This window comes from Nonomuraea sp. NPDC050680 (genome assembly GCF_040654555.1).
Classification (GTDB): domain Bacteria; phylum Actinomycetota; class Actinomycetes; order Streptosporangiales; family Streptosporangiaceae; genus Nonomuraea.
In genome coordinates, this window is record NZ_JBFAIF010000008.1 from 274,925 (window position 1) to 329,642 (window position 54,718).

Here is a 54,718-nt window from a genome sequence, read left to right on the forward strand (position 1 = left end):
GGCGACGACTTCCGGCCCGGCCCGTGGACCCTTGGCCGGAAATATCGGGTCATGTGCTGGATCGCCTGCATTGAGATCGTGATCATCTCGATCTACTTCATCATGCCGATCAAGCCCTCGGCGATCCCCGGCAACGAGGCGTTCACCTGGACGGACGTGAACTACGCGCCGGTCCTGGTCGGGGTCGTGCTGCTCGGCATCGCCCTGTGGTGGAAGCTGTCGGCCAAGCACTGGTTCACCGGGCCCCGCCGGACGATCGACGAACTGCCCATGCCTTGAGAGCGCTTGAAGCCTCTCAAGCCAAAGCCGCGGCTTAGGACGCTTCGAAGGCGGTGGCCACGGCCGCGCGGACGGTGTCCATGGACGTGGCCTCCAGCTCTCTCTTGAGCGAGGTCATGTCCACGTCGGGCATGCCGCAGGCGACCGCCCAGTGCCACGGCTCCAGGTCGCCGTCGACGTTGAGCGCGAAGCCGTGGCTGGTCACGCCACGGCTCTGCCGCATCCCGATGGACACGACCTTGCGCCCCGTCTCGGAGGTCCAGACGCCGGTCAGCAGCTCGGAGCCGGGCGGGGTGTCGCGGCGCTGCGCGGGCAGCCCCAGCGCGCCCAGGGCCTCGACCAGCCGGAGCTCGACCTCCCGCACGTAGTCGACGATGCCCTCCTCCTCGCCCAGCTTGACGATGAGGTAGCCGACGAGCTGGCCGGGGCCGTGGTAGGTGAGCTGGCCCCCGCGGCCGGTCTCGACCACGGGGATGCCGCGCGACGGGTCCGGCAGGTGGGTCACCGGCGTGCGGCGACCGACCGTATAGACCGACGGGTGGCTCAGCAGCCAGAGCGTATCCGGCCGCTCGTCTCGTTGGCGCTCACCGACGAGGTCGGTCATGCGCTCCATCGCCTTGTCGTAATCGACGAGCTCATCCTGGAGGAGTGTCAGCGGCCTAGCCCTCATGCGTTCCAGGATAGGACGCCCTAGTAGCGCTTCGGCTCCTCGGGGACGAGGATCCACATGGCCACGTAGACCACCCAGAGCGGGCCGGGGATGAGCGACAGCAGCAGCCAGAGGATCCGGACGAGGGTGGGGGGCAGCCCCATTTTGTCGGCGAGACCGCCGCAGACGCCGGCCAGGATTCTGTGCTCTCGTGAGCGGTACATCGTTTCCTCCGTGTGGTTGCACCTATCTGGAAAACGGATGTCCAGGCAGGAGATATCCCACTAGGCACCCTGAGAAAACCCTGAGAGGGTCAGCCACTCGTGCGCCTGGGCGAGGTGTTGGCTGGTCAGGCCCTTTCTTGGATCAACATGAATGAGCAGGAAATCATCGAGACCCTGAGTGCCCCTGAGATATTCCTCGTCCTCCAGCCACACCTGATCGTCGAACCACACGAACGGTCTGCGGCCCACATAGGCGGCTACGTGCGGCGTTTTAAACATTTCCCCGTACAAACCGCCCTGGTCCGATCCCGGTCCCATGGGGATGACGGGCAGCGCGGGCAGGCCGAGCCGGGGCCCGATCCACTCGTTGGCGTGCTCCTCCCAGGTCGTCGCCCAGACCAGCTCGGCCCCGGTGACCACGGCCAGCTCCAGCAGCCTGGTGCCGTGCCTGGCGTTGAGCTGCACGGTGTAGACGTGGTCGCCGACCGTGCAGTGGTAGCGGCGGAAGTCGGGCGAGGGCCGGCTGAACGGGTTGAGCACCCCGTCGACGTCGATGAGCAGCAGCGGCCTCACCGGACCGCCCGGTGTTCCTGCGGGCTGACGCCGCGCACCCGCTTGAAGGCCGCGCTGAGCGCGAACGGGCTGCCGTAACCGACCTGCCTGGCCACCGAGCCGACCGTCGCGTCGGGCTCGCGCAGCAGATCGGCGGCCAGAGCCAGCCGCCAGTCCGTCAGGAACGCCATGGGCGGCTCGCCTACCAGCTCGGTGAAGCGCCTGGCCAGCGAGGCCCGCGAGACGCCCACCTGCGCGGCCAGCGCGGCGACCGTCCAGGGGTGGGCCGGGTTGTTGTGCAGCATCCGCATGGCCCGGCCCACCACCGGATCGCTCTGCGCCCGATACCAGGCCGGCGCCTCGTGGGTGGCGAACCACGAGCGCAGCACGGAGATGAGCAGCAGGTCGAGCAGCCGGTCGAGGACCGCCTCCTGCCCTGGCTGGTCCTTGACGATCTCGGCGCCCAGCAGCGGGACGAGCGGGTCGCCCCGCTGGACCAGCAGTGTGGGCAGTGCCTCCAGCAGCCGCCTGCTCACCTCGCCCTCCATGAGGTAGGCACAGGTGATCATCACGGTCTCGCCGTCCGCGGCGTTGCCCCAGGTGCGTACGCCCTGGTCCATGGCTTGGGAGAGCGACTCACCGTCGATCGTGGTGCAGTGCTGGCCGGGGTGGATGACGATCTGCGGCGGCGTGGCGGGGCTGTCGGCCACCGTGTACGGCTTGGGCCCGCGGATGATCGCCACCTCCCCGGGACACATCCGGACGACGTCCCCCTCATCGGGCACCACCCACGCCTCCCCGCGCACCATCACCACCACCGTGAGCGGAGCCTCGTCCTGGATACGCAGCGACCAGGGCGGATCGAGCGTACAGCGGAGCATGAAGGCGCCCCTTGCCCGCGGACCGTCGAGGAGGGCGGCAAGCTGGTCCATGGGCTAGACGATCGCATATGGGATTGCGCTTCTCAACCATGGAGAGTCTCAGACTTCGGCGGCTTACTTGAGCCATGACAACTCTGGTACTGGGCGGCACGGGCAAGACCGGCCGCCGCGTTGCGAGCAGGCTCACCGTTCTCGACCACCCGTGGCGGATCGGCTCCCGCTCCGCGCGACCGCCCTTCGACTGGACCGACCGGTCCACCTGGGCTCCCGCGCTGGACGGCGTCGACTCCGTGTACGTGACCTACTATCCCGACCTCGCCTTCCCCGGCGCCCTCGAAGACGTCCAGGCCTTCACCTCGCTCGCCGTGGCCGGCGGCGTCGGCCGGCTGGTCCTGCTCTCCGGCCGGGGCGAGCCGATGGCCGAGGCGGCCGAGCAGGTCGTCCAGTCGTCAGGGGCCGACTGGACGATCGTGCGATGCGGCTGGTTCATGCAGAACTTCAGCGAGGGCTACCTGCTGGACCCGGTGCTCGAAGGGGTCATCGCGCTGCCGATCGCGGACGTGCCCGAGCCGTTCGTGGACGTGGACGACATCGCGGACGTCGTGGTGGCGGCGCTGACCCAGGAGGGCCACGGCGGCAAGCTGTACGAGCTGACCGGGCCGAGGCTGCTCACCTTCGCGGACGTGGCCGCCGAGCTGTCCAAGGCGACGGGCCGGGACATCGTCTACGTGCCGGTGACGGCCGAGCAGTTCGCGGCCGGGGCCCGCGAGCAGGGTGTGCCCGAGGACGAGATCGAGGGGCTGAACGGGCTGTTCGCCGAGGTCCTGGACGGCCGCAACGCGCACCTCGCCGACGGTGTCCGCCAGGCACTCGGCCGGCCCGCCCGGGACTTCACCGACTACGCCACCACCAACAAGTCAGCCTGGATCGTGCGCTGACGCACCAATCTGGCCGGATCCCAGCCGGGGCCGGGCACCGATGCCAGCAGCAGGCGCGTGCAGGGGGTGTTTGGGCTCGGCCAGCACCCGCGTCGAGCACTCACACCAACTGACCTCACTCCGCGAGCAACTGCTGGGCCCCCGTATCCGCTAGCCTCGCCTCGTCACTTACGCGGGTATGGGGAAGGTGTAACCGTGATCGGCTGGTTCGAAGCGGTGGTGCTGGGGCTGATTCAGGGCCTCACGGAGTTCCTGCCGATCTCCTCCAGCGCGCATATCCGCGTGGTGTCGGCGTTCTTCGGCTGGCAGGATCCGGGCGCCGCGTTCACGGCGGTGATCCAGCTCGGCACCGAGACGGCCGTCCTGATCTATTTCAGGAAGGAGATCTGGGAGATCATCTCCACCTGGACCCGCGCCCTGTGGACGCCCGACCTGCGCAGCCACTACGCGGCCCGCATGGGCTGGTACGTGATCGTCGGATCCCTGCCCATCGGCATCCTGGGCCTGGTGTTCAAGGACCAGATCGAGACGGTCTTCCGCGACCTGCGCCTGGTGGGCACCACACTGATCGTCTTCGGCATCATCCTCTGGTTCGCCGACCACACCGCCCGCAACAGGCTCACGCTGGAGAAGCACCTGAGCTTCCCGCACGCCATCGTCTACGGCTTCGCGCAGGCGCTGGCGCTGATCCCCGGCGTCTCCCGCTCCGGTGGCACGATCACCTCGGGCCTGCTGCTGGACTACCGGCGCGAGGACGCCGCCAAATACTCCTTCCTGCTGGCCATCCCCGCGGTCCTGTCGTCGGGCCTGCTGGAGGTCGCCCAGATCGGCGAGGGGCAGGCACCCGCCTGGGGGCCGACCATCGTGGCGACGGTCATCTCGTTCATCGTCGGCTATGCGGCGGTGGCCTGGTTCCTGAAGTACATCAGCCACCACCGCTTCACCGGGTTCGTCATCTACCGCATCCTGCTCGGGCTGTTCGTCATCCTCGCCGTCACCATCGGCTGGATCCCCGCCCAGGGCTGACGCCTCAGACAGACACCCTCTTACTGGACTCACTGGCCGAACCTGTCGGCTCCGGCCGATAGGTCACCAGCGTGAACAGCAGGGCCGCCAGCGCGAGCCCGGTGGCCAGCACGACCACGCCCGCCCTGCCGTACCCGTCGAGCGCCAGGCCGCCGGCGATCCCCGCCACGAACAACCCGACGTACTGCGCGGAAGACAGCAGCCCCAGACCGATCGGCACATTGTGCGGCATGGCGGCGACGGTCCTGTACTGCTGCGCCGGCGCGACCAGCCACCCGAGCGCACCCCAGCAGAGCGCCCACACCAGGGCGACCGGCAGAGCGAGGTTCGCGACCGGGATGAGCGCCAGGAACACCGTCGAGGCCGCCATGCCGATCAGCACCATCCGCCGCGGCCCATACTTGTCGGTGAACCGCCCGCCGACCTGATTGCCCACGACCCCGCCGATCCCCCACGCCCACAGGATGGCGGGCAGCGGCAGGTCGAACAGCGAGCCGATATAGGTATAGGCGGCGAACCCGGCGGCGAACAGCAGCAGCTGCGTCGTCAGCACCGCCACCACCCGCCGGTCGGCCAGCGGGGCGAAGCGGTCGGCCAGCCGTCCGGTGGCCTCGATCATGACGTCGGGCACCACGGCGGCCACCCCGACGAAGCCGAGCACACCGAGCGCGACCACGAGCCAGATCGTGGCCCGCCAACTCGACGCGGACCCGAGCCAGGTACCCAGCGGCACCCCGATCGCCGACGAGACGCTCAGGCCGCCCATCACCAGCGCGAGCGCGCGGCCACGGCGTTCCGGCGAGCTCAGCGCGTTGGCGACGCCGGAGGCGGTCGGCGTGAACATCGCCGCACCCGCCGCGGCGATGACGCGAGTGACCATCACCAGCGGGTACGTGGGCGCCAGCGCGGTCAACATGTTGCCCACCACGAACACGGCCAGCGCGATCAGCAGCACCCGCCGCCGCGACAGCCGCGCGGTCAGGGCGGCGAGCACCGGCGACAGCAACGCGTAGGCCAGCGCGAACACGGTCATCAGCTGGCCGGCCGCCGATAACGAGACGTCCAGATCCTGGGAAATGGGCGCCAGCAGCCCGGCGGTGACGAACATACCGGTGCCGACGGCGAAATTCCCGAGCGCGAGAGGATAGAGCCGACTGCTCACTGAGTCTCCTTCAGTTTGATGCTCATCAAACTGGACTATTGTTGGATTGTTGTCAAACAATGCGACGGAGGTAGGGTCGGAGCATGCGCCTGCTTCCACATCCGGCCACTGACGACATCCAGCTCACCGAGGTGTTGCGGGCGCTGTCCGATCCCATACGCATGGAGATCGTCATCCGTCTGGCCAGCCGCGGCGAGATAACGTGCACCGCGGCGGGCGACGACCTCGGCGTCCACAAGTCGACGGCCTCGCACCACTACCGGACGCTGCGCGAGTCCGGGGTGATCATGTCGAGGCAGGAGGGGCGGCTGAAGTACATCAGCCTGCGGCGCGACGGCCTCGACGCCCGCTTCCCCGGCCTGCTCGACGCGATCCTTGCGGCGGCTCATGTCCCCGTCTGACGCGCTGCCTCCGCCTGACGCGCTGCCTCCGTCTGACGCGCTGCCTCCGTCTGAAGGGCTGCCCATGTCTGACGGGCTGCCCATCCGGCATGTCCTGCCGGAGTTGCTCGGCGTGCTCGATCGCACCGGGTCCGCCGTTCTGACCTCGCCGCCCGGCACGGGCAAGACCACCGTCGTCCCGCTCGCCCTGGCGGAGACCGGGCTGCGGGTGCTGGTGGCGGAGCCGCGGCGGCTGGCCGTACGCGCCGCGGCCAAGCGCATGGGCGTCAGCTACACGATCCGCGGCGAGCGGCACACCGGCGCGAACCCGCTGGTGGAGGTCGTCACCACCGGCGTGCTCCTGCAGCGGCTCCAGCGCGACCAGGAGCTGGCCGGCGTGGACGTGGTGATGCTCGACGAATGCCACGAACGCCACCTCGACGCCGACACCGCGCTCGCTTTCCTGCTCGACGTACGGGACACGCTCCGCCCCGACCTGCGTCTCCTCGCCGCCTCGGCCACCGCGGACGCCGTCCCCTGGTCCCGCCTGCTCGGCGACGCGCCGATCGTGCGCGCGTCCGGGGCGACGCACCCCGTTGAGATCGTGTGGACGCCACCGGTACGCCCGGTCGCCCCACCGCACGGCCTCCGAGTCGACCCCGCCCTGCTCTCGCACGTGGCCCAGGTCGTACGGCAGGCGCTGGCGGAACGGGAGGGCGACATCCTGTGCTTCCTCCCCGGCACGGGCGAGATCGCCAGGGTGGCCGCGCTGCTCAGCGGCACGCTCTCGGGCGGCGGGCCCTCGGGCAGCGGGCTCTCGGGCGGTGTCGAGGTGCTTCAGGTGCACGGGCAGGCGCCGGCGCGGGTCCAGGACGCGGTGCTGTCGCCCGGGTCGGCGCGCAGGGTGGTGCTGGCCACGTCGGTGGCGGAGTCGAGCCTGACCGTGCCGGGGGTACGGGTGGTGGTGGACTCGGGCCTGGCCAGGGAGCCGCGTACCGACCACGCCCGGGGGCTCGGCTCGCTCACCACCGTACGAGTCTCGAAGGCATCGGCCGACCAGCGCGCCGGCCGGGCCGGGCGGGAGGCTCCCGGCACGGTGTACCGGTGCTGGACGGCGGCGGAGCACGAGCGGCTCGCCGACCACGCACGGCCGGAGATCGCCCTGGCTGACCTCACGGGGTTCGCGCTCCAGGCCGCCTGCTGGGGCGACCCGGACGCCTCTGGCCTCGCCCTGCTCGACCCGCCACCACCCGCCGCGATGACCGCCGCCACCCGCACCCTCCACACCCTGGGCGCCCTGGAACCAGTCCCCGGCACCACCATGCCCTCGTACGGGTCGGACGACGACACCGACCAGGTGACCGGCGACGACACCGACCGGGTGACCGGCGTCGACGCTGGCCGGGTAACCGGCGGCGGCACCGACCAGGCGACCGGTGACGGCGCGGGCCAGGCAACCGATGGCGGCGCCAGTCAAGTGACCGGTGACGGCGCCGGCCGGGTGATGTGGCGGGTGACCGCGCGGGGGCGGCGGATGGCGCTGGTCGGTGTGCACCCGCGCCTGGCCAGAGCGCTCCTCGACCTCGGCCCGCGCGCCGCCGAGGTGGTGGCGCTCCTGTCCGACCAGTTGCCCCGCGAGGCGGGTGACGACCTCGTGGAGATCTGGCGCTCGGCCCGCCACGGCCGCGACGGCTTCACCGCCCGCTGGCGCCAGGAGGTCCGCCGCCTCACCAGAAGCACCCCACCCCCGGACCGACCCGCCCCACCACCAGGCCGATCCGCCCCACCACCGAACCGGCAGACCGCCCTACAAGTCCAACAGGCCGCGTCACCGGACCGGCGGGAGATGACCGATGACGCGCTGGCCGGGCTGGCGGTGGCGTTGGCGTTTCCCGAGCGGGTGGCGCGGCGGCGTGGTGGCGGATACCTGATGGCGTCCGGCACCCAGGCGCAGTTGGCCGAGGGGTCGCGGCTCGGGGAGGCGAAATGGCTGGCCGTGGCGGTGGCCGACCGTCCCACCGGCTCGGCGTCGGCCCGGATCCGGCAGGCGGTGGTGATCGACGAGGAGACGGCCAGGCTGGCGTTCCCGGTGACCACCGAAGACGAGATCGCGTGGCGGACCCCGCCGGGCGAGCGCCGCGGCGACGTGTCCGCCCGCGTCGTCGAGCGGCTCGGCGCGATCGAGCTCTCCTCCACCCCACTCAAGAACGCCGACGTACGCGAGGCCATCCTGTACGGCCTGCGCACCGAGGACGTACTGACCTGGACCAAAGAGGCCACCGCACTCAGGGACCGCCTGGCGTTCTGCCATCGCGAACTCGGCGACCCGTGGCTCCCGATGGACGACCTGGCGGAGATCGCCGAACGCTGGCTGGAGCCGGAGCTGTCCCGCGCCCGCCGCCGCGCCGACCTGGAACGCATCGACGTGGCCACCGCCCTGAAGCGGCTCATCCCGTGGAGCCGCCGACTGGAGGAGGTGGCGCCCGAGCGCGTCGCGGTGCCCAGCGGCTCCCGAGTCCGTGTGGACTATTCGGGTGGGCAGCCGGTCCTGGCGGTCAAGCTGCAGGAGTTGTTCGGCTGGACGGAGACGCCGAGGATCGCGGGCGTGCCGCTCCTCGTACACCTGCTCTCCCCCGCCGGACGCCCGGTGGCGGTCACCGCGGACCTTGCGTCGTTCTGGCGCGAGGGCTACCGTGCGGTCCGCGCGGAACTACGCGGCCGCTACCCCCGCCACCCCTGGCCGGAGGACCCGCTGACCGCGGCCCCCACCCGCCGCACGAAATCGAGATGACCCGCACGGCCGGACGAACCGGCCGACGGACGAACCGGCCGACGGACGAACCAGGCGGGACAGACGAACCGGCCGATGGACCAGCCAGGTGGGACGGGAACCAACCGACGCATGAGCGAGGGGGGATGGAACCGAGATGACCGATGACCGGCTGCTTGAGGCGGCGCGTAACAACGCGGAGTGGTGCGACGCGGTGTGCCGCTCGCACGGATCCCCCGGCACGTTCAGCGCGCTGAGCTGGACCAACCCCGGCGTGACACCGACCTACTATCCAGATGCCGTCACCCTCTCCCCGGCGGGGACGTGGGACGACCTGCTGGCCGGAGTCGAGGGCAAGCGCAGCGCCTCGGTCAAGGACAGCTTCGCCGTGCTCCAGCCGCCACCCGGGTGGGACCTGCTGTTCGAGGCCAAGTGGATCCACCGCCCGGCCCCCACGGCGACCGGCAAGGCCATCACACCCCTGGCGACCGGCGAGGCCGTCGCCCGGGCAGCAACCGGCGAGGCCACTGCCCCGACCGGCGCGGTCATCGCCCCGGCGGCGACCGGGGACGTCATCGCCTGGGAGGTGGTCCGCGACGCGGGCGCACTCCGCGACTGGGAGCGCGCCTGTTTTCCGGCGGATGACGGGGATCTGTTCCGGGCGCCGCTGCTGCGCGAGGTCACCGTGCTGGCGGGCCGGATCGACGGCGACATCACGTGCGGGGCCGCGCTCAACGCGAGCGGCAGCGTCGTAGGCGTATCCAACGTGTTCGCCCTCGGCTGCGACCTGGACGCCGCCTGGTCGGGCACAGTGGCGATGGCGGCCGAGCTGTTCCCCGGCCGCCCACTGGTCGGCTACGAGACCGACCCGGCCCCCGCGTCCCGGCACGGCTTCACCCCGATCGGCCCGCTCCGGGTGTGGCTGAAGGCGTGATCCCAGACGCGCCACAGCCCCATCGGCGACCTCACAGCACGTCGTCCATGGTGGGGTTAGTCAGCACCTCGACCGTCTCCGACCCCACCCCCACATCCTTGAACCCGCTGGACGTGGCGACGCAGACCACCGGCCCGTCGAAGTCCCGCCCCAGCCTGCGGTAGGCGGCCAGCCCCGCGGCTCCCGAGAGCTCCTGCCACAGCCCCTGCCGGGCCAGCGCCCGCTGGGCTGCCCGCATCTCCTCGTCGGTGACCAGCAGCGCCTCGCCGTCGCTGTCGCGCACCGCCCGTACGCCCCGGTGGCCGCCCACCGAGCCGCCGATGCCGTACGCGTCGGTGTGCCCGAGCGAGACGATCGCGGCCGGCGCCCCCGTGGCGACGGCCCGCGCGTGGGGACCACCGGCGGCGGACTCGCAGGAGAACATGCGCGGCGTCGTGCCCGCCAGCCCGAGCCGGCGCAGCTCGGTGAACCCCTTCCAGACCCCGTAGAGCAGCTCCGCGTAGCCCGTCGGCGCGAACACCGCCGCCGGCACCCGGCCGAGCTGCAGGAACAGCTCGTACGCGATCGTCTTGTAGCCCTCGGTCCCGAACGGGTGCCCGGTGTGGGTGACGGTCAGGTTGCTGACCGGGTGGTAGCCGAGCCGGTCCACGATCTCGCGCATCAGCGGCCAGCGCGCCTCGACCGGCACGGCGAGCACCTTGGCCCCGTACGCGCGGACCAGCGAATGGACGGCGGGCGGCGCGTCGGCCGAGGCGAGCACGATGGCGGGCAGCCCGGCGCGGGCGGCGTACGCGGCGGCCGAGGCGCCGTGGTTGCCCGACGAGGCCACCACCACGCCCGGCGCCCCCGCGCCCACGGCCGCGCTGACCGCGACCCGGTTGAGCCGGTCCTTGTGCGACCAGGTGGGGTTGCGCGACTCGTCCTTGACGTACACGCCTTCCAGCGGGATCAGCGGCGTGCCGCCCTCGCCCAGCGTGGGCGCGTGCAGCGGCGGCAGCAGCGGCGACCAGCGCGCGAGGTCGGGGCCCGGCTCCTGCTCGAACAGGGTCGCGCTGACCCGGGCGTAGTCGTAGTCGACCTCGACCGGATAGGCCAACGACGCGGTGCTCGTCTTGGGGCAGCCGCGGGTCAGCGGCGGCCACAGCGGATACGTGATCGAGGGATCGCCCAGGGAGCGCTGGCCGGTGGCCAGAGATGGTCCGTTCACGCGGCCCAAGCCTAGACGCGCTATCATTGTGATATCACTTCGATAGCAAGGAGTCGGGATGGAACGACGTGCTTTCCGCTTGAACGGTTTTCTGGTCCTGCTCGTCCTGCTGGTGCTGGCCGGCGTGGCGGCCGCGGTCTCGCCGGAGGTTCTGGGCATCGGGTGGATCGTCCTCTTCGTACTGGTGGCCAGCGGGTTCACCGTGGTCAACCCGAACGAGGCGAAGGTGGTGCAGTTCTTCGGCCGCTACATCGGCACGGTCGAGGACGCGGGCTTCCAGTGGGTGCTGCCGTTCAGCAACAAGACCACGATCACGCTCAGGGTCCGCAACTTCGAGACGGCCAAGCTCAAGGTCAACGACGCCGACGGCAACCCGGTCGAGATCGCCGCGGTGGTCGTCTACAAGGTGACCGACGCGGCCAAGGCCAAGTTCGCGGTGGACGACTATGAGAACTACATCGCGATCCAGTCGGAGGCGGCGGTGCGCCACCTGGCCACCACCCACCCCTACGACTCGCACGAGCCCGCGCGCACCAGCCTGCGCGACGGCGCCGAGGTGGCCACCGAGCTCACCGCCGAGCTGCGCGAGCGTACCGAGCTGGCCGGGATCGAGGTGCTGGAGGCGCGCATCACGCACCTCGCCTACGCACCCGAGATCGCCCAGGCCATGCTGGTTCGCCAGCAGGCCGGGCAGGTCGTGGCGGCTCGCACCCGGATCGTCGAAGGCGCTGTGGGCATGGTCCAGCTCGCGCTCGATAGGCTGGCCGCCGAGCAGGTGGTGGAGCTGGATGAGGAGCGTAAGGCGCAGATGGTCTCCAACCTTCTGGTCGTCCTGTGCGGCGACCGGGCGATCCAGCCGGTGGTGAACACCGGCAGCCTGTATGCCTGAGCGCAAGAAGCTCCTGCTGCGCCTCGATCCGGCCGTCTACGACGCCCTCGCCAAGTGGGCGGCCGACGATCTGCGCAGCGTCAACGCGCAGATCGAGTACGCGTTGCGGCTCGCGCTGAAGCAGGCCGGCCGGGAGCCTCGCAACGAAGGGTGAAAACCCGCACACTTTAAGCATGTTGTGGACAGGCAGGTCCGCCATCGAGATCGCGACGGCCGTACGTCAGGGTGAGGTCACGGCCGCGGCCGTCGTCGAGGAGCACCTTCACGCGATCGCCGAGCGCGATCCAGGAGTGGGGGCGTTCCGGCTGGTCAGGGAGCGGGCCGTGGATGAGGCGCGGGCTGTGCAGAAGCGCCGCGACCTGGCGGAACTACCGCTGGCAGGTGTGCCCGTCGCGGTCAAGGACAACCTGGAGGTCGCGGGCGAGGCCACCCGCGGCGGATCCGCCGCGACGGCGGACACGCCCGCGCCCGAGGACCACGAGACGGTCGCCCGGCTGCGCGCGGCCGGCGCGGTGATCGTCGGCCTGACGAACCTGCCCGAGCTGGGCCTGGTCGCCTTCGGCGACAGCGCCTACGGCACCGTGCGCAACCCCTGGAACCTGGCCCGTACGGCCGGCGGCTCGTCGGCGGGCAGCGCCGCGGCGGTGGCGGCCGGGATGGTGCCGGTGGCGCTGGGCAACGACGGGATGGGCTCGCTACGCATTCCCGGGGCGTGCTGCGGGGTGTTCGCCATCAAGCCGGGCACGGGCCTCGTACCACCGCCGACGGAGACCTGGGGCGGACTCACCGAGAACGGCCCACTGGCCAGGAACGTCGCCGACCTGGCGCTGATGCTCTCCGTCCTGGCCGCCGACGAGGGCCTGGCCGAGTCCTGGCGCGGCGGCGAGCGGATCGAGCCCCGGCCGCGCATGCTCCGCTCGGTCTGGGCGGACGACGACGACGAGGTTTGGGCGCCCCGGGCACCGCACGAGATCCCGGAGCCCTTCGACCTGCGGGTGGCCTACGCCCCGCAGCCGCTGCCGGTGGGCCTGCCGATGGACCGGGAGTTCCAGGCGGCGGTACGCGCGGCGGCCGAGACCCTCAGAGTCGCCGGGCACACGGTCGTCGAGCACGACCAGCGCCTGCCGGCCGCGCTCGGCCCCGCCACGATCGCCACCTGGCTGACCCGCGCCTCCGGATCGGCCGCCGGCCTCGACCGCAGGCGCCTGGAGCCGCGCACCCGTGCGCTGGCCCGCGCGGGCCGGGTGCTCCACGCGCTCAGGCTGGACGGCGAGCGGGGCCGCGCCCGCTGGCACGGTTACGGCGCCGACCAGTGGTTCGGTGACGCCGACGTGCTGATCACGCCGACGCTGGCCGCCATTCCGCCGAAGGCCGACCGCTGGGGAGAGCGCGGGCTCTCGCGCAACCTGCTGGCCAACCTCAGGTACGCGCCCGCCACCGGCGCCTGGAACATGTGCGGCTGGCCCGCGCTCACCGTCCCCATCGCCACCCACTCCAGCGGCCTGCCGATCGGCGTCCAGCTCATCGCCCCACCCGGCGGCGAGCCGCAACTCCTCGGCCTGGCCGCCCAGCTGTCGGCAGCGCACCCACCGGTCCGGCCCCGCGGCTTCTCGAACTGACCCCGGCGCCCAGTCGAAAGAGGGCAACCGACGGCTTAGGCGGTCGATTCAGCTGAAGTCGGGCAGTCGGCGGCGGGTGTGGTCGATGAACGCCCGCGCGGCGGGCCCCGACGGCCCCGTGGCCCGCCAGACGAGCGCCATCCGGCCGCGCAGCCGCGGCTCGGTGATCTCCAGTACGTGCAGCTCGTCCTTCGCGGCGCCGACCGCCGACTCGGGCAGCACGGCCAGACCGAGCCCCTTGGCGGCGAGCTGCCCCAGCACGTACGGCTCGCTGGCCTCGAAGGCGACGTGCGGCGTGAACCCGGCGGCGGCGCACGCCTCGTCGAGAGCGGCCCGCAGGCCGGTGCCGTTCGGCAGGCAGATCAGCGCCCGATCCGCCAGCTCGCGCAGCGTGATAGCGGGCATCCCCGCCGAGTCGTGAGCGAGCCCGACGGCAGATGTCTTCGCCAGGTCGTGAGCGAGTCCGACGGCCGCCACCAATGCCTGGTCGACCACCACCTGCGCGTCGAGCCCCGGCGGCACGCTCGATCCGATGCCGATGAGGCCGAGGTCCATCCGCCCCGCCCGCACCGCCTCGATCAGGCTCTCCGGGTCGGACTCCTGGAGCGAAATCTCCACGGCCGGATGCCGTTCGTGGAAGTCGGCCAGCAGCCCGGGCAGGTCGAGCACCGAGGGCGCGGAGACGGCACCCATCACGACGTGCCCGCGCAGCAGCCCGGTGATCTCGTCGACGACCAGCCGGGCGGCGGCGACCGCCGCGAGAGCCGCCCGCGCGTAGGGCAGCACGGCCTCCCCCACCTCGGTGAGGCGCACCTGCCGCGCCGAGCGGTCGAACAGCGGCTGGCCCAGCTCCCGCTCCAGCTGCCGGATCTGCGCGCTCACTCCGGGCTGGGCCACGTGGAGCCGGGCCGCGGCCCGGGTGAACCCGGCCTCCTCGGTCACGGCCACGAAGTACTCAAGCTGCCGGAGTTCCATAAGCAAACATGCTAGCAGCCAGACAATCCATCTCTTTGACTTCTGGATGGGCCGGACACAAGCTGAACCACATGGACATTCTGAAGGGCCCGGTGTTCCGACCGGGTGATGAGGGATATGACGACGAGCGGGCCGGTTTCCAGGCCCTCGCCCGGCACCGGCCGGACGTGATCGTCGGCGCGACGGACGCCGCCGACGTACGCGCGGCCGTGGTCATGGCGGCGGCGAACGGGCTGCCGGTGGCTGTGCAGGCCACCGGGCACGGCATGCCGATGGCGGCCGACGGTGGCCTGCTCATCAGCACCCGCAGGATGACCGGCGTACGAGTAGACGCCGAGACGGCGACGGCCAGGATCGAAGCGGGCGTGCGCTGGGCGCGGGTCATCGAGGAGGCGGCCCGCCACGGGCTGGCCCCGCTGTCCGGCTCGGCCCCGTCCGTCGGCGCCGTGTCCTACACGCTCGGAGGCGGGCTCGGACTCATGGCGCGCCGCTATGGCTACGCCGTCGACCAGGTGCGCGCCGTCGAGGTGGTCACCGCCGACGGCGTACTCAGGGAGGTGACGGCCGCGACGGAGCCGGACCTGTTCTGGGCGCTGCTCGGCGGGCGCGGCAACTTCGGGGTGGTCACGGCGCTGGAGATCGGCCTGGTTCCGGTGACCAGTCTGTACGGGGGCGGCCTGTTCTTCGATCTCGCCACCGACGTGGTGAAGCGCTGGGCCGAGTGGACGCTGGACCTGCCCGAGGAGATGACCTCGTCCATCGCGGTGATCCCGTTCCCGGACGCGCGCTGGACAAGCCCGGCCTCGGGCCCGTGGTCAACCGCGACGCCCAGTATCAGGTCGGCGTCCTGTCCCGGCTCGCGCCGGGCGGCGACCCCGGCGAGGTGCGCCCGCTGCACGAGGGCGTCCGCGAGGCACTGTCGCCGTGGGACACCGGAGGCCGCGGCCTCAACTTCCTGTACGGCGAGAACACCACGCCCGACCAGGTCCGGCTGGCCTACGACCCGGACGACTACCGGCGGCTGGCCGCGCTGAAGGCCGTGTGGGATGCCGGCAACCTGTTCCGGCTCAACGCCAACATCCCACCGGCGTGACAGGACTCAACGCCGACATCCCACCCGCCTGACGGGACTCAACGCCGACATCCCACCCGCCTGACGGGACTCAACGCCGACATCCCACCCGCCTGACGGTCAGACCCCCATCGGGTGCCAGACCGTCTTCGTCTCCAGGAAGCGCGTCATGCGGGTGAGAGCCGGCGCCGCCCGCCAGTCCTCGTCCGGCGACGGGCGCTGGACCCGCTTGAGGTTCTCCGCCGCCGCCTGCTCGCAGGTCAGCGCCAGGTCGGCGTCGGACACACCGGTCAGGTCCAGCCCGTTGACGTCCATGTGGGCCGCCAGCCAGGGCGCGAGCTCCCGCTGATGACCCGTGAGAACGTTGACGACACCGCCCGGCAGGTCCGAGGTGGCCAGCACCTCCGCCAGGGTGATGGACGGCAGCGGTGTCCGCTCGGAGGCGATCACGACGCACGTGTTGCCCGTCACGATCACTGGCGCGATCACCGAGATCAGCCCCACCAGCGGGTCCTCGGGCGCGACCACGCCGACGACCCCCGTGGGCTCCGGTGAGGAGAGGTTGAAGTACGGGCCGGCGACCGGGTTGGCTGTGCCGTGCACTGAGGCGATCTTGTCCGACCAGCCCGCGTACCAGACCAGCCGGTCGACCGTGGCGTCCACGGCCTCCAGTGCCGCCTTCTTGCCGCCGCCCAGCTCCTCGGCGAACTGCGCGCGGCGGCCCTCCAGCATCTCGGCGATCCGGTAGAGGATCTGGCCCCGGTTGTAGGCCGTGGCGCCCGACCAGCCGGGGAACGCCTTGCGCGCCGCCACCACGGCGTCACGGACGTCCTTGCGAGAGGCCCGCGAGGCGTTGGCGAGGAAGTCGCCCTTGGACGAGGTCACGGCGTAGGACCTCCCGCTCTCGGAGCGCGGGAACGCCCCGCCGATGTACAGCTTGTACGTCTTGCGAACGGCCAACCTACTCATCGCCGCGCCCCCTCCGCATGGTCTCCTCCGACATCTCGACCGGCACGAAGACCTGGCCGCACCGGCTCACCCCGCAGCGGTGGGCGTACCAGCCGGTGCGTACAGGCCTTCCGGCGCGGGCGAAGGCGTGGCCCCGCGTGGCCTGCGCCCGCCGTCTGCCCCGGCGGGTACGGCGGTGCTCACACATCAAGGTAGGCCTCCAACCCGAGCAGCCCGCCCTCGCGGCCGTATCCGGACTCCTTGTACCCGCCGAACGGCGCGGCCGGGTCGAACCGGTTGAACGTGTTGGCCCAGACCACTCCGGCCCTGAGCTTGTCGGCCATCCACAGGATGCGCGAGCCCTTCTCCGTCCAGATCCCGGCGGACAGCCCGTACGGCGTGTTGTTGGCCTTCTCCACGGCCTCGGCCGGGGTGCGGAACGTCAGCACCGACAGCACCGGGCCGAAGACCTCCTCCCGGGCGATGCGGTGCGACTGGGCCACGCCGGTGAAGACGGTCGGCGGGAACCAGAAGCCCTTGTCGGGCAGGTCGCAGGCGGGCGACCAGCGCTCGGCCCCCTCCTGTTCGCCGAGGTCGCTGAGCGAGCGGATCTTCGCCAGCTGCTCGGCCGAGTTGATCGCGCCGATGTCGGTGTTCTTGTCCAGCGGGTCGCCCAGCCGCAGCGTGCCGAGGCGCCGCTTGAGCGCCGTCAGCAGTTCGTCCTGGATCGACTCCTGCACCAGCAGCCGGGAGCCCGCGCAGCACACGTGCCCCTGGTTGAAGAAGATGCCGTTGACCACGCCCTCGACGGCCTGGTCGAGCGCGGCGTCGTCGAAGACGATGTTCGCGGCCTTGCCGCCCAGCTCCAGCGTCAGCTTCTTGCCGGTGCCCGCGACGGTCCGGGCGATGATCCGGCCGACCTCGGTGGAGCCGGTGAAGGCCACCTTGTTCACGTCGGGGTGGGCGACCACGGCGGCGCCGGTCTCGCCCGCTCCCGTGACGATGTTGACGACACCGGGCGGCAGGTCGGCCTGCTGGCAGATCTCCGCGAACAGCAGGGCCGTCAGCGGCGTGGTCTCGGCCGGCTTCAGCACCACCGTGTTGCCGCAGGCCAGCGCCGGGGCGATCTTCCAGGCCAGCATGAGCAGGGGGAAGTTCCACGGGATGACCTGCCCGGCGACGCCGAGCGGCCGGGGGTCCGCGCCGAACCCGGCGTACTCCAGCTTGTCGGCCCAGCCGGCGTAGTAGAAGAAGTGCGCGGCGACGAGCGGCAGGTCCACGTCGCGCGACTCGCGGATGGGTTTGCCGTTGTCGAGCGACTCCAGCACGGCCAGTTCGCGGGCGCGTTCCTGGATGATGCGGGCGATCCTGAACAGGTATTTGGCCCGTTCGGTCCCCGGCATCGCGCTCCAGACCCCGAACGCCTTGCGCGCGGCCTGCACGGCCCGGTCGACGTCGTCGGAGGAGGCCGTGGCGACCTCCGCCAGCGTCTCCTCCGTCGCCGGATTGATCGTCTTGAAGGGGGAGCCCGAGCCGTCCGCGAACTCGCCGTTGATGAACAGCCCGTACGACGGCTTGAGATCGACGATGTCGCGCGACTCGGGCGCCGGTGCGTATGCGAAGCTCGCCATCATCAGTCCAAGGTGAAGTAGTCGGGGCCCGCGTAACGGCCGGTGGTGAGCTTCTGGCGCTGCATCAGCAGGTCGTTCAGCAGCGACGACGCGCCCAGCCTGAACCAGTCGGGCGACAGCCAGTCCTCGCCGGCGCTCTCGTTGACCAGCACGAGGTTCTTGATGGCGTCCTTGGTGGTGCGGATGCCGCCGGCCGGCTTCACGCCGACCTGCCGGCCCGTCTGGTCGCGGAAGTCGCGCACCGCCTCCAGCATGATCATCGTCACCGGCGGCGTGGCGGCCGGGGCCACCTTCCCGGTGGAGGTCTTGATGAAGTCGGCGCCGGCCAGCATCGCCAGCCAGGAGGCCCGCCGTACGTTGTCGTAGGTAGACAGCTCGCCGGTCTCCAGGATCACCTTCAGATGGGCGGAGCCGCAGGCGGCCTTCACCGCGACGATCTCCTCGTACACCTTGAGGTAGTCGCCGGACAGGAACGCGCCGCGGTCGATCACCATGTCGATCTCGTCGGCGCCCGCGGCGACGGCGAGCGCGGTGTCGCTCACCTTGACCTCCAGCGAGGTACGCCCGCTCGGGAAGGCGGTCGCCACGGAGGCGACCTTCACCCCCGAGCCGCGCAGCGCGCCGGCGGCCACGACCACCAGGTCGGGATAGACGCAGACGGCCGCCACCCGGGGCGCTCCCTCGCCGGGGTGCATCGCCTTGGTGCACATCGCACGGACCTTGCCGTGCGTGTCCGCGCCCTCCAGCGTGGTGAGGTCGACCATCGAGATGGCCAGGTCGATCGCCATGGCCTTGGCGCTGGTCTTGATGGAGCGGGTGCCGAGCATCGCCGCTCGCTGGTCCGCGCCGACCCGGTCGACACCGGGCAGGCCGTGCAGGAATGCTCGCAGCGTCGCGCCGGACGAGCCGACGTCGGCGAGCGAGGTAGTCACAGTTGACACCTCCACAGGATCGCCGACCAGGTGGGCTACCTCCAAACCGGATCTATAAGGCGGCATAAGCGCATCTCCTAGGTACTCCCTGGCCTGGAGTTTCCCGGGAGATAGGGCATCCGCCCGATGTGGCGGTAGGGGCCTTAGCCCGAACCTTAAGAGTGTCAGCAAGGAACAAGAAGGAGACACACCACCATGAGTCCCGAGATCGAATACCAGATCATGAAGAGCCACGTCAACGAGCTGCGCCAGGCGGCCGCCCGGCACCGTCAGGTACGCGAGGCACTGGAGGGCAACAAGTCCGAGCGCCGCTCGCTGTTCGGCAAGCGCCGCTCCTCATGACCGCCCCACAAGCGCCCGGCCGCAACCTCCCTCGCGGCCGGGCCACCGTCCCTCCCTAGCGGCCAAGCCGTGCGTCAATGTGCCATAAATGCGTCGAAAGCGGCTGGTGAGGCATGACATGCTGGACGACATGCTGGGACGTTCGGTAAGTCCCGTCTTCGTGGGGCGGGAAGAGGAGCTCACGGCCCTCTCTCAAGCCTTCGACGAGGCCCGGAAGGGCGCCGCGACAGCAGTGCTGGTCGGCGGTGAGGCGGGAGTGGGCAAGACCCGGCTGGTGCAGCGCTTCGCCGAGCAGGCGGCGCGGAGCGGCGCTCATGTGCTGTACGGCGGGTGCGTCGAGCTCTCCACGGAGGGCTTGGCCTACGCGCCCTTCACGGCTGCCCTGAGGCAGCTGGTCAGAGAGCAGGGCACCACCCAGGTCGCCGCGCTGCTGCCGGGCGGCGCCGAACGCGATCTGGCCCGGCTGCTCCCCGAGTTCGGCGAGCCCAGCGGCGACGGCGAGACCGACACGGGCCGGGCCCGCCTGTTCGAACAGTTCCTGACACTCCTCCAACGGCTGGCCGGCAACCGGCCGACGATCCTGCTCATCGAGGACATCCACTGGGCCGATCGGTCCAGCCGCGACCTGATCGCCTTCCTCAGCCGCAACCTCGGCACCGCGCAGATATTGATCGTCATGACCTACCGCTCCGACGACCTGCACCGCCAGCATCCGCTCCGGCCGGTGCTCGCCGAGCTGGGCAGGGTCAGCAGCGTACTCAGGCTCGACCTGCCCCGCCTGTCCAGGGACGAGGTCGCCCTGCAGATGGCCGGGATCCTGGGCAGCGACCCCGGATACCCCAAGGTGCAGAAGGTCTACGAGCGCAGCGAGGGCATCCCGCTGTTCGTGGAGGCCCTGCTGGACTGCGGCGAGGACTGCGCGTTCCCCGAGTCGATGCACGACCTGATACTCGGCTCGGTCGAGCGGCTGCCCGAGGAGACCCAGCGTGTGCTGCGCATCGCCGCCGCGGGCGGCATCAGGGTCGGCCACGCCCTGCTCGCCGCGGTCAGCGGCCTGTCCGACCTGGAGCTGGAGGCCGCGCTGCGGTCGGCCATCGCCGGGAACGTGCTGCAGATCGCCGACAACCGCGCCTACGTCTTCAGGCACTCCCTCATCCGCGAGGCCGTACACGACGAACTGCTGCCCGGCGAGCATCAACGGCTGCACTCGCGCTACGCCGAGGAGATCTCCCGCGACCGCAAGCTGGTGCCACCGGGCCGGGCCGCCGTGGAACTGGCCCACCACTGGTACGGCGCGCGCAACGACCTCTGGGCGCTGATCTCGGCCTGGGAGGCGGCCCAGAAGTCGTTCGGGGCCTTCGCCTACACCGAGGCGATCCCGCTGCTCGAACGCGTACTCATGCTGTGGGACCGGGTTCCGGACGCGGCCGAGCGCATCGACGCCGACCACACGGCGGTGCTCGAACGGGCCAGTGAGGCCGCCCACGCGGGCGGCGAGCTCGACCGGGGCATCAAGTTCGTCAAGGCGGCCTTGGCGCAGCTCGACGAGACCCAGGAGCCGGCCCGGGTCGCCACGCTGATCGTGCGCTGGGCCAACCTCAAGATCTACAAGGGCAAGACGGGCGTCCTCGACGACTTCCAGCACGCACTGCGTCTGGTGCCCGAGCCGAACCTGGCCCGCGCGAGCGTCATCATGCCGATGAGCCAGCACCTGATGCTCCGTGGCGACGTCAAGGAGGGCACCCGGCTCATCGAGGAAGGTCTGCGCCTGAGCAGGGATCTCGGCGACAAGTGCCTCGAAGGAGACCTCCTGCTGAACCTGGCGCTCGGCCACTCGATCGACGGTGACACAGAGGCGACGCTGGCCACCAACCTGCGCGCGCTGGAAATGGGCCGTCAGGAGAGCTCGGGACGGCTCATCGCGCGGGCGATCGGCAACAACATCGACGCGCTGAGCGATCTGGGGCGCTCCGAGGAAGCCCTCGCGCTGGCCGACGAGGGCTGGCAGCTGGCCAAGCAGTACGGCCGGATGCGGCTCAACGGGCTGTTCATCCTCCTCAACAGGGCCGAGGCGCTGGAGGCCATCGGCCGCTGGGACGAGGCCCTCGAGACCATCGGGCAGGCGCTCCGCTTCGGTCCCGTGCTGCGCACTTACAACCACCTGCTCCGCGTACGCGCCGACATCGCGCTGGCCAGGGGCGAGCTCGCGGTCGTCGAAGGCATCCTGGCGGAGCTGGGCGTGCTCAAGGAGCGGCCCGAGGAGTTCCTTCAGGACGTCACCAACAGCACCCGGCTGCGCATCGGCTGGCACCTGTTCAAGGGCGAGTCGCTGGCCGCACTGGCCATGGCCGAGCGCATCCTGTCGTTGTCGTCGCAGTCTCCGTCGTCGCAGTCTCCCAAAGCCATGCTGGGCTGGCGGCGGCTGTCCCTGCTCACCCTGGTCTGCGACACCGCCGAGGACGCCGAGCCCGACCGGGTCCGCGCGGTACGCGAGCAGGCCGCCAAGGTGGCCGCGAGCCTCAAGGTCAGCGGGCCGGTGGCGGAGGCGTACAAACTGACGTACTCGCGCGACTTCGACGCGGCGGCGGCCGCCTGGGAGCGGCTCAAGCGCCCGCACAACCAGGCCAAGGCCCTCGTCAGAGCGGCCACCGTGGTGGCGCGGACGGGCGACAGGGAGGGCGCGGCGACCCGGCTCGCCGTGGCCGCGCCGCTGGCCGCCGCGCTGCGGGCGACGCCGCTGATCGACGAGATCGAGGCGCTCTCCCGCCGCGTCGGCGTCGTCCAGCAGCAGGCGACCGTCCCCGAACTGCTCACGCCGCGCGAGACGGAGGTGCTCCGGCTGGTGGCGCTGGGCCGTACGAACCGGGACATCGCCGCCGAGCTGTTCATCTCGGCCAAGACCGTCAGCGTGCACGTGTCCAACATCCTGGCCAAGCTGGGCGTGACCACCCGCGGCGAGGCAGCCGCGGCCGCACACCGACTCTCCCTGCTGTCCCGCTAAGGCTGGCTCGCTAGAAGGCCGTCTCCCCCAGGTCTCGGCGGAGGAACTCGGCGGTGTGGGAGCCGGTCGCCGCGAGCAGTTCGCGCGGCGTGCCTTCGAAGAGCACTCGGCCGCCCTGCCCGCCGCCCTCAGGCCCGAGGTCGATCACCCAGTCGGCGTTCTTGACCATGTCCAGGTCGTGCTCGATGACGACGACCGAGTTCCCGGCGTCGACGAGCCGGTCCATGATGTCGAGCAGCCGCTTCACGTCCGACATGTGCAGGCCGGTGGTCGGCTCGTCCAGGACGTACACGGTGCCGCTCTTGTGCAGTTCGGTGGCCAGCTTGATGCGCTGGCACTCGCCGCCCGACAGCGTGCTGAGCGGCTGGCCGAGCGTGAGGTAGTCGAGCCCGACGTCGTTGACCGCCCGCAGCACCCGTGTGAGTTTCGGCTGCGGGAAGAACGCGAACGCCTCGGCCGCCGTCATCTCCAGCACGTCACTGATCGACTTCCCGTCGAGCTTGTGCTCCAGCACCTCCGGCCGGAAGCGCCGCCCCTGGCAGACCTCGCAGGTCGACTTCAGCCCGTCCATGAACGCCAGGTCGGTGTAGATGAGGCCGAGACCCTGGCAGGCGGGGCAGGCGCCCTTGGAGTTGGGGCTGAACAGCGAGGCGCTCACCGAACCGGCCCGCGCGAACAGCCGCCGGATCTCGTCCAGCATCCCGGTGTAGGTGGCGGGGTTGGAACGGCGCGAGACGCTGACGGCCGACTGGTCGATGACCACCGCCTCGGGATGCCGGCTCAGGAACACGTCGTTGACCAGCGTGCTCTTGCCGGATCCCGCGACGCCCGTCACGACGGTGAGCACGCCGGCGGGGATGTCGACGGTGACGTCCTTCAGGTTGTGCGTGCTCGCGCCGGCGATCGTCATCGCGCCCGTGGGGCGCCGGTAGTCGGTCTTCAGGGGTAGTCGCTGCTTCATGTACCGACCGGTCAAGGTGCCCGCCTCGGGCAGCGCCGCCGCGGTGCCCTCGTACACCACCTGCCCGCCGTGCGTCCCGGCGCCGGGGCCGATGTCCACGACGTGGTCGGCGATCCTGATCACCTTGGGATCGTGCTCGACGACGATGACCGTGTTGCCCTTGTCACGCAGCTTGCGCAGCAGCGTGTTGAGCCGTTCGACGTCGCGCGCGTGCAGCCCGACGCTCGGCTCGTCGAAGACGTACATCATGTCCGTGAGGCTGCTGCTGAGGTGCCGCACCATCTTGACGCGCTGTGACTCGCCGCCCGAGAGCGTGGCGGTCTCGCGGTCGAGGCTGAGGTAGCCGAGGCCGATCGTGACGAGGTCGCGCACCCGCTCGATCAGGCTCGCCACCACGGGAGCGCCCACCGGATCGGTGAACCCGGCGAGCACCTCGACGAGCTCGGTGGCCTCCATCGCGGCGAGCCGGGCGATGTTGAAGCCGTCGATCTCGCAGCCGAGCACCTCCTGGTGGAGCCGGGCGCCCGCGCACAGCGGGCAGGTGGCCGTCGTGACGTACTCCTGGAAGAGCCGGCGGTTGGCGTCGGACATCTCGGCGACGTCCTTCTTGATGTACAGGCGGGTGAACCGCTCGACCACGCCCTCGTAGCTGGAGTTGATCGTGCCGCCCTGCCACTCCAGCGGCACCTTGGTCTGGGCGCCGTACAGCAGCGTCGCCCATTCCCGCTCGTCGTAGTCGGCCAGCCTCTTGTCGTTGTCGAACAGGCCGGAGTTGGCGTAGATCTTCCAGTACCAGGTGCCGACCGCGAAGTGCGGGTGCAGGAGGGCCCCTTCGTTCAGCGACCGGGACCTGTCCAGGAAGACGTCGAGGTCGAGCGCGACCGTCCTGCCCAGGCCCTCGCATTCGGGGCACATGCCTTGAGGATCGTTGAACGAGAAGGCGTTGGAGTAGCCGACGAACGGCTTGCCGGCCCGCGAGAACAGCAGTCTCAGCAGCGAGTAGATGTCGCTGATCGTGCCGACGGTCGAGCGCGAGCCGCCGCCGAGCCGCTTCTGGTCGACCACGATCGCGGCGGACAGGTTCTCGATCACGTCGACGTCCGGCTGCCCGTATTTCGGCAGCCTGTTGCGGGCGAAGGTGGTGAAGGTCTCGTTGAGCTGACGCTGCGCCTCGGCGGCGAGAGTGTCGAACACGATGGACGACTTCCCGGACCCCGATACGCCGGTGAAGACGGTGATCTGCCCCTTCGGGATGCTCAGGGAGATGTCGCGGAGATTGTTCTCGCGCGCGCCGATGATCTGGATACGGGACGTCTGCAACGCCACTCCTCGACCTCGATAAACTCCGTACGCAGTACATCGTACTATGTACGGAGTTATGCTGAGTGAGAAGATGGATGACGTGCCGCCCACGATCGCCCGGACCAGCGCCGGAGACCCCGCCCGCACCATAGAGCTGCTCTGGAGGCGGCCGGGAGCGCGACCGGCGCAGCGCGGGCCACGTCAGGGCCACACGGTCGACGAGGTCGTCGCCGCCGCGATCGCCGTCGCCGACGAGGAGGGCCTCGACGCCACGACGATGCGGCGGGTCGCCCAGGCGCTCGGGATCGGCACCATGTCGCTCTACACGTACGTGCCGGGCAAGGCCGAGCTGCTCGACCTCATGCTCGACACGGTCCTCGGCCAGATGCCGCGCCCCGACCTGTCGGAGCTGCCGTGGCGGGCGCGGCTGGAGGCGGTGGCGCGGGCCAACCTCACGCTGTACGAGCGACACCCGTGGATGCTCACCGTGTCCACCACACGCCCGCCGCTCGGCCCGGGGGTCTTGGCCAAGTACGAGCACGAGCTGCGGGCCTTCGAAGGGCTCGGCCTGGACGACGTGGAGATCGACGCCGCCCTGACCTACCTGCTCGGCTTCGTGCACTCCTCCGCCCGCTCGGCCGCCGACCAGCGGGCCGCCCGGAGCGACGCGATGACCGACGAGCAGTGGTGGGCCGTCAGCTCTCCGCTGCTCGCCCGCGTCTACGACGAGGCCGCCTATCCGACGGCCAGCCGGGTCGGCGCGGCCGCCGGAGCGGCCCACAACGCCGCCTACAGCGCCGGCCACGCCTACGAGTTCGGCCTCCAGCGCGTCCTGGACGGCCTCCAGGTCCTCATCGAACGACGCTAGAGCGGCGCCCCGTGGGAACCGTGCCGGTCGGTCGGTGCCATTCCAAACGTACGGTGACGCGAACGGTGGTGAGGTCAGGCGAGGGCGACCAGATCGCGGTAGTCCTCGCTCCACAGGTCCTCGTCCGCGTCCGGCAGCAGCAGGACACGGTCGGGGCGGAGGGCGTCGATGGCGCCCTCGTCGTGGGTGACCATCACGATCGCGCCTGGGTAGGAGCCGACGGCGGCCAGGACCTCGTCGCGGGAGGCGGGGTCGAGGTTGTTGGTCGGCTCGTCCAGAAGCAGCACGTTGGCTCCGGAGTGGACCAGCCCGGCCAGTGCCAGGCGGGTCTTCTCCCCGCCGGAGAGCACCCCGCAGCGCTTGTCGGCATCGTCCCCGCTGAACAAGAACGCGCCCAGGACCCGTCTCGCTTCACCATCCGTCAGGTGAGGGGCGGCGTCCGACAGGTTCTGCCGGACCGTGCGGGCGGGGTCGAGGGTGTCGTGCTCCTGGGCGAAGTAGCCCAGCCGCAGCCCGTGCCCGTGCACCACCCGTCCGGCATCCGGCCGCTCCTGGCCCGCGAGGATGCGCAGCAGGGTGGTCTTGCCCGCGCCGTTGAGGCCGAGCACGACCAGGCGGCTGCCCCGGTCCACGGCCAGATCGACGCCGTCGAGGACCTGGTGGCCGTCGTAGGACTTGGCAAGGCTGACCGCGCCGAGCGGCATCCGGCCGCACGGCTCCGGTTCGGGCAGCCGGATCCGGGCCACCTTCTCGGTGCGGCGGGCCGGTTCCAGCTCGGCCAGCATGCGGTCGGCGCGGCGGGCCATGCTGCGGGCCATGACGGCGGTGGCCGAGCGGGCCTTCATCTTGTCCGCCTGCGCGTGCAGGGCGGCGGCCTTGCGCTCGGCGTTCACCCGCTCCCGGACCCGGCGCCGCGCATCGGCGTCCCGCTCGGCGAGGTACGCGGCCCAGCCGGTGTTGTGGTGGTCGATCGTCGCGCGGGTGGCGTCCAGGTGGAAGACCCGGTTGACGACCTCGGTGAGCAGACCGGTGTCATGGCTGATCATCACCAGACCGCCCTGGTGGCCTTGGAGGAAGGTGCGCAACCAGGTGAGGGAGTCGGCATCCAGGTGGTTCGTCGGCTCGTCCAGCAGCAGCGCGCCGTCGTTCCCAGCGAACAGGATCCGCGCCAGCTCCACCCGGCGCCGCTGCCCGCCCGAGAGATTGCCGACCGGTGCGGTCAGCACCCGGTCGGGCAGGCCGAGCCCGGCCGCCACGCGGGCGGCCTCGGCTTCGGCCGAGTACCCGCCGCCGGCCTGGAAGGCCGCCTCCGCACGGCTGTAGGCGCGCATCGCCCGCTCCAGCGCGGCGGGCCCGGCCGCCTCGGCCAGTGCGGCCTCGGCCGCGCGCAGCCGGTGCAGGGCCCGGTCCAGGCCGCGGGCGGACAGGATCCGGTCGGTGACCGTGACGGCCGGGTCGGCGGCACGGGAGTCCTGCGGGAGGAACCCGACCGTGCCGGTGCGGATGATCGTCCCGGCGGCAGGCGTGGCCCGGCCCGCGAGGGCGTTCATCAAGGTGCTCTTGCCCGCGCCGTTGCGTCCGACCAAGCCGATGCGGTCGCCGGGGGAGACGGTGAAGGAGATGTCCGAGAGCAGCAGGCGGGCACCCGCGCGCAGCTCGACATCACGAACGGTAATCATGATATGACGCTCCGAGAAAGCGAAAGGACACACTTCTGACGTGGAAGCGGGTCCTCAGCTAGGAAACTCGGGGCGTGGACATGCTCCTACCGTAACCGATGGGCCCGCACGCCACGAGCGCTCACCGGCGCACTAGACGATCGCATCGACCAGCAGCGCGATTCCGAAGATCGCGAACACGGCGGCGGCGCCGTACCTGATCGCCTTCTCCGGCAGGTGCTTGCCCAGCAGGCGGCCCACCACGATCGCGAGGGCGTCAGCGGCGACCATGCCCACCGTTGACCCGATCCAGGTGCCCAGCCAGCCGTGCTGCGTCGCCAGCGTGATGGTGGCCAGCATGGTCTTGTCACCCAGCTCGCTCAGGAAGAACGCCACCGTCACCGCGACCACGGCGTTCCTGGTGGTGCGCCGGGCCTTACTCGACTCCTCGTCCGTCAGCTCGTCACCACGCAGCGTCCACAGGGCGAACCCCAGGAAGGCGAGGCCGGCCACGACCGAGATGGCGGTGGTGGGCAACGCGTCGCCGATCAGCCCGCCGACCGCGACGCTGACGAGGTGCACGGCGGTCGTCGCGATCGTGATGCCGGCCAGCACCGGCCAAGGCTTGAAACGGGTGGCGAACGTCATCGCCATGAGCTGGCTCTTGTCACCCATCTCGGCCACGAAAATGACCGCGAGGCTGATCCAGAACGCTTCCAACTGTCCTCTTCCGCGCGACCGAGCCGGAAGCAGGCACCCGGGGAGGTTTTCGGGCACGACTTCGGCCCGGTAGCGTCTTGATCCATAGCTACCAGGCCGAAGGTCTCGTCCGCCCGTACAGGCCCGCGTGACCGGGCGCGCAAGCGCGCCAGCATGTCGATCACGCGATTGGGACTACTCCCCTTCGGTAATTCCGAACAACCATAACAGCGGCCCGCAGGGACCTATTCCGCAGGCTCCGCCAGGGAGCAGCCGACCAGCACCGGCTCGTTGACGAGCGTGACGCCGAACTTCTCCAGCACCCCGTCACGCACCTCCCCCGCCAGCAGCAGCAGGTCGGCCGTGGTGCCCGAGCCGGTGGGGTTGGTCAGAGCCAGCGTGTGCTTGGTGGAGATGCGGACCGGGCCGCGTTCGTAGCCCTTGGGGTAGCCCGCCTGCTCGATCAGCCAGGCGGCGGGCACCTTGACCAAGCCGTCCGGCAGGTCCCAGCGCGGATGACCGGGGGCCCGCGCCGCCAGCTCCTCGGCCTCGGCGGCCGACAGGACCGGGTTGGTGAAGAACGACCCGGCGCTGCGGGTGTCGGGATCGGCCGGGTCGAGCACCATGCCCTTGCCGCGCCGCAGCTCCAGCACCGCTCGACGAGCCTGGTCGAGTGGCACGCGGGCGCCCGGCTCGACGCCGAGCCGGCCGGCCAGCTCCTGATAGGCCATGGGACCCGACAGCTCCGAGACGTCGAGCGCGTACGTCACGCCGAGCACCACATGCCGCGCCAGATCCCGCTTGAACGCGCTGTCGCGGTAGGAGAAGCCACACTGCCGCGCCTCCAGGTCGACCACCTGCCGCGTCCTGCGGTCATAGGCGCGTACGCACCTGATGGTCTGGGCCACTTCCTGGCCGTAGGCGCCGACGTTCTGGATCGGGGTCGAGCCCACGAGCCCCGGAATGCCGGACATGCACTCGATGCCGGACCAGCCCTCGGCCACCGCGCGGGTGACCAGTCCGTCCCAGTCCTCGCCCGCCTCGACCGTGACCAGCACCTCGCCCCCGTCACGGGAGACGGTCACGCCCTGGGTGACGACCCGGATGACCAGCCCGTCGAACCCCTCGTCGGCGACCACCAGGTTGCTCCCGCCGCCGAGCACCAGGGTGGGCTGGGCCTGCCGGTCGGCCTCGGCCACGAGGGAGACGAGGTGCTCCGCCGTGGTGGCCTCGACGAATTCGCGGGCGGGGCCGCCCAGCCCCAGGGTGGTGTACGGCGCGAGGTTCTCCATGGGGCACAAGCTTATGAGGCGCTCGGCAGGGCTTTCGCCGGGATTCACCCTTGGGGCGCCTCGGGGTCGCGCAGGCGGCGTACCGGAAGGCGGTCGGAGGGCACGACCAGGTCGCCCTTGAGGGCCAGCGAGAGCTCCAGGTCGGCGTTCTCCCCGTCCCGGGCGTCCTCGGGCAGCGCGCCGATCGCGGCCGACCTGCGTACCGCCATCAGGTCGCCGCGCAACGCGCGCACGCGCCCCGGCCCTGCTTCGTGCCACCCCGCGCCGATCGGCGGTCGCTCCAGGCTGTCCTGCGGTCGCTCCAAGCCGTGCCACCCCGCCGCCACCGCACCGTCCGCGACCGCCGCGACGAGCGGCGTGAGCGCGTCGCCTGTCAGTACGACCGAGGTCTCCATCAGTACGTGCACCTCGGACATGTCCAGGCGCAGCAGCTTGGCCCGGCAGGCGCCCCACGTGGCCGAGCCGCCACGCCAGTGCGGGGTCTCGGCCACCCGCCACTCGGTGATCCGGTCCGGGTGGCGCAGGGCCAGCTCGTGCAGCACCTCACCGGCGCCGTCCACGTCGCCCAGGTCGAGGGCCAGGACATGGGCGTCGGTGTGCTCGATCACCGACTCTATGGACGCCCGTACGTCCTCCGGCCGGCCGTCGACGATGAGACTGACGGACGCCGTGACGTCGGCGGTGGCCACCCGCTGCCGCTCGGCGGCGACGCCCGCCGCGTCGAGCCGGTTGGCGGCCAGGCTCCCATCCCAGACGCGCTGGGCGTGCAGCATGTCGTCGCCCGGGTCGCCCCGCTGCTCGGGATCGCCGGAGAAGCCCAGCTCGGCGGCGGGATTGGCGCGGGCGCCTCTCGGTTTGGCCCCCGCGGTGCCGACACCCGTCGCCGCGCCCGCGCCGCCGGTCGTGTCGCGGCCCGTGCCCACGGCGCCCGCCACGTCCTCGGTCCTGACGGGACCCAGGTGGCCGGGCGGCTTGTCGGTCACCGCGGAGACCGGGATCGAGTCGACCGTGGGCCAGATCCTGCCTTGATGGGGAGCTGTATCCATAGGCTCCCGCATACCCGAGAGCCGCCCCGCCTATCATCCGGCCGAGCTCGTCCGGCTCATCCCGCCGGACTCGCCGTTCGGGGGGCTCGCCGTTCGGGAGGCTCGCCAAACGGGGGGCTCGTCGCGCTACGCGAGTTGGACCACCGCGCGGGCCTTGGACAGCACCCGGGTGTCGCCCGCCCTGGCCGTCAGCCCGACGACCACCCGCTTGTCCGGCAGCTTCTCCTCCACGACGCCGCTGATGGTGATCGTCGCGCCCTCGTCGTCGTCGGGCACGACCACCATCGAGGAGAACCGCACCCCGAAGTCGACCACCGCGCCGGGATCGCCGACCCAGTCGGTGACGAACCGGCCGCCCTGCGCCATCGTGTACATGCCGTGCGCGATGACGTCGGGCAGCCCCACCGCCTTGGCGAACCGCTCGTTCCAGTGGATCTGGTTGAAGTCGCCCGACGCCCCCGCGTACATCACCAGGTTGAGCCTGCGGACGTCATAGCCGGTGGCCGGGATCTCGTGCCCGACCTCGATCTCGTCGTACTTCACCGTGGCAGTCATCTCAGGCCGCCCCTCCGCGCTCGACGATCGTGTTGTACGTAGTGCAGACCGGCTCACCGGCGACCGTGGCGATGTCACTTCTCACCGTCAGTAGCTCGTTGCGCCCGGCGCTGCGGATGTCGGTGATCGTGGAGCTGGTGACGAGCTCGTCGCCAGCGTAGATCGGGCGTACGTACTCAAAACGCTGCTCGCCATGGACCACCATGGCCAGGTTGAGGCCGAGGTCAGGATCGGCCAGCGCCTCACCGCCGCTCTGCAGGCTGAACACGATGGGGAAGGTCGGCGGCGCGACCACATCGGGATGCCCGGCGGCCTGGGCGGCGTCCCGGTCTCGGTAGATCGGATTGCCGTCGCCGATCGCGGCGGCGAACTCCCGGATCTTCACCCGGCTGACCTCGTACGAGGACTTGGACGCGTACGTCCGGCCCACGAAGTCGCGGTTCAAGGCCATCTGTGCTCCCTCGCATGTCCGTTATGCAGACGCTAACAGAACAAGGTTCGGCTGTCGCCGGGATGACCATGACTTTGCCGCATTGACGACCGGTGAATTCCACCGCTGCCGTGACGGCTGGTGAATGCCGCAGCAGTGAGGCCGGTGGACGCTGCTGCCATGACGGCTGACAGATGGCGTCACCGGTACGGCCAGTAGACGCGACAAACCGGCGCCCTGGAGCAGGACGCCGGTTGTGCGTTGGGTAAGGCCAGGAGAATGCCCCCGGCGAGACCGCGCTCGGAAAAGAGCTAGCGGGTCTCGCGGTGCGCGCGGTGGCAGCGGCAGTTGGGGCAGTACTTCTTCAGCTCAAGCCGATCCGGGTCATTGCGCCGGTTCTTCCGCGTGATGTAGTTGCGGTGCTTGCACTCCTGGCAGGCCAGCGTGATCTTCGGCCTAACGTCGGTGGCAGCCACGTGGGAGTGCCTTTCTACGTTTGGGACTGGGACATGCCCAAGCCCAGGTCGGCGACCTGGGGAGGGGCAGTAGCGGAGGCCGGACTTGAACCGGCGACACAACGATTATGAGCCGTTTGCTCTGCCTGACTGAGCTACTCCGCCTTTGAGCCGGACGAACGACCCCGGCCCGTAGAGGATACCTGACCTGGGGAGCACATACGTAATCGACCAACCCGCCCAGGCTGGCCAGCCAGTAAGCCTAGCAGCCGGGGTACTGCGGGCAAAATCCAGCGGGCGCTCCGCTCTCCGATGGACATCGTACTGGCCTTAGGCCAGTCCTTGCGCTGCTTCACGTACGTCGTCAACCTACCCAGACGATGCCGACGATACGGACGACGCTTGCGTGATCCAGGATCAGGAACGTCACGCCCGCTCGGACAGGTCCGGCTTGTAGGTCACGCGCGACGGGCAAGCTCGCAGGCGACCGCTTCCTCCAGCGGCGTCGCCTTCCCGCTCGCCTTGGCGTCGTCGATCGCCTCGTAGTAGCCGGGCCGGTTCGTGGCGATCACGGCAAGGCTCCATCGGTGAAGGAGCCGTCTCAGGGCCTTGTACTGCGCGACGTCCTTCCAGGCCGCTCTTGCCGTCTCCCGGTACTGGCGCAGAAACTCGGGCCGTTCCCTCTCCGGAAGGCCGTACAGGATGGCCTGAGGGTCCTGTGGATCGTCCTCATGTACTGGCTGAGCACTCACCTGCCACCTCCTCTCTGTCCACCGTGCCCTGAACCCCATGCAGCGTCCTCGCCAAGAGCAGGAGATATGAATCAGTCAAGCGGCAAGGCATGAGCGCGCGTCAGCCCTCAAGTTCGCGGATCTCCGCCTTGTCAGCAGGAAGGACCTCGACCTCAGGCCTTGGGCCAGTCCTTGCGCGCCGCCACGTACGTGCCGCGCATCGGCACCGTGAACACCCACCCCTGCTCGCGCAGCAGAGCGACCGCCCGCCTGACGGTGCCCTTCGCGAGACCGTACTGCTGCATGAGCGTCGTCTCGCTCGGGATCGGGAAGTCAGGCCGGAGTTCGCCGGCGCGGATCCGTTCGGCGATCTCGGCGGCGACCCGCCGGTAGGGCGACGTCGTCTCGGTGACGCGCGGGTGGTCTTCAGGACCGGCGAACGAGCCGACCCCGCGGACCGTGTAGACCAGACCGTCGTCTCGCAGAGTTCGGATGGCCTTCGTCGCGGTGATGCGCGACACCTCGAACTCAGCGACGATCTGGTGCTCGCTGGGGATGGCGTGGCCAGGCGGGATCGTTCCGCTGGCGATGCGGCGCCTGATCTCATTGGCGACCTGCCGATATATCGGCACAGGCCCCTCACGGTTGAGCACCCTCGTGACGATAGATGAGCTATCTCATACCCTATTGTTCCACTACACGCTTATTGTTGATCGCTGTCAACCATCTGACTGATCTATAGCAAGACATAGACCAGATCGGTCAAGTTGACGTACGGTCGAAGCATGACCTCGACCGCCCTCCGGGTACCGCACGTCGTCGCCTACAGCGAGGAGACCGTCTCGCTGGCTCTCACCGTCCTCGTCGACGAGTGGGCGTTGAGCGGGCGGCGGCTGTCGTACATCGACCCGGCGGCGAGCGACTGGGGCCTGGGCGTGCTGTGGGCCCGGCAGCAGTCACACCGCCTAGGGAGGCCCCAGTACGACGAGCTGCACACCCTGCGGCAGCGGGAGTGCATGCTGCATCGGCTCTGCCAGGTGTGCGCGAGGCCCGCGCTGGACTCCGGCACTGGGCGCCTCTCCTGGGTTTTCCACGAGAAGGTACCCGCCGCGTCCGGCCGCCTCAGCAAGCCGCCGACGTGCCTGCGGTGTATCCCCGAGGCGCGGGCCGCGTGCCCGCGCCTCCGGCAAGAGGCCCACGTCTACAGTTCGCCCGACGACAAACCGTGGGGGGTAAAGGGAATCGTCTTCTCCTCCGGCGGCCCGGCTCGCCAGGACGTCCCGCTGACCGACCACGCCACGCTGGAATTCACACTCGCCAGGGCCCTCATCGTGCACGTATCGGATCTGCGGCCCGAGCGGGCCCCATAGACAGCCCGGCCGCCGCCGCCTGGAGGGGTAAGCGTGGGCCGGGCGTTCCCGAACTGCCCATGGCCTCGTTGCGGACACCGTCTTCAACGAGGCCGCCCAGGTGAGAGTCCCTGCAATGATCAGCGGCTCAAGATAACGGACGCGCTTCATCCCGGCCGGGGCGACGGCCTACGTGGCCGTGCGGCCGTCGGTGAGGTGGAGGATGTCGGTCAGGAGCTCCGAGGCGTTCATCGCGTCGAGGTCGGCGAAGGTCGCGGAATGCCAGGCGCCGGACCGCCGGGACGGGTCGTGGCCGGGGATAATACAGACCTCTTCGATCTGCTGCTCCGGCCAGTCTCCCGGAGCGACGACCGAAATGCCGGGGTCGAGGTCCAGCACGACCGTCCGGGCGCCGGGGAAGCGCCGCGAGATCCAGAAGATGATGCCGTTGTCCTGCGGGACGCCACGGTCCCAGCCACGCCGCTCCATGCCCTGCACCGCCCCAGTCGTGACGGTCAGGCCGCGGAACCGGTCGAGCGCGGCCGCGGCACGCTCGCCCTCGGTCAGCGCGTGGACCGGGCGGCCGATCTGGGGGAACGGCTGGACGATCTCGTAGTCGGCGAAGACGTCGGACCACGCCCCCAGCTCGTCCGCGGGCACATGCAGGGGGTGGGCGAGCCCGACCTCGTCGGTGCCGGCCACGGCGAGCTCGGCGTCGTCGATGTCGGCGAGCGAGCGGTCCTCGGCGATCCGGAACGTACGGCCCCCGGCCGTCCACAGCAGCCGGCGGGCGATGTGCCAGATCAAGGGATGCCCGACGATGAGCTCGCGGAACTCGTCCGCGCTCCAGCGCCGCCCGGCGACCATCGCCCGCTCCAGCCGCTCCAGCTGTGCGGCCGCAGTGGTGCGCGCCTCCTTCTTCAGCGCGGTGAACCGCTTGTGCGCCGCCGGGGCCAGCTCGGCGTCATCGCGCGCGCCGGGTTTGGGGAGGCTCGCCCGCCGCGTGCCGTCCTCGTCGAGCACGAACGGCTTGAGCTGCGCGTCGAACCCGACCGTGAACCGGCGCGGGCCGTAGTCGAGGACGAGCGTGCCCGCCGCGTCCAGGCCCAGGTCGGGGACGAGCCGGTCGGCGAGCCGCTCGGCGGTCAGCCCGCGGTCGGCGGCGAGCGCGGCGATCCGGTCCCGCGCCTGGCCCTGCAGGCCCTTGTACTTAATCCGTTCGGCGATGCCGTTGAGCTCGCTGAGCGCGGTGTCGGTGCCGATCGCGACGAGCGCGTCGAGCCCTGCGACGGCCATGCGGTTCCCGTTCATGCCCGGCCACTTGCGGATCAACGGCGTCAGGTCGCGGGCCGTGGCGTCGTCCCCGAGCAGGCCCAGCGCGGCCATGACCCAGCCCTCGTTCTCGAGGCCTCGGCCGCCACCGCGCTCGCGCAGGCCGGACAGCTCGAAGATCTTCCAGGCGAACGCGGCGAGGGAGGCGGGATCGCACGCCTCCCGCACCGCCTCCACGCCCGGGTGGACGTCGTCGAACTCGGACACGGTGAGGAGCGTGACCAGGTGGCCGGCCGCCGCGCCGGGCAGGGCCCGCCCGTCCCGCAGCAGCACCTGGGGGATCAGGTACGGGTCCAGCCACTCCGGGGCATCGGGGATCTGTGCGGGGAGGGCGGCCGTCATCAGGTCGAGCGCGAGCAGCGCCTCGATCTCGGCGGCGGCCTTGGAGCCGTGGTCTTGGCCGGCTGCCAGGACGTTGTCGGTGTGCCCATGCGAGGCGAGGTAGACCAGCGCCATCTCCGCGTCGCGCCGCGCCCGCTGGTCGGCGGCCCTTTTCGCGGCGGAGAGCGCGGCGGGGACCAGCGCGCGTGCCGCGGCCGCCGCGTGTCGGGCGAACCAGCGTTCCGCGACGGGGCGCAGCGCCGGGCGCCGCAGCCGCCACTCCGCCATCTGCGCGGCGATCGCGGCGTCGCAGAACGGGAGCAGGAGCTCCGCGGTAGCGGCGGGCCGCATCTCGGCCATGTCCAGCGCCGCCGGGGCGGCGTCCACGGAGAAGCGCGCCAGGATCGGCTCCAGCCGTTCGGGGTCGGCCCCGGTCAGGCTGGGCCGCCAGCGGGCGAGCAGGGAGCGGACGTCCTCCTCCGGGCCGGACAGGAACAGGTCCCACTGCCGTTCGGCGGGCAGCTGGCGGTCGCGGAAGAGCTCGATCTCCTTCTCCCAATCGACCTTTTCGCCGGTCGGGGGAGCAGCCCACCGCTCGCGTTCACCGGGCTCCCATACGGCCGTCCGCTCGGCCGGGGGTTCGAGGCTCTTGACAGTGGCGCGCTTCCGGTCTGGCAGGCCCCTGGCCCAGGGCGGGTCGGCCAGCACGGACGGCAGGTCCTCCGGCGCGGCCTCGTCGGGCCACCCCGCCTCCCGCACGGCCGGGCCGCCCAGAAGGCGCGCCGCGTACCGGGCGATCTCCTCTGGGCCGGAGTCCACGGCGTCGCGGAAAGTCCGGCGCGCGCGTTCCGGGAAGCGCTTCGCGGCCTCGACGACGACCGCGTGCACGCCCGGCCGGTCGAGGCGTTCCACCAGGGCCTTCAGCGCCTCGTCGGACGGCAGGATGCCCATGACCTCCAACGCGAGAGGATCGGCCGTGCGGTCGATGAGGTCGGCCAGGAGAGGGGCCAGTGCGGGACCGAGCCCGTCGGCCGCGGTGTGCAGGAGGTGGTCCCTGACCAGCCACTCCCACGGCTGCTGCGTCCCACGGAACTTCGCGACCTGGTCTGCCGTGCCGAGCGAGCACATGACCCGCTGCGCCAGGCAGGGCGGCAGATTGTCTGGCAGTTCGGCGCACAGGTCGTCCACCCAGCCGGTCTGCGACGGCGCCAGGAACGCCGTGGCGATCCGCGCGATCAGGTCCTGGCGGCATTCCGCCAGCACCGTGACGACGTCCCGGTACTCCTCGTCACCGGCCGCTGCGATGAGCGCGCGCACACGGGGAGCGACGTCGTCGAAGGCGTCGCCGCGACCCCACAAGAACGCGGGGTCGTCGTGGCGCACCAGCTGAAGACGCCGACCCCTGCCTCCTCCGTCGGGCTCGATCTGGACACGGGCGAGCCCGGCCGTCGCCGCGGCCGCGAACGCCAGACCGTGCTCGGCGACCCACGCGTCCGCGAGGTCCTGCGTCTCGATGGTCCCTTTCGCGACGGCGGCCGCGAGGACGGCCGCGCCGGTGGGGTTCGCGGGGCCATCCAGGTGGGCGCGGGCGGATTCGACCAGCTCGGGAGCGCTTCCCCCGTGGTTGAGCAGCTGTTCGGCCCTCTCCTGCGACTCCGTCAGGGCCTTGCGCAGCCGCTCGGCGGCGCCGGGATCGATGGCAGCGGGCGCCGCGGGCGTGCCGCCGCCACGCCGGGGGTGGAGGCGCTTTCGCTGATGCTCGGGAATCACGAGCGCGTTCTCGGACATGGACGAGCACGCTAGCGTCCCCGGCCGACAATACCCGCGCGGATTGTCACGGGGGTGAAGAGGACGAGTGTCCGGGGTCTTGCGCGGGCCACGCTCATGGAGCCTCGGTTGCGGGCTGCGGAACATGTTCGGGGAACGTGGCACGTCACTGTATGCGTCCGCTGCGACCGCAGCCGTCGACCATCAAGAGACTGAGGCGCTCCTGACCGCGACGGACAGCCAGACGGTCAACCCGGTGAGGGCCATGAGGCCGAGGATGATCAGTGCAGGAAAGTACCAGCCGGGAAAGACCAGCCCAAGATCGAAATCGCCAGCGGGATATAGCACGATGGCGTAAGTGGCCAATACAGCCAGGGCCAGAGTCAACAGGTAGACCACGCTGGTGGCCGTGCACAGCACGAGGCCGCCGGCGGTCGATCGACGATTCAGCCGACCACCCAGCGCGGCGAGCAAGGCCGCCTCGACGGCGAGGATGAGGGTGATGCTGAGCGTCACCTGCCGCGCCTGCGCGATTTCCCTGTCCAGCCGGTGTAGCAGCACAGGGTCTTCGAGCTCCGTCGGGTGGGCGGCCAACTGGAGCGCGGCCAGGGTCGCTGCGGCGTACAGCAATGGCGCTGCCAGGGCGCACAGCAGAGCGGGTGAGCGTTTCAGATGACGTAGGACCATGATCGATCAGACGGCTGACTTCAACTGAACGTTCCGCGACGGACCAGCTTTACGTGCGTGCTTGAGATGATCATCTCGGTGCCTCGACCGGCAGCGTGTCGCGTTGTTTCTCCGCTGGCGGATCGAACTCGACGGCGTACGCCAGGCGAGCCTACTGGCCGCGCTTGATACGTTCCCGGAGATCGGCGTCAACGGCGTCATCCCACAGCGTGGCGCCAGGCGGGCGTTCTCCCCGCTCGTAGTACTCCGCTGCGCGCTCTCCAGTCTGGAGGGTCTCCGCGTACTCGTCCGGGTCGGCCTTGAGGACGGCGGTCATCCACCAGCGCGTCTGGAACTCCTGGACGGGTGCCAAATCGTAGGAGATCTTCGCCTGGTCCAGCGCAGTCCGGTACTCGCGGTCGAACAGCGCGTGGTCCTCGGCCGGCAGCGCGGCACGGATGGCTTCGGGGCTGCGGTCATCTTTGAGCGACGCCCGGATCTCCTCCGGCGTACGGCGTGTGCCATGCGGATGAGCGCCTTGGCCGCAGCGTTCCGGCTGACGTTCTACTGTGTGGCGAAGTCCTCGAATTCCCAACTAGACCAGTGGGTTAATCAAGGTCGTCGCGCAGATATCGCGCACAACGAGAAACGCCCGACTCCGCGATTTCACGGGTCGGGCGAATTGCCTTATCAGAGTGCGAGCCCCCAAACGGAATCGAACCGTTGACCTTCTCCTTACCATGGAGACGCTCTGCCGACTGAGCTATAGGGGCCTGTCCGGCGCTGCGGACAGGTGTAACCATACACGGCCCTCAGCGATGACGCGAACTCGTCAGCCCCACTAGCCGACCGCCTCGTAACCCCGCTGGAACCGCAGCTCCACCACCTCGCAGAGATCGGCCAGATCGACGTGCCGGGCCACCTCCGCGACCGACACGCAGTCGGCGACGGCAACCCCGTCCCTGCGCACCCGGAGCACCTGTCGCCCGTCACGCTCGGCGAGAACGACCTCGTAGCCGTCTATCCCGACCCATCGCCTATCCATAGCGGCACACAGTAGCTCCTGGGTCTCTCAATTTCCGATAGGCGACATGCGTTACACGCCATACCGAGTTGCTACTGCGATGACCACTGTCCTTGCGGCGGCGCATCTAGGTTGTGGTGAGTGCCGATTCGATGCCGGGCACGCGCTCGTGCAGCCAGTCCCCGTCGCACTCGTACTCCCACACGAGTGCCAGCAGCATGTAGAGCAGTCGGTGGTTCGCGATGTGCAAGGGCGCGTCGAGTGGAATGCCCGCGGGGAAGTACGCGTCGAGCATCGCGCGTTGCAAGCCGGGCTCGCGGAAGTCCATCCTGGCCAGGTCCAACCATGGGCTGGCGGCACCGCAGTCCGCCCAGTCGATGATCCCCTCGATCCGGGACCCGACCGATAGGACATGCCGCGGGTGGAAATCACCGTGCACGTACACGCAGGGCTGATCCCACCGGGTACCGTCCGCGAGGAGATCCCGACATCGGGAAAAGAGCGTCGGGGTCAAGATCCCGGCATCGGCGACAGGGCCGAGTCGATCCGGCAGCCCCGCGACCTGGTCAGCCCAGGTTCCCTCACCGGCGCATGGTGGCGAGCCGGACGCCTCCTTGAAAAAGCCTGCTCCCTTCACAGGAAGAGAGTGCACGGCACGCAGCAACCGTCCCATCTCGGACGCCGCCTTGAGCGACGCGACTCCCGGCTCGCCGGAGACGAGTCGCGTCACCAGGTACGGGATCTCCGCGTCCGGCGCGCCGGCGATGACCTCGGGGACCGGAACGCCCCTCTCCGACATGGATTGCAAGGCCCATAACTCCACCTCGACTTCACGCGCGGCGGCGGCCTTGAAGACAGCGCGTGCCCCGGACTCCAGGGTCACTGCGGCGACCGTGTTGGCCGCGAATCCAGCCAGCGGCTCATACCCTGTCACGCGTTGGGACAGCAAGCGCTGGATCAGCTCACCATCGATGCGCTTAGCATCGCTCACGACTACCGGCCTCCTCTCACTCCCGTCGCAGGCTGGTCCGGACCGTACACACTGAGGTCAGTAGCGGTAGAAGCCCGCGAGGTCCTTGATCCGTCGGATGTCGTCGACGCGTACCGAGGCTCCCGTCTCGGGGGCGTTCATCATCTTGCCGTGGCCCAGATAGACGCCTACGTGGTGGGTCTTAACGGTGTTTTTGGTGATTTTTCCGAAGAAAACGAGGTCGCCTGGTTCGGCCAGGCCGACCCGGCGCAGCCTGCGTACGTGGGCGTCGGTGGTGCCGGGGCCGAGCACGTCGGCGCCGAAGGCTCGGGCGTACACCCACCTGGTGAAACCCGAGCAGTCGAGCCCCCGCGTCCTGGCCGCCGGGCAGGGCCGCGTCTTTCCCCGGTAGCCCAGGCAGGTGCCCTTCGACGGCCCCGGGTCCGTAGCGTGGCCGCCTCCCCAGGAGTAGACGACGCCCCGCTGCTCGATCTCGTAGGCGATTCTGACGATCGCCGAAGGGGCGGGGAACCGCAGGAGCGGCACCGACGCGGTGGCGGTCAGCAGGACGAGGGCGATCGCCACCCAACGCCATCCCGATACCGCCGCTAACCCTCGCAACCTAGGCATCGGGATTTATTCTGCTTTATCGGGCGGCCCGGCGAGCGGCCCGATGAGTGATCCGGCTGCCGGCCCGGCTGGCGGACCGGCTGGCGGACCGGCTGGCGGACCGGCTGGCGGACCGGCGAGCGCACCCGGTTTATCGGGCCGTGAGGGTGAGGTTCACCGAGCCGACCGTGACACGGATGCCGACCTTGCCCTTGCTCTTGGTCTTCGCGTTCGTGGTGAAGGTCAGTGTCGTCTTCTGGCCGCGCCGGAGCTCGGCGACGTCGCAGCGCAGCGCCGTACCACTGAAGTCGCAGCCCGGCGCCCGCACCACCCGCTGGCCGCCGAACGCGCGCCCGGCCACCTTGACGTGCGTGACGGTGACCGGGCCCGTGTTGGACACGGTGACCGTGTACGTCTTCCTGTTCCTGGCCAGGCCGGAGACCGTCACCTCGGCGGGCGGGTTGGCCAGCTCCCCCAGCTCGTCCTCGGAGCCGTTGAAGGAGTTCTGGCCGCCGGCCAGCGTGCCCTTCTCGGCCGACTGCCAGAACGTGTGCCGCTCCCAGCCCTTGGGCAGCTCACCGGGATCGCCGCCCCAGCGGGCCAGCCACAGCGGGTGGGCGCCGAACTTGCCGGAGTCGCCGGTGCACGTCTGCCACCAGGCCCTGGTCGTGTAGATGATCGCCTGGCGGCCGGTCTGCTCCCGGTACTTCGCCGTGAACGACTTGATCCAGCCGACCATGTCCTTCTGCGACAGGCCGTAGCAGCCGTTCTTGCCGTTCTTGTCCTTGTACGGGTTCTCCTCCAGGTCGAGCACTCCGGGCAACGTCCACCCGTCGATCTTCCAGTCCCCGCCGTTCTGCAGGAAGAAGTCGGCCTGGGCGGCGCCGTCGGACTCGTGCGGCTGCGCGAAGTGGTACGCCCCGCGTAGCAACCCGGCCGCCGCCGCGCCACCGTACTGCGCGTCGAAGGAGGGATTGCGGTAGTCGGTCCCCTCGGTGGCGTGGACGAACGCGAACTTCCCGCCGCCGGACGCGACGGCCGGCCAGTCGATCTCGCCGGTCCAGTTGCTGACGTCGACCCCGGCGACCCCGTCGGCGGCCCATGCGGTGCCGGTCATCCCGGCCGTCGCGACCGCCGCCAATAACAACAACAGACGTTTCACGCGGGAGATCATCGCGGAGCGCCCAGCGGCCTCGCAAGAAATTTCCTATATCGGTATAAAACCGCATTTCAGCGGCCGGAAATTGGTCATCCACAGGGTGTGTACGAGATGGCGCTTTCGCAGGTGGGAGACGTTTATGAACGTCACATTCACGTTTGCCAAACCGGCTTTATCTGGCTCAAGCTGTTTCCGATCCTCAACCGAGCCCCCGACCTGGGGTTTCTTCGCCATGCCCGGAGGAGAACGACCATGATCCACGCCCGGGGACTGACCCGAGTGTTCAAGCTGAAGAAAGAGGCCGTCGAGGCCGTACGCGGCATCGATCTCGATGTGGAGGCCGGCCAGCTGGTCGCCTTCCTCGGCCCGAACGGCGCCGGCAAGTCCACCACCCTCCGCATGCTGACCACCCTGCTGCCGCCCACCTCCGGCACCGCCACCGTGGCGGGCCGGGACATCGCCCGCGATCCCGCCGGCGTACGCGCCCGCATCGGGTACGTCGGCCAGAGGAACGGCGCCGGCGAGAACTTCCGCGTCCGCGACGAACTCGTCACCCACGGCCGCTGCTACGGCCTGGCCCCCGCGGAGGCGAGCAGGCGCGCCGACGAGCTGCTCGACCTGCTCGAACTGCGGCCGCTGGCCCAGCGCAAGCCCGGCACGCTGTCGGGCGGGCAGCGCCGCCGCCTCGACATCGCGCTCGGCCTCGTCCACCGCCCGGAACTGCTCTTCCTCGACGAGCCGTCCACCGGCCTCGACCCCAAGAGCCGCGCCGAGGTCTGGTCGCACATCCTGCGGCTGCGGGAGGCGTACGGCACGACGCTCTTCCTGACCACCCACTACCTCGAAGAGGCCGACAGCATGGCCGAACGCGTGGTGATCATCGACAACGGCGAGATCATCGCGGACGGCACGGCGGGAGGACTCAAGAACGACCTGGCCGGCGACCGCATCACGATCACCACCACGACGGAGCAGGAGGCGGCCACGGCCGCCCGGCTCGGCGGCAGCGAGGCGGCGGTCAGGACGTCAGCCGGGACGGCCATCCCGGCGGCCGTCGGGACGACAAACGGAAGGACAGGCGGGAGGGCAGGCGAGGCGGCGGTCGAGGCGGCGGTCGAGGTCGAAGGCACGACCGTGCGGCTGCGCGTCGCCAACGCGGCCACGGCCCTGCCCGAATATCTGCGCACGCTGGAAGCGAACGGCGTCAAGGTCGCCACCGCCGAGACCGCCCGCCCGACCCTCGACGACGTGTTCCTCACTCTTACCGGGAGAAGTCTCACCGATGACGACATTCCTTCGTGACACCGCGACGGTCTTCACCCGCGAAATCACCCCCGCGCTGCGCGAGCCAGTCGGGCTGTTGTTCGCGATGGGGCAGCCGCTGCTGTTCCTGTACCTGTTCGGCTCGCTGCTCGATGGGGCGATGGGCTCGTCGTGGCAGTGGTTCGTGCCGGGCATTCTCGTCATGATGTCCCTGACGGCGCCCATGTCGTCGGGCTATCTGATGCTGGTCGAGTTGCTCGGCGGCTCGATGGAGCGGCTGATGGTCACCCCGCTGAACCGTACGGCCATGCTGGTCGGCAGGACGATGAAGGAGATGGCGGTCCTGCTCTGCCAGGCCGTGCTGATCATCCTGCTGGCGCTCCCGCTGGGCTTCCGGCTGTATCCGGCGGGCGTGCTGGCCGGGCTCGCGATGTTGATCGTGCTGGGCGTCGGGCTGGGGGCGCTCTCGTTCGTCCTCGCGATCAAGTCGGCGCCCAGCGGGAACCTGTTCTACCTGGTCACCCAGGTGGTGCTCTTCCCGATCCTGCTGCTGTCAGGGGTGCTGCTGCCCGTGGAGACCGGGCCCGCGTGGCTGCGGGTGGTCGGACAGATCAACCCGATCTCGTACATCGTCGAGGCCCAGCGCGCCCTCTTCTCGGGCGACCTCACCAACCTGTCCATCCTGTACGGCACGGCGGCCACCTGCCTCATCGCCGCGATCGGGCTCTGGCTGGGCAACCGAGCGATGCGCCGAGGCGTGTGACTCTCAGGGGCTGATCGCCAAAAACAGGAACGCGGCGAACAGCACCAGATGCACGCCGCTCTGCAGCAGCGTCGCCCGCCCCGGCACCACGGTGAGCGTCGAGACGATGAAGGTCAGCCCCAGCAGCACCAGGTGCGTGGCGCCGAGGCCGAGCATGAGCGGCCCCGTCAGCCAGATCGAGGCCACCGCGATGACCGGTATCGTCAGCCCGATGCTGGCCATCGCCGAGCCCAGGGCCAGGTTGAGGCTGATCTGCATCTGGTCGCGCTTGGCCGCGCGGACGGCGGCGATGGTCTCCGGCAGCAGCACCAGCAGCGCGATCACCACACCGACCACCGCCTGGGGCAGCCCGGCCGACGAGACCGCCAGCTCGATCACCGGCGACTCGACCTTGGCCAGGCCGACGACCGCCACCAGGGCCACCAGCAGCAGCCCGAGGCTGATCATGGTGGCCCGCGCCGAAGGCCGCGGCGCGTGCTCCTCGGCGGCGGCAGCCCCGCCGTCAGCCGTGGCGGGCGCACCCTCGGTGGTGGCAGCCCCGCCGTCAGCCGTGGCGGGCGCGTCCTCGGTGGTGACCGGCAGGAAGTAGTCGCGGTGCCGTACGGTCTGCGTCAGCACGAACAGCCCGTACAACAGGAGCGACACCACCGCCGCGAACCCGAGCTGCGCGGCGGAGAAGGCGGGCCCCTTGGCGCTCGTCGTGAAGGTCGGCAGCGCGAGGCTGAGCGTGCTCAGCGTCGCGACCGTCGCCAGCGCGCCCCCCGTGCCCTCGGCGTTGAAGACCGCCACCTTTCGCCGGAGCGCTCCGGCGAGCAGTGACAGCCCGACGATGCCGTTACAGGTGATCATGACCGCGGCGAACACCGTGTCACGGGCCAGTGACGCCGACTGCTCGCCACCTGAGATCATCAAACTGACGATCAACGCCACCTCGATCACCGTCACGGCCACGGCCAGCACCAGCGAGCCGAACGGCTCGCCCACCCGGTGCGCGATGACCTCGGCGTGGTGCACGGCGGCCAGGACGGCGCCGGCGAGCACCACGGCCACGATGATCACCAGGACGATGGGAAGTTCGCGACCCCATGACAGTGCCAGAGAGAGGAGCGCCAGCAGGGGAACCGCGACCGTCCATTGTCTCGTTATGTAACGAAGCATATACAGGGTGTTGCCCAATCTTCCGTGGTTACCACAGATCATGCCTTGTCATCCGTTTTGAGGGGAAATAGACCATGGATTACGTGATTGCGACGGAGACCGCGCCATGGATCCCCGTGGCGCACCGACTGGAGGTCGTCCTGTCCTCCCGGCTGCCGCCGACCGGCCAGGTCACCACGGCCTTCGCCGTCGTACGGGACGACGCCGACAGGATGCTGCTGACCTGCGTCGACCGGGCGGGACGCGGCTGGGACATCCCCGGCGGCCACCTCGAACCCGGCGAGTCCCCCGTGGACGCGGCCGTCCGCGAGCTGGCCGAGGAGACCGGGCTGGTCCTGGCGCCCGAGGAGCTGTCGGTTTTCGCGTGGTTGCGGATCGAGCTGACGGGGCCGGTGCCCGATGGGTACCGCTATGGGGCGCTGACGAATCTGGTGCTGTTCCAGGCGCGACTCGACTCGCCGGGGCCCGCCGTACGGCCCCCTCTGGGGTCGGAGAGCACGCGGGCCGACTGGCTCCCGGCCGAGGAGGTGGAACGGTTGTGCGCCGGGCAGATCTGGCTGACCGCGTACCGGACGCTCTAACCGTTGCACACGCTTCGTTTAACGGAATAATCTCGTTCCATGCCCAGGGGAACCTCAGAAGTCAGCGAGCCGATGTACTTCGTGCTCACCGCGCTGCGCGGCGGACCGCTGCACGGACACGCGATCAGCAAGTCGATCAAGGAGCTGTCCGGCGGCCGGGTCCAGCCCTCTGTCGGCACCCTCTACGGCATCCTTGAGCGGCTCAACGAGCGAGGCGTGATCGCCGTGGACCGCGAGGAGACGGTCAACGGCCGCAACAGGCGCTACTTCAGGATCACCGACGAGGGCCAGTCGCTGGTGGAAGCCGAGGCGAGACGCATGCAGGAAGCCGCGTCCCTCGTCCTGCGGCCGACCACGTTCGCGTCCCTCGTCCGCCGCCTGACCGCATGACCGCGCTCGAACGGCGCTACCGCAGGCTGCTGCTGACCTATCCGAGACAGTACCGCGTGGCACACGGCGACGAATTACTCGACGTCCTGCTCGAATCCGCTACTCCAGGACAGTCCGCCCCGGTGCTCAGGGAAGTGTGGGGACTGCTCCTGGGCGGCGTGCGCACCCGCATCACCCATCAGGCGACGGGCACCGCGTGGGCGGACGGCCTGCATCTCGGGGTCACGGCGGTGTCGGCGGTGAACCTGGCCGCGCTGCTGCCGTTCGCGGGCTCGCTGCCGCTGTGGACGCTGCTGTCGGCGCTCGCGCTGCTGGCGATCATGCGCGGATGGACGCGGACGGCGTTCCTGCTCACCCTCGCCACCGGCGTCAAGGCGGTCTCGATCGCCGGCGGCTGGCAGCCCTTGGACCTCACCCTCCTGCCGGTCTACCCCTCACCGCTCGCCGACCATCCCCTGTTCGAGACCAGCAGCCCGCTCGAGGTGGCCTTGGGCTACGGGGTCGCCCTGTCCGGTCTGGCGGTGCTGGCCTGGCGGCGGCACCGGCCCCGTGTCCGGTCGTGGTGGTGGTTCGTGGCGGCGCCGGTGGTCGCGTGGGCGGGCCCGTCGTTGCTGCCGGCGGACTCCCGGCTCCCGATCGGCCTGAGCAAGATGGTCGTCGAGGTCGTCGTGCTGGGGCTGGCCGTGGCGGGCGCGTACCTGGCCCGCGACCCACGCTGGGCGCTGGCCTCGGGCATCTACCTGCTGGTCACCTCGGGCGGCCTGGGCCTGCACGGCGACGAGCTGACCAGGCAGCACCTCGCCTACTGGGGCGTACTGCTCGTGCTGACCCTGGCGACCGCGTTCGCACCCTATCGGCAGCGGCGGCACGCCCTGGATTGACCATACTCCGTTAAACGGGGTATGTTCCTCTGCCATGCCCAAGAGATCCCCTCTTGCCCCTGTCGCGGCAATGGTCGCGCTGGTCGTTCTCGGCGGCTGCGGGGGCACCGCCGAGAACGCGCCAAGGCCATATTCGGCATGTGAGGCGCGGTGAAATCCCCACGCAGGCTGCTCGCCTTCGTCATCGCCGGTGTCGTGGCCATCGCCGCCGCCGGCTGGGTCGTCAGTACCCGCCTGCGCTCCCCCGCCGACGAGGCCGCCCGCCGCTCCGCGCCGAAGGCGTCGCTGGTCACCGCCGCCGTCGAGCGTCGCAAGCTGGTCAGCACGGTCGTGGTCAGCGGCACGCTCGAATACGGCTCGCCTCTGCCCATCGCCCTCGCGGGGGTGGTCGGCGGCACCTCGGAGCTGCAGCGGGTCACCCGGGCGCCGCGCCAGGGCAGGCTGAGGGAGGGAGCGGCGTTCATGGAGGTGAACGGCCGCCCGGTGTTCGCGCTGCGCGGCTCCGTGCCGATGCACCGCACGATCGGCCCGGGCACCGAGGGCAAGGACGTCAAGCAGCTGCAGAAGGCGCTGCGCAGGCTCGGGTACGGCGGGCCCACCTCGGGGGTGTTCGACCAGGCCACGATCGCCGCCGTCACCAGGATGTACAAGAAGAAGGGGTACGAGGCCCAGCAGCCCACGCTGGCCGACCGGCAGGCCCACGACCAGTTGCGCAAGGCCGTACAGACGGCGCAGGAAACACTGGCGACCGAGAAGAACATGCTCGACCAGGGGCGTGACGTGCTCCCGCTGAAGGTCAAGCTGGCCAACGCCAAGACGGACCTGAAGTCGGCGCGCGCCGCGCTGAAGAAGGCCGAGCGGCAGCGGCTCACTCCGGAGGACGACGCCAAGCTGGCGGCGGCCGACGCGACCGTACGCGCGGCCGAGGAGAAGCTGCTCGAAGCCGAGCAGGCGCTCACCGCGGCCCAGGCTCAGCCGACCGCCGCCCCGACCACCACCTCGACCGCCCTGCCCACCGCCACCGCCTCGCCTCAGCCGACCCAGGACACGAGTCTGCTGGAGCTGAAGGTACGCAACGCCAGGGCCGATCTGGACCAGGCCCAGGAGGCGTACGGCCGGATCAAGGAGGAGTCGCGGCAGGCTCGCGAGAAGCTGCTGGAAGAGCTGCGCAAGGCCGAGCGCACGGCGAAGGACGGGCTGGTCACGGCCGAGCAGGCGCTGCGCCAAGCCCGGCGGCTCTCCCCCACCAAGCTCAAGGTGGCCAACGCGGCCAAGGACGTGAGCGCGGCCAGGTCGCTGCTGGCGGAGTTCGAACGGACTTACGGCACGGCGATCCCGCCGGGCGAGATCGTGTTCCTGCCGAAGCTGCCCGCGCGGGTGCAGAAGGCCGCGGTGAAGGCGGGCGAGGGCGTCGAGAAGGAGATCGCCACGGTGACCAGCTCGACGTTCATGGTGACGGGGTCGGTCGAGAGCGCGGAATCCGACCTGCTGCGTACGGGCATGAGCGCGGTCATCGAGCTCGACTCGGGCAAGACGTACCCGGCGGCGCTCACCGCGGTCGGTGAGAAGGCCACGGTGCCCGGCCAGGAGAAGGGCGCCGAGGGCACGCAACCGGTCCTGCTCACGCCGAGCTCGGCGAAGGGGCTCAAGGGCCAGTCGGGCGCCACGGTCACGGCCAGGGTGACAGTGGGGGCGACCGAGGAGCCGGTGCTGGTGGTCCCGGTGGCCGCCGTCGTCACAGGGGCCGACGGCAAGGCGCGCGTGCAGGTGGAGTACGCCACGGACAAGACCAAGGAGGTCGAGGTCCGCACCGGCCTGACCGCCGACGGGAACGTCGAGGTCACCGGCGCGCTCAACGCCGGCGACCGGGTTGTGGTCAGCGATGTCTGAGCCAGCCAGGGCAGCGGTGCCTGAGCCGGTCAGGTCGGCGGCGCCTGAGCCGGTCAGGTCGGCGATGTCTGAGCCGGTCAGGTCAGCGGCGCCTGAGCCGGTCATCGAGCTGACCGCCGTGTGCAGGGAGTACCCGGCGCAGCCGCCCGTCCGCGCGCTCGACGACGTCTCGCTCCGGGTGGCGCGCGGCGACTACCTGGCGATCGTCGGCCCGTCGGGCTCGGGCAAGTCCACGCTGCTCAACGTCCTGGGCCTGCTGGACCGGCCCAGCTCGGGCAGCTACCGCCTGGACGGCACCGAGACCACCACCCTGCGCGACGGCGAGAGGACCAGGCTGCGCGGCGACCGCATCGGCTTCGTCTTCCAGTCCTTCCACCTGCTCGCCCACCGCAGCGTCGTGGAGAACGTGATGCTCGCGGAGATCTACGGCGGCCACCCGCGCAAGGGCAGGCGAGATCGGGCACTGGGCGCGCTGGAGCGGGTCGGGCTCGGCCACCGGGTGACCTTCCTGCCCGACCGGCTGTCCGGTGGCGAACGCCAGCGCGCGGCCATGGCCAGGGCCCTGATGGGCGAGCCGTCCCTGCTGCTGTGCGACGAGCCCACCGGCAACCTCGACAGCCGCAACACCGAGGCGGTGCTCGGCCTGTTCGACGAGCTGCGCGAGCAGGGGCTGACGATCGTGGTCATCACGCACGAGCGGGAGGTCAGCACGCGCGCCGGTCGCCGGGTGCGGATCACCGACGGCGTGCTGGTGGAAGAGGCCTGATGCACATACGGGATCTCGTCGGCGAGGCCGTCGCGGGCATGCTCGCCAGGCCGGTGCGCTCCGCGCTCACCACGCTCGGCACCGTGCTGGGCATCACCACGCTGGTCATCACGCTCGGCGTGGCCGCCACCGCGGGCAACCAGATCGTCGGCCGCTTCGACGAGCTGGTCGCCACGGCCATCACGGTGGAGGTGCCCGAGAGCCCGAACGCGCCGCTGGTCGCCTGGGACTCCCTCGACCGGGTGACCAGGCTGCGCGGGGTGGTCTCCGCCGCGGCGGTGGCCGAGACCAAGGACAGCTCCAACCTGTCCGTCCGCTCCAACGACCTCGTCGACCCGGCCAGGGTGACCACGCAGAGTCTGTCCGTACTGGCCGCCACGACCGGCCTACCCGAGGCCGCCAGGGGCCGGATCGTGCAGGGCAGGTTCTATGACGCCGGCCACGTCAAGCGGGCGGACCGGGTGGCCGTGCTCGGCGACCAGGCGGCCAAGATGCTCGGCGTCACCCGTCTCGACCGGGCTCCGGCGATCTTCATCGGCAAGCACGCGTACACGGTCATCGGCATCCTCGGCGACCTGCGCCGCGAACGGAACCTGAGCGCCGCCGTCATCGTGCCGCCCACGGTGGGCAAGCGGTTCGGGCTGCGTGACGTGACCAGGGTGCTGGTCAACACCAACCTCGGCGCCGCCGACCTGATCGCCGGGCAGGCGCCGACCGCGCTCTCCCCCGGCAACGGCGACCTGCTGCAGGTGATCGCCCCGCCCAGCCCCACCAGGGCGCGCGACCAGGCGCAGGACGACGTCAACGCGCTGTTCCTGATCCTCGGCCTGGTCTCGCTCGTGGTGGGCGCGGTCGGCATCGCCAACGTCACGCTGGTCACCGTGATGGAACGCGTCGCCGAGATCGGCCTGCGCCGCTCGCTGGGCGCGGCTCGCCGCCACATCGCCGCCCAGTTCCTGCTGGAGTCGACGCTGATCGGGCTCGCGGGCGGCGTGATCGGCGCGAGCGTCGGAGTGGTCGCCGTCGTCGCCGTCTCGGCCGCCAAGCAGTGGACGCCGCTCCTGGACGTACGGCTGGCGATCGGGGCGCCCATCGCCGGAGCCGTGGTCGGCCTGCTCGCCGGCCTGTACCCGGCACTGCGGGCGGCCAGAATGGAGCCGGTGGACGCGCTCAGGTAGCTTTTCGATCATGAATTCGACACCCGAGGACGGCATCACGCTCGCCGTGTGCCCTCCCCTGACCGACCACGACCTCAACGACCTCTTCGCGGCCTCGTGGCCCGGCCACGAGGCCATCTCCTTCGCCCCCATTCTCGGTCGCAGCCTCTGCTGGATCGCCGCCCATCACGCGGACCGCCTGGTCGGCTTCGTGAACGTGGCCACGGACGGCGGCATCCACGCCTTCGTCCTGGACACCACCGTGCGTCCTGCGGAACGCCGAGCGGGCCTCGGTGTACGCCTGGTCCGCGCGGCCGCCGACGAGGCCAAGGCGCGCGGCGCCGAGTGGCTGCACGTGGACTACGAACCGCATCTCGAGGGCTTCTACGCCCAGTGCGGCTTCCGCCCTACGGCGGCCGGGTTGATGCGGCTCTGAGGATCGCGGCGCGGTGAAACGACGGCGCGGCGAACCGACGGCGCGGAGGATCGCGGTGCGGACCGACGGCTCTTCGTGGTGCCCCTGGCGCACGTCCTCCGGGCGCACACGGCCGACGGGGTGGTCCGGCTCGCCGGACCAGATCCAGTACCCCTCACGGGGCTGACCCTCGCCAGGCGACTGGCCGACCGGATCTGACCGCACCTGAACGACGGAACGCCGCCTCCCTTGCGGGAGACGGCGACCGTGAGCGTGCGCGTACTACCGAACCCAAAGGGGGTAGTAGCCGGGGCTACCCGTGCAGTCGTACTTGCTGAAGCCCTCCCGCACGTACTGCTGGCCCATGTCGATGCACTTGGACTTGGTGGTGAAGACGCCGATGAACACCCAGTCGGCCGCCTGAGCGGGGGTGCTGAGCACGCTGACGCCCATGACAGCGATGGCTGTCGTGAGGAGTGCGGCACGTAGACGCGACATGTGTCTCCTTCATACCGGGGGAGCGATACGCGAAGATCATGCCAGAGCATGGTCCGAGCCGACTGCTGGGGTGCCGTCCACCGAATGTCGATATCGTGATCACCTGCATCCCCCTGGCGGCACGTAGAGAACTGAGGTAGGACAAGTGACGGCACCTGGCTTCGGTGATTTCGCGGACATGAATGTCGACGCGCTCCTGCGGGATTCACAGAAGCGGGTGGCCCGTTTCACGGAGGCGCAGGAGAGGGCCACGGACGCGGTCGGCCGGGCCACCACCGCCGACGACCACATCGCGGTCGAGTGCACCATTTCCGGGGTGAGCAGACTCGACATCGACCCGCGGGCCAAGCGCATGAGCGTCGAGGAGATGTCCGCGGCGATACTCAAAGCGATTCACGAGGCCGACGCGGACCTCAAGCGTCAGCTGTCGGAGATCCTGACGGATTCGTTCGACGGCGACGCCCTGAACCTGGCCGGCGACCCAGAAGCCGCCAGAGCGCAGGTCGAAGAGGCGCAGACGGCCTTCGACCGAATGGTGAGCGACACGATGGGCGAGCTGGACCGCATGCGCAAGGAGTTCGGCTACTGACCGGGTGACCCGCCCCGGACCGTGCGGCGACCGGAGTCATTCGGTGATGTCGCCGCACCCGTCACTTCAGGCCGTCTGTCAGGGCCTTGTCGTACCCCCAAGCGGCCCCATACACCACGAGCAATTTGACGAGCCTCCACAGAACCTTGTTGCGCAGCACCAGAAGCCGTTCCTCGATCGAGAGAGCCACTGAACGCGCCTGCATTTCAGCGTAGAGCCGGCCGCTTCCGCCGAGCATCCCCGCCACCGTCAGCGCCGCCGCGTGCGTGGCAGCCACGAAGTTGAAGTAGATCCACGCGGTCCAGATGTTGGCCAGAATTCTGAGAATCAACGAAAGGCGATGGGCCGAGTTGGCGGCGGTCTGCGAGCCCATGTCGAACTCGTCGACCTTCTGTCCGAAGGCCGCTCGATCCAGCGCCTGCCAACTGGCCGCCGACACACTGTCGTACTGATCGCGCATGGACTCACCGGAGGCGGACACCTTGCCGCTGATGGCACTCCAGCCGTCCGCCGCCCTGTGCAGCAACTGCGGATCCGCCGGCAGCGTGAGGGCGTGGTGGAGCACGGTCCCCTGCATCACCGGCAATACGGCGGCGCAGAAGGCGTATTCGCCGAGTGTCGTCAGCTGCATCCACCGGAGATCGCCGCCACCGCCGGGCTCGTACGGACTGGGCGTGCCACCAGGAATGGGGAATTTAAATGCGTCTGACATGCTCGAAGCTCTCCCCTTCAGCGGTGTCCACGTTCGCGGATGCCGTATACAAGTCGTCTCGATGACCGCGCAACGATTGGGCCATGTCGCCCAGCTTCCCCTCGGCGGCGGTGACTATTTTGTCGTGCTGTTGGGCGAACGGAAATCCGATCACCCCCAATGCGCCCCAGCCGAGCCGCATATTGGGGGGAAAGCCGCCGGCCTCTTCCAGATGTGACACGGGAGAAGTCCCGCTGGTGTCGTCGACCAGCGCGTCGCCGAGCCTCCTGATCGTTGCCCTGTCGTATATCCGGGCCGACTCATCCGCACCTGCGCCGGGCGTAGCCGAAGGCACCACCATCACCATCCGTCCTCGATAAGTTACACTGAGTAACTTTTTCGATGATACTTCGGCAAGATCCTATAAGTCGGAGGCTACGCACACAGGCTTCTGCGCCTTTTGCTCAGCACGGACGCGGCGCCGCCGCGTCCGTCCGAGGCCGGTCAGTCGTTGCCGAGCTCCATCGCGGCGCGGTCCAGCATCTCCTCGTCCTCGGAGACCTCGCCGCGCGAGGCGATGGCCTCGGCGCCGCCCTGCGGCATGTCGCCGATCAGCGGGGTCGAGGGCGTCTGGGAGGCGTCGATGAGCGCGGGATGGGTGGGGCCGAGCATGCCGAGGCCGGCGTACTGCTCGAGCTTGGCGCGCGAGTCGGCGATGTCGAGGTTGCGCATGGTGAGCTGGCCGATCCGGTCCACCGGTCCGAACGCCGAGTCTTCCGTACGCTCCATCGACAGCTTGTCCGGGTGGTAGCTGAACGCCGGACCGGAGGTGTCGAGGATGGAGTAGTCCTCACCGCGCCGCAGCCGCAGCGTCACCTCGCCGATGACCGCCGTGCCGACCCAGCGCTGCAGCGACTCCCGCACCATGAGCGCCTGCGGGTCGAGCCAGCGGCCCTCGTACATCAGCCGGCCGAGCCGCCGGCCCTCGCTGTGGTAGCTCGCCAGCGTGTCCTCGTTGTGGATCGCGTTGACCAGCCGTTCGTACGCCGCGTGCAGCAGCGCCATCCCGGGCGCCTCGTAGATGCCGCGGCTCTTGGCCTCGATCACCCGGTTCTCGATCTGGTCCGACATGCCCATGCCGTGCCGGCCACCGATCGCGTTGGCCTCCATCACCAGGTCGACCGGGGTGGCGAACTCCTTGCCGTTGATCGTCACCGGGCGGCCCTGGTCGAAGCCGATGGTCACGTCCTCGGCGGGGATCTCGATCGTGGGGTCCCAGAACCGCACGCCCATGATCGGGTCCACGGTCTCGATGCCGGTGTCGAGGTGCTCCAGAGTCTTGGCCTCGTGGGTGGCGCCCCAGATGTTGGCGTCGGTCGAGTAGGCCTTCTCGGTGCTGTCGCGATAGGGCAGGCCGTGGGCGAGCAGCCACTCCGACATCTCCTTGCGCCCGCCCAGCTCGGACACGAAGTCCGCGTCGAGCCAGGGCTTGTAGATGCGCAGGTGGGGGTTGGCGAGCAGGCCGTAGCGGTAGAAGCGCTCGATGTCGTTGCCCTTGAACGTCGAGCCGTCGCCCCAGATCTGTACGTCGTCCTCGAGCATCGCCCGGACCAGCAGGGTCCCGGTGACCGCCCGGCCGAGCGGCGTGGTGTTGAAGTAGGCCCGCCCACCCGATCGGATGTGGAACGCACCGCAGGCCAGTGCGGCCAAGCCCTCCTCGACCAGCGCCGCTCGGCAGTCGACCAGGCGCGCGATCTCAGCCCCGTACGTCGCCGCGCGACCGGGCACCGAGGCGATGTCGGGCTCGTCGTACTGGCCGATGTCGGCGGTGTAGGTGCACGGGACGGCGCCCTTGTCGCGCATCCACGCGACGGCGACCGAGGTGTCGAGACCACCCGAGAAGGCGATGCCGACCCGCTCGCCGGTGGGCAGGGAGGTGAGAACCTTGGACATGAGACAAGAGTATGCATTGCTTCGCATGGTCATGCAAGGCTCGGCGCGGCGACCCCACTCAGGGCGGGCTTTCGCGTGCAACAGTTTTTGCCCCTGGCTCCTCTCGGAGGTGAAAGAA

General features: G+C 70.2%; 58 protein-coding genes and 2 tRNA genes (1 of these 60 only partly in view). 25 read left to right on the forward strand and 35 right to left on the reverse strand.

The features are described from left to right. Nucleotides 1-279, forward strand: the end of a protein-coding gene (locus AB0H88_RS27450; protein WP_357649182.1) for an amino acid permease. 1,251 nt of this gene lie to the left of the window's left edge; only the last 279 of its 1,530 coding nucleotides appear in the window; its start codon lies off the left edge, out of view; the stop codon is at nucleotides 277-279. A 34-nt stretch (nucleotides 280-313) separates the two neighbouring features. Here the strand turns inward: AB0H88_RS27450 and lipB are convergent, their stop codons facing one another. The 4 genes from lipB to AB0H88_RS27470 are packed head-to-tail and all read right to left on the reverse strand — an operon-like array spanning nucleotide 314 to nucleotide 2,636. Then, nucleotides 314-949 carry a lipoyl(octanoyl) transferase LipB gene (lipB, locus tag AB0H88_RS27455; RefSeq protein ID WP_357649184.1) on the reverse strand — a complete coding sequence of 212 codons (636 nt, stop codon included), beginning with the start codon at nucleotides 947-949 and terminating at the stop codon, nucleotides 314-316. Nucleotides 950-969: 20 nt separating this feature from the next. Beyond that, on the reverse strand, nucleotides 970-1,152 hold the full coding sequence (locus tag AB0H88_RS27460; RefSeq protein ID WP_219529398.1) for a PspC domain-containing protein: 183 nt from the start codon (nucleotides 1,150-1,152) through the stop codon (nucleotides 970-972). A gap of 60 nt (nucleotides 1,153-1,212) precedes the next feature. Then, entirely contained in the window at nucleotides 1,213-1,725 is a 513-nt protein-coding gene (locus tag AB0H88_RS27465) for an HAD domain-containing protein (protein ID WP_357649188.1), read from the reverse strand. Beyond that, the gene (locus AB0H88_RS27470; RefSeq protein ID WP_357649190.1) at nucleotides 1,722-2,636 is read right to left on the reverse strand and encodes an AraC family transcriptional regulator; all 915 of its coding nucleotides are present in this window, start codon (nucleotides 2,634-2,636) and stop codon (nucleotides 1,722-1,724) included. The genes AB0H88_RS27465 and AB0H88_RS27470 overlap by 4 nt, the downstream gene beginning before the upstream one ends. Nucleotides 2,637-2,710: 74 nt before the next feature. On the opposite strand from AB0H88_RS27470, the gene AB0H88_RS27475 reads away from it, so the two are divergent. Both AB0H88_RS27475 and AB0H88_RS27480 read left to right on the forward strand, forming a co-directional pair. Next, nucleotides 2,711-3,523, forward strand: a complete 813-nt coding sequence (locus AB0H88_RS27475; RefSeq protein WP_357649192.1) for an NAD(P)H-binding protein — start codon at nucleotides 2,711-2,713, stop codon at nucleotides 3,521-3,523. A gap of 195 nt (nucleotides 3,524-3,718) precedes the next feature. Continuing rightward, nucleotides 3,719-4,549 carry an undecaprenyl-diphosphate phosphatase gene (locus AB0H88_RS27480; RefSeq protein ID WP_357649194.1) on the forward strand — a complete coding sequence of 277 codons (831 nt, stop codon included), beginning with the start codon at nucleotides 3,719-3,721 and terminating at the stop codon, nucleotides 4,547-4,549. A gap of 4 nt (nucleotides 4,550-4,553) precedes the next feature. Here the strand turns inward: AB0H88_RS27480 and AB0H88_RS27485 are convergent, their stop codons facing one another. Continuing rightward, complete coding sequence (locus tag AB0H88_RS27485; RefSeq protein WP_357649197.1) at nucleotides 4,554-5,711, reverse strand: MFS transporter; 1,158 nt, start codon at nucleotides 5,709-5,711, stop codon at nucleotides 4,554-4,556. 83 nt (nucleotides 5,712-5,794) lie between these two features. Between AB0H88_RS27485 and AB0H88_RS27490 the strand changes: the two genes are divergently transcribed. From AB0H88_RS27490 to AB0H88_RS27500, 3 genes are all read left to right on the forward strand, one after another. After that, a complete protein-coding gene (locus tag AB0H88_RS27490) occupies nucleotides 5,795-6,112 on the forward strand; it encodes a helix-turn-helix transcriptional regulator (RefSeq protein ID WP_225294525.1) in 318 nt (105 codons plus the stop codon). A gap of 64 nt (nucleotides 6,113-6,176) precedes the next feature. Next, nucleotides 6,177-8,882, forward strand: coding sequence for an ATP-dependent helicase C-terminal domain-containing protein (locus AB0H88_RS27495; protein WP_357649199.1), 2,706 nt, complete (start codon nucleotides 6,177-6,179; stop codon nucleotides 8,880-8,882). A 136-nt stretch (nucleotides 8,883-9,018) separates the two neighbouring features. Next, a complete protein-coding gene (locus AB0H88_RS27500; RefSeq protein ID WP_357649201.1) occupies nucleotides 9,019-9,795 on the forward strand; it encodes a hypothetical protein in 777 nt (258 codons plus the stop codon). Nucleotides 9,796-9,826: 31 nt separating this feature from the next. On the opposite strand, the gene AB0H88_RS27505 is transcribed toward AB0H88_RS27500, so the two are convergent. Further along, nucleotides 9,827-11,002 (reverse strand): pyridoxal-phosphate dependent enzyme, encoded by a 1,176-nt coding sequence (locus tag AB0H88_RS27505; RefSeq protein ID WP_357649203.1) that lies wholly within the window; start codon nucleotides 11,000-11,002, stop codon nucleotides 9,827-9,829. Nucleotides 11,003-11,060: 58 nt separating this feature from the next. Between AB0H88_RS27505 and AB0H88_RS27510 the strand changes: the two genes are divergently transcribed. Genes AB0H88_RS27510 through AB0H88_RS27520 form a run of 3 tightly spaced genes read left to right on the forward strand, consistent with a single transcriptional unit; the run spans nucleotide 11,061 to nucleotide 13,510 of the window. Next, nucleotides 11,061-11,891, forward strand: coding sequence for an SPFH domain-containing protein (locus AB0H88_RS27510; RefSeq protein WP_357649205.1), 831 nt, complete (start codon nucleotides 11,061-11,063; stop codon nucleotides 11,889-11,891). Continuing rightward, nucleotides 11,884-12,045, forward strand: a complete 162-nt coding sequence (locus AB0H88_RS27515) for a hypothetical protein (protein ID WP_357649351.1) — start codon at nucleotides 11,884-11,886, stop codon at nucleotides 12,043-12,045. The genes AB0H88_RS27510 and AB0H88_RS27515 overlap by 8 nt, the downstream gene beginning before the upstream one ends. A 19-nt stretch (nucleotides 12,046-12,064) precedes the next feature. Further along, entirely contained in the window at nucleotides 12,065-13,510 is a 1,446-nt protein-coding gene (locus tag AB0H88_RS27520; protein WP_357649207.1) for an amidase, read from the forward strand. Nucleotides 13,511-13,558: 48 nt separating this feature from the next. On the opposite strand, the gene AB0H88_RS27525 is transcribed toward AB0H88_RS27520, so the two are convergent. Then, on the reverse strand, nucleotides 13,559-14,485 hold the full coding sequence (locus AB0H88_RS27525; protein WP_357649208.1) for a LysR family transcriptional regulator: 927 nt from the start codon (nucleotides 14,483-14,485) through the stop codon (nucleotides 13,559-13,561). 71 nt (nucleotides 14,486-14,556) lie between these two features. Between AB0H88_RS27525 and AB0H88_RS27530 the strand changes: the two genes are divergently transcribed. Together AB0H88_RS27530 and AB0H88_RS27535 are read left to right on the forward strand one after the other, a co-directional pair. After that, nucleotides 14,557-15,519: an FAD-binding oxidoreductase gene (locus AB0H88_RS27530; RefSeq protein WP_357649210.1), complete on the forward strand. Its 963-nt coding sequence runs from the start codon at nucleotides 14,557-14,559 to the stop codon at nucleotides 15,517-15,519. Further along, a complete protein-coding gene (locus AB0H88_RS27535) occupies nucleotides 15,507-15,578 on the forward strand; it encodes a hypothetical protein (protein WP_357649345.1) in 72 nt (23 codons plus the stop codon). Before AB0H88_RS27530 ends, AB0H88_RS27535 begins: the two co-directional genes overlap by 13 nt. A 99-nt stretch (nucleotides 15,579-15,677) precedes the next feature. Here the strand turns inward: AB0H88_RS27535 and AB0H88_RS27540 are convergent, their stop codons facing one another. From AB0H88_RS27540 to deoC, 4 genes are read right to left on the reverse strand one after another with little or no spacing between them, the layout of a single operon-like run. Beyond that, the gene (locus tag AB0H88_RS27540) at nucleotides 15,678-16,526 is read right to left on the reverse strand and encodes an aldehyde dehydrogenase family protein (protein ID WP_357649212.1); all 849 of its coding nucleotides are present in this window, start codon (nucleotides 16,524-16,526) and stop codon (nucleotides 15,678-15,680) included. Continuing rightward, nucleotides 16,519-16,713, reverse strand: a complete 195-nt coding sequence (locus AB0H88_RS27545) for a hypothetical protein (RefSeq protein WP_357649214.1) — start codon at nucleotides 16,711-16,713, stop codon at nucleotides 16,519-16,521. The genes AB0H88_RS27540 and AB0H88_RS27545 overlap by 8 nt, the downstream gene beginning before the upstream one ends. After that, on the reverse strand, nucleotides 16,706-18,136 hold the full coding sequence (locus AB0H88_RS27550; RefSeq protein ID WP_357649347.1) for an aldehyde dehydrogenase family protein: 1,431 nt from the start codon (nucleotides 18,134-18,136) through the stop codon (nucleotides 16,706-16,708). The genes AB0H88_RS27545 and AB0H88_RS27550 overlap by 8 nt, the downstream gene beginning before the upstream one ends. 2 nt (nucleotides 18,137-18,138) lie before the next feature. After that, nucleotides 18,139-19,068 (reverse strand): deoxyribose-phosphate aldolase, encoded by a 930-nt coding sequence (gene deoC / locus AB0H88_RS27555; protein ID WP_357649216.1) that lies wholly within the window; start codon nucleotides 19,066-19,068, stop codon nucleotides 18,139-18,141. A gap of 195 nt (nucleotides 19,069-19,263) precedes the next feature. Here deoC and AB0H88_RS27560 point away from each other — a divergent pair, with 195 nt between their 5' ends. Beyond that, the gene (locus AB0H88_RS27560) at nucleotides 19,264-19,410 is read left to right on the forward strand and encodes a hypothetical protein (RefSeq protein WP_357649218.1); all 147 of its coding nucleotides are present in this window, start codon (nucleotides 19,264-19,266) and stop codon (nucleotides 19,408-19,410) included. Nucleotides 19,411-19,540: 130 nt separating this feature from the next. Beyond that, the gene (locus AB0H88_RS27565; protein ID WP_357649220.1) at nucleotides 19,541-22,411 is read left to right on the forward strand and encodes an AAA family ATPase; all 2,871 of its coding nucleotides are present in this window, start codon (nucleotides 19,541-19,543) and stop codon (nucleotides 22,409-22,411) included. 10 nt (nucleotides 22,412-22,421) lie between these two features. Here the strand turns inward: AB0H88_RS27565 and AB0H88_RS27570 are convergent, their stop codons facing one another. Continuing rightward, complete coding sequence (locus tag AB0H88_RS27570) at nucleotides 22,422-24,692, reverse strand: excinuclease ABC subunit UvrA (protein WP_357649222.1); 2,271 nt, start codon at nucleotides 24,690-24,692, stop codon at nucleotides 22,422-22,424. Nucleotides 24,693-24,750: 58 nt separating this feature from the next. On the opposite strand from AB0H88_RS27570, the gene AB0H88_RS27575 reads away from it, so the two are divergent. Next, the gene (locus AB0H88_RS27575) at nucleotides 24,751-25,542 is read left to right on the forward strand and encodes a TetR/AcrR family transcriptional regulator (RefSeq protein ID WP_357649224.1); all 792 of its coding nucleotides are present in this window, start codon (nucleotides 24,751-24,753) and stop codon (nucleotides 25,540-25,542) included. A gap of 74 nt (nucleotides 25,543-25,616) precedes the next feature. Here AB0H88_RS27575 and AB0H88_RS27580 read toward each other — a convergent pair whose 3' ends face one another. The 10 genes from AB0H88_RS27580 to AB0H88_RS27625 all read right to left on the reverse strand — a co-directional run bounded on the left by AB0H88_RS27580 (nucleotide 25,617) and on the right by AB0H88_RS27625 (nucleotide 33,061). Continuing rightward, nucleotides 25,617-27,221 (reverse strand): ABC-F family ATP-binding cassette domain-containing protein, encoded by a 1,605-nt coding sequence (locus AB0H88_RS27580; protein WP_357649226.1) that lies wholly within the window; start codon nucleotides 27,219-27,221, stop codon nucleotides 25,617-25,619. Nucleotides 27,222-27,353: 132 nt separating this feature from the next. After that, on the reverse strand, nucleotides 27,354-27,920 hold the full coding sequence (locus AB0H88_RS27585) for a TMEM165/GDT1 family protein (protein WP_357649228.1): 567 nt from the start codon (nucleotides 27,918-27,920) through the stop codon (nucleotides 27,354-27,356). Nucleotides 27,921-28,144: 224 nt separating this feature from the next. Then, entirely contained in the window at nucleotides 28,145-29,191 is a 1,047-nt protein-coding gene (locus AB0H88_RS27590) for a UDP-N-acetylmuramate dehydrogenase (RefSeq protein WP_357649230.1), read from the reverse strand. A 44-nt stretch (nucleotides 29,192-29,235) separates the two neighbouring features. After that, the gene (locus AB0H88_RS27595; RefSeq protein ID WP_357649232.1) at nucleotides 29,236-30,237 is read right to left on the reverse strand and encodes a hypothetical protein; all 1,002 of its coding nucleotides are present in this window, start codon (nucleotides 30,235-30,237) and stop codon (nucleotides 29,236-29,238) included. A 126-nt stretch (nucleotides 30,238-30,363) separates the two neighbouring features. Next, nucleotides 30,364-30,792, reverse strand: a complete 429-nt coding sequence (locus tag AB0H88_RS27600) for a MaoC family dehydratase (protein WP_357649234.1) — start codon at nucleotides 30,790-30,792, stop codon at nucleotides 30,364-30,366. 1 nt (nucleotide 30,793) lies between these two features. After that, nucleotides 30,794-31,243, reverse strand: coding sequence for a MaoC family dehydratase N-terminal domain-containing protein (locus AB0H88_RS27605; RefSeq protein ID WP_225294557.1), 450 nt, complete (start codon nucleotides 31,241-31,243; stop codon nucleotides 30,794-30,796). Nucleotides 31,244-31,533: 290 nt separating this feature from the next. Then, complete coding sequence (gene rpmG, locus AB0H88_RS27610) at nucleotides 31,534-31,698, reverse strand: 50S ribosomal protein L33 (RefSeq protein WP_019632658.1); 165 nt, start codon at nucleotides 31,696-31,698, stop codon at nucleotides 31,534-31,536. Nucleotides 31,699-31,768: 70 nt separating this feature from the next. Continuing rightward, nucleotides 31,769-31,842, reverse strand: a tRNA-Met gene (locus tag AB0H88_RS27615). A 293-nt stretch (nucleotides 31,843-32,135) separates the two neighbouring features. After that, complete coding sequence (locus tag AB0H88_RS27620; protein ID WP_357649236.1) at nucleotides 32,136-32,429, reverse strand: DUF6247 family protein; 294 nt, start codon at nucleotides 32,427-32,429, stop codon at nucleotides 32,136-32,138. 152 nt (nucleotides 32,430-32,581) lie between these two features. Then, nucleotides 32,582-33,061 carry a GntR family transcriptional regulator gene (locus tag AB0H88_RS27625; RefSeq protein WP_357649239.1) on the reverse strand — a complete coding sequence of 160 codons (480 nt, stop codon included), beginning with the start codon at nucleotides 33,059-33,061 and terminating at the stop codon, nucleotides 32,582-32,584. Between the two features lie 132 nt (nucleotides 33,062-33,193). On the opposite strand from AB0H88_RS27625, the gene AB0H88_RS27630 reads away from it, so the two are divergent. Beyond that, nucleotides 33,194-33,778: a hypothetical protein gene (locus AB0H88_RS27630; RefSeq protein ID WP_357649240.1), complete on the forward strand. Its 585-nt coding sequence runs from the start codon at nucleotides 33,194-33,196 to the stop codon at nucleotides 33,776-33,778. Nucleotides 33,779-33,946: 168 nt separating this feature from the next. Here the strand turns inward: AB0H88_RS27630 and AB0H88_RS27635 are convergent, their stop codons facing one another. The 8 genes from AB0H88_RS27635 to AB0H88_RS27670 all read right to left on the reverse strand — a co-directional run bounded on the left by AB0H88_RS27635 (nucleotide 33,947) and on the right by AB0H88_RS27670 (nucleotide 41,608). Then, entirely contained in the window at nucleotides 33,947-37,198 is a 3,252-nt protein-coding gene (locus tag AB0H88_RS27635) for a DUF4132 domain-containing protein (protein WP_357649242.1), read from the reverse strand. Nucleotides 37,199-37,381: 183 nt separating this feature from the next. Next, nucleotides 37,382-37,864 (reverse strand): hypothetical protein, encoded by a 483-nt coding sequence (locus tag AB0H88_RS27640; protein WP_357649244.1) that lies wholly within the window; start codon nucleotides 37,862-37,864, stop codon nucleotides 37,382-37,384. A 151-nt stretch (nucleotides 37,865-38,015) separates the two neighbouring features. After that, nucleotides 38,016-38,438, reverse strand: coding sequence for a DUF6247 family protein (locus AB0H88_RS27645; protein ID WP_357649246.1), 423 nt, complete (start codon nucleotides 38,436-38,438; stop codon nucleotides 38,016-38,018). 105 nt (nucleotides 38,439-38,543) lie between these two features. After that, nucleotides 38,544-38,616 (reverse strand) — tRNA-Thr (locus tag AB0H88_RS27650). A gap of 68 nt (nucleotides 38,617-38,684) precedes the next feature. Further along, nucleotides 38,685-38,888 carry a transposase gene (locus AB0H88_RS27655; RefSeq protein ID WP_357649248.1) on the reverse strand — a complete coding sequence of 68 codons (204 nt, stop codon included), beginning with the start codon at nucleotides 38,886-38,888 and terminating at the stop codon, nucleotides 38,685-38,687. Nucleotides 38,889-38,994: 106 nt separating this feature from the next. Then, on the reverse strand, nucleotides 38,995-39,858 hold the full coding sequence (locus AB0H88_RS27660) for a phosphotransferase (protein ID WP_357649250.1): 864 nt from the start codon (nucleotides 39,856-39,858) through the stop codon (nucleotides 38,995-38,997). A gap of 57 nt (nucleotides 39,859-39,915) precedes the next feature. After that, nucleotides 39,916-40,422 carry an NlpC/P60 family protein gene (locus tag AB0H88_RS27665; protein ID WP_357649252.1) on the reverse strand — a complete coding sequence of 169 codons (507 nt, stop codon included), beginning with the start codon at nucleotides 40,420-40,422 and terminating at the stop codon, nucleotides 39,916-39,918. A gap of 175 nt (nucleotides 40,423-40,597) precedes the next feature. Then, the gene (locus tag AB0H88_RS27670) at nucleotides 40,598-41,608 is read right to left on the reverse strand and encodes a GH25 family lysozyme (protein WP_357649255.1); all 1,011 of its coding nucleotides are present in this window, start codon (nucleotides 41,606-41,608) and stop codon (nucleotides 40,598-40,600) included. Between the two features lie 249 nt (nucleotides 41,609-41,857). Here AB0H88_RS27670 and AB0H88_RS27675 point away from each other — a divergent pair, with 249 nt between their 5' ends. Together AB0H88_RS27675 and AB0H88_RS27680 are read left to right on the forward strand one after the other, a co-directional pair. Further along, entirely contained in the window at nucleotides 41,858-42,907 is a 1,050-nt protein-coding gene (locus AB0H88_RS27675; protein ID WP_357649258.1) for an ATP-binding cassette domain-containing protein, read from the forward strand. Then, complete coding sequence (locus AB0H88_RS27680; RefSeq protein ID WP_357649260.1) at nucleotides 42,888-43,631, forward strand: ABC transporter permease; 744 nt, start codon at nucleotides 42,888-42,890, stop codon at nucleotides 43,629-43,631. The genes AB0H88_RS27675 and AB0H88_RS27680 overlap by 20 nt, the downstream gene beginning before the upstream one ends. Before the next feature lie 3 nt (nucleotides 43,632-43,634). Here the strand turns inward: AB0H88_RS27680 and AB0H88_RS27685 are convergent, their stop codons facing one another. Beyond that, a complete protein-coding gene (locus tag AB0H88_RS27685; protein ID WP_357649261.1) occupies nucleotides 43,635-44,789 on the reverse strand; it encodes a hypothetical protein in 1,155 nt (384 codons plus the stop codon). Between the two features lie 74 nt (nucleotides 44,790-44,863). Here AB0H88_RS27685 and AB0H88_RS27690 point away from each other — a divergent pair, with 74 nt between their 5' ends. From AB0H88_RS27690 to AB0H88_RS27720, 7 genes are all read left to right on the forward strand, one after another. Next, nucleotides 44,864-45,370 (forward strand): NUDIX hydrolase, encoded by a 507-nt coding sequence (locus AB0H88_RS27690; protein WP_357649263.1) that lies wholly within the window; start codon nucleotides 44,864-44,866, stop codon nucleotides 45,368-45,370. A gap of 39 nt (nucleotides 45,371-45,409) precedes the next feature. Then, on the forward strand, nucleotides 45,410-45,760 hold the full coding sequence (locus AB0H88_RS27695; protein WP_357649265.1) for a PadR family transcriptional regulator: 351 nt from the start codon (nucleotides 45,410-45,412) through the stop codon (nucleotides 45,758-45,760). Next, nucleotides 45,757-46,641 (forward strand): hypothetical protein, encoded by an 885-nt coding sequence (locus AB0H88_RS27700; protein WP_357649267.1) that lies wholly within the window; start codon nucleotides 45,757-45,759, stop codon nucleotides 46,639-46,641. The genes AB0H88_RS27695 and AB0H88_RS27700 overlap by 4 nt, the downstream gene beginning before the upstream one ends. A gap of 150 nt (nucleotides 46,642-46,791) precedes the next feature. After that, nucleotides 46,792-48,531, forward strand: a complete 1,740-nt coding sequence (locus AB0H88_RS27705) for a peptidoglycan-binding protein (RefSeq protein WP_357649269.1) — start codon at nucleotides 46,792-46,794, stop codon at nucleotides 48,529-48,531. Nucleotides 48,532-48,595: 64 nt separating this feature from the next. Beyond that, nucleotides 48,596-49,297: an ABC transporter ATP-binding protein gene (locus AB0H88_RS27710; RefSeq protein WP_357649271.1), complete on the forward strand. Its 702-nt coding sequence runs from the start codon at nucleotides 48,596-48,598 to the stop codon at nucleotides 49,295-49,297. Beyond that, the gene (locus AB0H88_RS27715; protein ID WP_357649272.1) at nucleotides 49,297-50,475 is read left to right on the forward strand and encodes an ABC transporter permease; all 1,179 of its coding nucleotides are present in this window, start codon (nucleotides 49,297-49,299) and stop codon (nucleotides 50,473-50,475) included. Before AB0H88_RS27710 ends, AB0H88_RS27715 begins: the two co-directional genes overlap by 1 nt. Before the next feature lie 10 nt (nucleotides 50,476-50,485). Then, a complete protein-coding gene (locus tag AB0H88_RS27720; protein ID WP_357649274.1) occupies nucleotides 50,486-50,890 on the forward strand; it encodes a GNAT family N-acetyltransferase in 405 nt (134 codons plus the stop codon). Nucleotides 50,891-51,151: 261 nt separating this feature from the next. On the opposite strand, the gene AB0H88_RS27725 is transcribed toward AB0H88_RS27720, so the two are convergent. After that, nucleotides 51,152-51,367, reverse strand: coding sequence for a hypothetical protein (locus AB0H88_RS27725; protein WP_357649276.1), 216 nt, complete (start codon nucleotides 51,365-51,367; stop codon nucleotides 51,152-51,154). Nucleotides 51,368-51,545: 178 nt separating this feature from the next. On the opposite strand from AB0H88_RS27725, the gene AB0H88_RS27730 reads away from it, so the two are divergent. Further along, nucleotides 51,546-51,956 (forward strand): hypothetical protein, encoded by a 411-nt coding sequence (locus AB0H88_RS27730; protein ID WP_357649278.1) that lies wholly within the window; start codon nucleotides 51,546-51,548, stop codon nucleotides 51,954-51,956. Between the two features lie 61 nt (nucleotides 51,957-52,017). Here the strand turns inward: AB0H88_RS27730 and AB0H88_RS27735 are convergent, their stop codons facing one another. The 3 genes from AB0H88_RS27735 to argG form a co-directional block, all read right to left on the reverse strand. Beyond that, nucleotides 52,018-52,668: a hypothetical protein gene (locus tag AB0H88_RS27735; RefSeq protein WP_357649280.1), complete on the reverse strand. Its 651-nt coding sequence runs from the start codon at nucleotides 52,666-52,668 to the stop codon at nucleotides 52,018-52,020. Continuing rightward, complete coding sequence (locus AB0H88_RS27740; RefSeq protein WP_357649282.1) at nucleotides 52,652-53,014, reverse strand: hypothetical protein; 363 nt, start codon at nucleotides 53,012-53,014, stop codon at nucleotides 52,652-52,654. Before AB0H88_RS27740 ends, AB0H88_RS27735 begins: the two co-directional genes overlap by 17 nt. Nucleotides 53,015-53,151: 137 nt before the next feature. After that, nucleotides 53,152-54,600: an argininosuccinate synthase gene (gene argG / locus AB0H88_RS27745; RefSeq protein ID WP_357649284.1), complete on the reverse strand. Its 1,449-nt coding sequence runs from the start codon at nucleotides 54,598-54,600 to the stop codon at nucleotides 53,152-53,154. Nucleotides 54,601-54,718 lie beyond the last annotated feature (118 nt).

Coding starts and splice junctions, on each gene's coding strand:
- lipB (WP_357649184.1), bottom strand. CDS start 949: ATGAGGGCTAGGCCGCTGACACTCCTCCAGGATGAGCTCGTCGATTAC.
- AB0H88_RS27460 (WP_219529398.1), bottom strand. CDS start 1,152: ATGTACCGCTCACGAGAGCACAGAATCCTGGCCGGCGTCTGCGGCGGT.
- AB0H88_RS27470 (WP_357649190.1), bottom strand. CDS start 2,636: ATGGACCAGCTTGCCGCCCTCCTCGACGGTCCGCGGGCAAGGGGCGCC.
- AB0H88_RS27475 (WP_357649192.1), top strand. CDS start 2,711: ATGACAACTCTGGTACTGGGCGGCACGGGCAAGACCGGCCGCCGCGTT.
- AB0H88_RS27490 (WP_225294525.1), top strand. CDS start 5,795: ATGCGCCTGCTTCCACATCCGGCCACTGACGACATCCAGCTCACCGAG.
- AB0H88_RS27495 (WP_357649199.1), top strand. CDS start 6,177: ATGTCTGACGGGCTGCCCATCCGGCATGTCCTGCCGGAGTTGCTCGGC.
- AB0H88_RS27500 (WP_357649201.1), top strand. CDS start 9,019: ATGACCGATGACCGGCTGCTTGAGGCGGCGCGTAACAACGCGGAGTGG.
- AB0H88_RS27510 (WP_357649205.1), top strand. CDS start 11,061: ATGGAACGACGTGCTTTCCGCTTGAACGGTTTTCTGGTCCTGCTCGTC.
- AB0H88_RS27515 (WP_357649351.1), top strand. CDS start 11,884: ATGCCTGAGCGCAAGAAGCTCCTGCTGCGCCTCGATCCGGCCGTCTAC.
- AB0H88_RS27520 (WP_357649207.1), top strand. CDS start 12,065: ATGTTGTGGACAGGCAGGTCCGCCATCGAGATCGCGACGGCCGTACGT.
- AB0H88_RS27525 (WP_357649208.1), bottom strand. CDS start 14,485: ATGGAACTCCGGCAGCTTGAGTACTTCGTGGCCGTGACCGAGGAGGCC.
- AB0H88_RS27530 (WP_357649210.1), top strand. CDS start 14,557: ATGGACATTCTGAAGGGCCCGGTGTTCCGACCGGGTGATGAGGGATAT.
- AB0H88_RS27540 (WP_357649212.1), bottom strand. CDS start 16,526: ATGAGTAGGTTGGCCGTTCGCAAGACGTACAAGCTGTACATCGGCGGG.
- AB0H88_RS27545 (WP_357649214.1), bottom strand. CDS start 16,713: ATGTGTGAGCACCGCCGTACCCGCCGGGGCAGACGGCGGGCGCAGGCC.
- AB0H88_RS27550 (WP_357649347.1), bottom strand. CDS start 18,136: ATGGCGAGCTTCGCATACGCACCGGCGCCCGAGTCGCGCGACATCGTC.
- AB0H88_RS27560 (WP_357649218.1), top strand. CDS start 19,264: ATGAGTCCCGAGATCGAATACCAGATCATGAAGAGCCACGTCAACGAG.
- AB0H88_RS27565 (WP_357649220.1), top strand. CDS start 19,541: ATGCTGGGACGTTCGGTAAGTCCCGTCTTCGTGGGGCGGGAAGAGGAG.
- AB0H88_RS27575 (WP_357649224.1), top strand. CDS start 24,751: ATGCTGAGTGAGAAGATGGATGACGTGCCGCCCACGATCGCCCGGACC.
- AB0H88_RS27580 (WP_357649226.1), bottom strand. CDS start 27,221: ATGATTACCGTTCGTGATGTCGAGCTGCGCGCGGGTGCCCGCCTGCTG.
- AB0H88_RS27590 (WP_357649230.1), bottom strand. CDS start 29,191: ATGGAGAACCTCGCGCCGTACACCACCCTGGGGCTGGGCGGCCCCGCC.
- AB0H88_RS27595 (WP_357649232.1), bottom strand. CDS start 30,237: ATGGATACAGCTCCCCATCAAGGCAGGATCTGGCCCACGGTCGACTCG.
- AB0H88_RS27600 (WP_357649234.1), bottom strand. CDS start 30,792: ATGACTGCCACGGTGAAGTACGACGAGATCGAGGTCGGGCACGAGATC.
- AB0H88_RS27605 (WP_225294557.1), bottom strand. CDS start 31,243: ATGGCCTTGAACCGCGACTTCGTGGGCCGGACGTACGCGTCCAAGTCC.
- AB0H88_RS27630 (WP_357649240.1), top strand. CDS start 33,194: ATGACCTCGACCGCCCTCCGGGTACCGCACGTCGTCGCCTACAGCGAG.
- AB0H88_RS27635 (WP_357649242.1), bottom strand. CDS start 37,198: ATGTCCGAGAACGCGCTCGTGATTCCCGAGCATCAGCGAAAGCGCCTC.
- AB0H88_RS27640 (WP_357649244.1), bottom strand. CDS start 37,864: ATGGTCCTACGTCATCTGAAACGCTCACCCGCTCTGCTGTGCGCCCTG.
- AB0H88_RS27655 (WP_357649248.1), bottom strand. CDS start 38,888: ATGGATAGGCGATGGGTCGGGATAGACGGCTACGAGGTCGTTCTCGCC.
- AB0H88_RS27675 (WP_357649258.1), top strand. CDS start 41,858: ATGATCCACGCCCGGGGACTGACCCGAGTGTTCAAGCTGAAGAAAGAG.
- AB0H88_RS27680 (WP_357649260.1), top strand. CDS start 42,888: ATGACGACATTCCTTCGTGACACCGCGACGGTCTTCACCCGCGAAATC.
- AB0H88_RS27685 (WP_357649261.1), bottom strand. CDS start 44,789: ATGCTTCGTTACATAACGAGACAATGGACGGTCGCGGTTCCCCTGCTG.
- AB0H88_RS27690 (WP_357649263.1), top strand. CDS start 44,864: ATGGATTACGTGATTGCGACGGAGACCGCGCCATGGATCCCCGTGGCG.
- AB0H88_RS27695 (WP_357649265.1), top strand. CDS start 45,410: ATGCCCAGGGGAACCTCAGAAGTCAGCGAGCCGATGTACTTCGTGCTC.
- AB0H88_RS27700 (WP_357649267.1), top strand. CDS start 45,757: ATGACCGCGCTCGAACGGCGCTACCGCAGGCTGCTGCTGACCTATCCG.
- AB0H88_RS27710 (WP_357649271.1), top strand. CDS start 48,596: ATGTCTGAGCCGGTCAGGTCAGCGGCGCCTGAGCCGGTCATCGAGCTG.
- AB0H88_RS27715 (WP_357649272.1), top strand. CDS start 49,297: ATGCACATACGGGATCTCGTCGGCGAGGCCGTCGCGGGCATGCTCGCC.
- AB0H88_RS27720 (WP_357649274.1), top strand. CDS start 50,486: ATGAATTCGACACCCGAGGACGGCATCACGCTCGCCGTGTGCCCTCCC.
- AB0H88_RS27725 (WP_357649276.1), bottom strand. CDS start 51,367: ATGTCGCGTCTACGTGCCGCACTCCTCACGACAGCCATCGCTGTCATG.
- AB0H88_RS27730 (WP_357649278.1), top strand. CDS start 51,546: ATGAATGTCGACGCGCTCCTGCGGGATTCACAGAAGCGGGTGGCCCGT.
- AB0H88_RS27735 (WP_357649280.1), bottom strand. CDS start 52,668: ATGTCAGACGCATTTAAATTCCCCATTCCTGGTGGCACGCCCAGTCCG.
- AB0H88_RS27740 (WP_357649282.1), bottom strand. CDS start 53,014: ATGGTGATGGTGGTGCCTTCGGCTACGCCCGGCGCAGGTGCGGATGAG.
- argG (WP_357649284.1), bottom strand. CDS start 54,600: ATGTCCAAGGTTCTCACCTCCCTGCCCACCGGCGAGCGGGTCGGCATC.